This window comes from Mycobacterium stomatepiae (assembly GCF_010731715.1).
Lineage (GTDB): Bacteria > Actinomycetota > Actinomycetes > Mycobacteriales > Mycobacteriaceae > Mycobacterium > Mycobacterium stomatepiae.
In genome coordinates, this window is the sequence record NZ_AP022587.1 from 1,379,267 (window position 1) to 1,436,937 (window position 57,671).

A 57,671-nucleotide genomic window follows, 5' to 3' on the forward strand; every position below is an offset into this window, starting at 1 on the left:
AGTCTGCGCCGCGATCTTGCATCTCGCACAGCATCGCCGTCAGCAACGAACCAAGTTGCGGGTACAGCTCAGGATTTCTGAGGTGCAGCCCTACGATTCCGCACACGGATGATCCTTTCGGTGATGAGGTGGGGGGTCTAGAACGCGGTCAGATAGGTGTCGATTTCCCATGGGGTCACCGATGAGTGCCATGCGAAGAACTCTTGCCTCTTGAGATGGGCGTAATAATCCGAAACGCGGGGCGCGAGTGCCTCGCTGTCGGCCGAGTCGAGAACTGCCTTGATGACGACGTCGGATTCGAGTTGTTCGACCGCGTGCAGGAGGGTGAGCGGGATTGGCGGTCGCCCGGGATTCGTCACCGCGACGTCGCCGGGACTCACGCTGCGTTTGATCCCGTCCAAGCCGGCACCCAGTGCGGCCGCAATCGCCAGATAGGGATTGGCCGAACTGTCGCCGCCGCGTAGTTCGACGCGCTGGTTGTCGGGAACGCGGAGGTGCTGAGTGCGGTCGTTGCCGCCGTAGGTCGGAGTGCGCGGCGCCCACGAAGCCCCGGACACGGTCGACACCGCCCCGGTGCGCTTGTAGGAGTTGACCGTGGGAGCGATCAGCGCCTGGAGCGCCGCCGCATGGTCGAGGATACCGCCGATGAAGCTGTATGCCGTCTCCGAAAGATCCAGCCCGCGTTGGTCTTCGGCGCCGGGAAATATCGGGGAACCGCCACTGGTCAGCGACAGATGCAGATGCAGGCCGCTGCCGGTACGGTCGGCGAACGGTTTGGGCATGAAGGTCGCGATCATCCCGTTGTCGGCGGCGAGCACCGACAGCAGGTACCGCAACGTGGTCACACGGTCCGCCGTGGTCAACGCTTCGGCGTAGGCGAAGTTCTGTTCGAACTGACCGTTGGCGTCTTCGTGGTCGTTGGCGTAGTTGCCCCAGCCCAGGGCGTTCATTGCGTTGCTGATTGACGCCAGGTGGTCGTACATGCGCGTCACACCGCGAGCGTCGTAACAGGGCCGCTTCGCGGTGTCGCCCGCGTCTGCCGGGTACAACGAGCCCGCGGCGTCGCGGCGGAGCAGAAAGTACTCAACCTCTGCGCCGACCCACGCCTCAAAGCCGGCATCGGAGGCTTGCTGCACGACAGCTTTGAGGATGTTACGCGGCGCGAACGGCCACGGCCGGCCCTCGACGTGGGGGTCGCAGTGCACGATCGCTAACCCGGGTTTGACGAACGGGATCGGAGCGAAAGATGCCGGGTCAGGGATGGCAACCAGGTCGGGATCCTTGGGCTCCTGCCCCATGGCCCCGACGGCGTATCCCGCGAAACCGACTCCATTACTGGCTAATTCGTCGACGGCAGAAACCGGAACCAACTTTGCGCAGGGCTTGCCGTTGAGGTCGACAAACATCGTCAAGATGAACGACGTGCCCGACTCTCGACATAGGTCCGCAGATCAGCCGACGTGGTCATAACATCCCTCGTAACTCTAGGTTTCTTTGCAATGATCATAGTTTCTTTTCACTAAACTCGCTAATCGGAGGATTCTGCTGCCCGGGTGAGACTGATCGGCGTTCGGACTGCGGCCTTGGCGCGATCGGCGCGCCTGCGATACGACGGGCCGGCAATCAGCGCCACCCCACCGATGACCATCGGCGCTCCAAGTAGCCAGACGGGGTGAACAACGGCAAGCAGTACCAGAACTATCGTGGTCAACCCGACGACGACGAGAATATGTCCTTGCAGGCAAAGTAATTCCTGCAATCCAGCCCGAACGACCCGGACCGCGTCAAGGTCGACCCGCCACAGCCGCGCGCAGGCTGGGCAGTGCCAGCACGACGCGACCTCGGCCGCCAACGATGCGGCGACAGCAGTCCCGCAGACGCAGCGTAAGGTCGCGGCAATCCCGCGACTCACGCCGCGGCCTCCGCCGCACCGTCCCTCAAGGGAATAGCGCTGGTGCATTATGATCACGCCAAGTAAACCGCCGCTTGTCCTGAACGACTCGCCGATAGAGGTAGAACGCACACCCGGTCAGCAGCAAAGCCAACCCCGCGACGAACTCTCCGGGTCCGCCGTAACCGGTCTTCGAAAACGACGTCGACCCGACGATCACGATGAGAAGGTTGAACGCGGCGAGCAGGCCGGCCGTCCACAGCCACGGGTTCGACAGCCTGACCGGACGGTCCATGTCCGGCTGGTCTTTTCGCAGCAGTACCACCGCCGACAGCGCGAACACATGGCAGACGAGGTAACCCATATTGCTGACGGCAAGCACCGCCACAATGCTCGGCAGCAGCAGGATCGCCGCGATGTTGATCGCGACATTGACGTACATCCCGCGGTTGGGCACGTTGCGTTTGTTGATGTGGTCGAGCCACTTGATGGTCATGCCGCGGCGCGCCATTCCGTAGAGGGTGCGGCTGCCGCCCGCACTCGCTGCGTTCATACCGAGCAGAAAGCTGCCGACCATGAAAATCACCACCACATCGGACAGGGTGTTGCCCAGCTCGCGGTGCAACAGGTCGGTATAGAAACCCAACGGGGCCTTGGCAATCGACTGCTGGCTGACGGCACCACCCAGCGCGACGGGCATGATGGCGTAGACGCCCAGGCAGAACATCGCCGATCGGCCCAAGGCCTTGCGAGTATCCTCCTTGGTGTCGCGATATTCGGGCGCGAAGACGGCGCACACCTCGATGCCATAAGCGGACCAGCCAATGAGGTAGAGCCACACCAACGCGAGTTGAACTGCACCCCAGGTGCTTCCAGCGGCACCGACGAGCCCCCAGGACAGATTGGCCGAGGAGAAGTCGGTCAAGAAGAACGGAACGACCATGAACAGGACGAGCGGAACGAACAGCAGTGTGCCGGTCAGATAACCCATCAGCTTCATGGGCTCGGCACCCATCGAGTTGACGATCCACAGCGCCACGACCAGTCCGACCGCGATCACCCGCGGCAGGTCCAGTTGCACGATGTGTGAGAAGTGCCAGGTCTGATCGGGAAACCACTCGGCTTGGACCAGGCCCCCGGTCGTCAGACCGAAGATGGTCAACGCCGATGACCATCCAGCCCAATAGCCAATCGCGGATATCGGGCCCGCCAAGCTGAACCGCGAGCGCCAGCCTTCGAAGGCGTACATCGCGATGCCGCCGGAATGTTCGGGGAACATGGTGGCGGGTTCGGTGTAGATCTTGTTCTGCAGTACGGCGATGACCATCATGGCCAGCCACAGCGCAAACGCACCCAGCGCGCCGACCTGCCCCGTGGTGTAGCCCAGATTGGCGATCAAGAAGCCGGGATTCGACAGCGCCATGAAGAAGCCGTCGTACCATCGCATCGACTTGAGCAGTGTCTGGTCGTCGACATTGACGACAGCGACCTCGGGAGTCGCTGTGGCTGCACCGGGCGGGTCGGAGATGGTCATCTCGCCTCGAATTCTGGAAGTAGGGGATCGACAGGAAGCCGCGACGCGCGGTCAGTCGTCGGCGGCGGAACGCAAGAACGCGACCACACTGTCGCGGTAGCCGAGAAAGCCTTTGTAGTTGGCGATGTCGACGGGGAGCTCCTCCATGATGGTGGCCAGCTGGGCGCACCACGCCGGGACGGCCCGTAGCTCGTCCAGGGAGATCATGAAGGTCCGGATGTTGAAGGTGACCGCGCCGCTCATCGGCAACCGAACGAAGTGCTCAAGCTCAATACGTACTTGTGCTTGACCCCAGTTATTTTCGGCGATCATGCGCGGAATGTCACGTCCCCATTCCGGGAGTTCCTCAAGGCTGACGTCCAACTTGCGGGAGTTCGACGCCGACAGCGTCCAGTTGACCCGCCGATAGACTTGGTCGACGCGCAATTGCCTGAGGAACTGTTCGGCGCGCGAGGTGATCTGCTCGACGTTCAATCGTGGTACCGGGCCGTGAATTTCGCGCATGCTCATGCCGACGTCGAACGACACCGACCACGCCATGGCGAAGGTGACCGCGCCGGCGTCGAAGTAGAGTTGGCCATCGCGTTCGACCACGAGCAACAGGTCGTCGGGGATCTCCCGCGCCAGAAAATCCAGTGGCCCGTTCGGCAGCGAATCCTCCCGGCCCAGTTCGAAGGACTGGTCTGTGCCTAAAATATGATTCCGCCAATGGAATTCGTTGTTCGAATCTTCGGCGAGGTGCATCATGTCCGGGTAGCTGTAACTCAGGTCGCGCAGGTAGTACAGCAGCAAGTCCCAGCACGCCAGTTCCATCCCCGGGCGGATCTTGACGCGATGCGGATCGGCGTCGAGGATTCGACGCCTGTCGGCCATGATGCTTGGATATTCGGCTCCGCCGAGGTCGACCAGATGGCGTCCCCACTCTCCGCCGGACGTCTGGCGCGCGATCCGCGCCTGCTCCACGTTGACCGAGTACCGAAAGGTGTCGGAGCCGTCGGGAAACGGCCAAGGCAGGTTGGCCGCGTGATTGATCGGCCGGTTAAGGAACGCCGTTACGGCAGCGGTTGTTCGGGTCATAGGTCCACCTCGATGTCGTAACCACGCGACACACAACAGAGCATCGCGGTGGATTCGGCCTTTTCCTCGTCGGTCAGGATGTAGTCACGGTGTTCCACGACGCCCGAACGCACCGGAATACGGCATTCGCCGCACACGCCTCGCCTGCACAGGAAGGACACGTCCACACCGTTGTCGAGGAGTCGTTGCAACAGGGACACGCCCGCCGGCACCTCGATGCGTTGCCCCGTCGACGTCACGGTGACGCTGAACGGTTTACCCGGATCCTGGACAGGGGCACTGAATCTCTCGAGGTGCACGCGCGCGGCCGGCCAGCCCGCGGCGGCCGTCAAGTGTTGGTATGCCTGCAGCAATCCCACCGGTCCACAGGCGTATGCATGGGTGCCCAGCGGCTGCTTCGCGAGGAGTTCGGCCAGAATTGCCGCGGTCTGCTTGACCGTGGTCGCTTCGTGCAGCGTGATCATGCCGCATTCGGCCATGCCACGCAGATCATCCAGATGGGCTTGGTGACCCGGCCGGTAGGAATAGAGGACCTCGGTGGGCACACCAGTCAAGGCCGCCGCGCGCGCATGGGACAGCACGGGTGTCACACCAATGCCGCCGGCAATGAGCAGTGCTCGGTGCTGGTTGAGTACCGGAGCGAATAATGCACGAGGACCTTCGATTTCGAGGAGTTGACCCTCGCAGACGTTGTCGTGCAGCCAATCTGATCCGCCGCCTTCCCCGCGCCGCATCACCGAGATGGCATAGTGGTCGGGGTTCAAGCCGGACCCGACCAGTGAATAGGCGTTGCGCTTGTCGCCGGCCGAGACGATGAGGTGGCTGCAGGGCTGATAACCGGCCAGCCGGCCACCGTGGGGATCGACAAGCTCGATGTGCATGATCGCCGGTGCCAGCATCTCGGTGCGGCGCACACGTAGTTGGCGCGCCTCGGTGAGATAGGCCGGGTGCAGATGCGCCGGTGCAACTGTCGCGATTCCTGGGTTCGTCATGACAGCTCCCGGGCACGCACATCCGAGGCGAGGAAGCTGCCCCGCACAGCTGACAGATGGGTGTGGATTTCGAGTCGTCGGGTGCAGCCCGGGCACGTGACTTCGTACGCAGGTGCCCTGGCGACACGAAAAGTGTTGCGGCAGTGGCACAATACATCGGCAGATCACGGGTGTGCACCACAAAGCTGGCCAGCTCCTGCGGCAGCGCGCCGGCCGCACGCGCCTGGGCGAGCGCCATCAGCACGTCGAACTGGCCACCGACCATCATCAACCGGACTCCCATCCGAGCGCGGCCGAGGGCAGCCGCAAATGCGCTGACGCTCGAGGCGTCCGTAAACGAATCCAGCAGCAGAAGCTCGGTAGGGGCCGTGAATTCGGCCTGCCCCAACCATTCTCGGCTGACTTCGACGGTGCGCCGCTCGTGCCCGATCCCGACGATCAGGAAGGATGTCGCATCCAGATCGACCTGTTCGGGAGCCGCGGGCCATCGAGGCATCGACCAACCGGACGCGACGATGTCGGTGCTCATAGCGCCGTGTCGGCGGCGGCGTGGTCGCGCAGCCAGCGGGCCGCGCGATCCTTATATTTGATAATTCCTTTGTATTCGGCCATGTCCTGCGGAAGTTCGGCGATCGCTGCCGCAGCGCGGACGCGCCACTCGTCGACGATGGCGAGCCGCTCCAGAGGCTGCAGGTAGGTGCGGATCAGGAACATGATCGCGCCTGAATGCGGGAGCCGGATGAGGTGTTGGACTTCGACCCGCAGATGCACCAGCGCGCCGAAGGTGTCGTCGTCGACGGTTTGGATCCACTCCCGGTCCGGACCCCATTCAGGGTAGCGCTCGGTCGACACGTCCAGCCGTCGCCCGATCGTCATCGTCCAATTGGTTCGGCGGTACGGCTGATGGGGCTGAAGGCGCTTGAGAAACTCGTGGGCTCGGGTGATGATGCCTTCTTGACGGATCCGCGGTACCGGCCCGTGGACTTCGAGGAAACTCATCCCAACGTCGAATCCCAGGCTCCAGTCCGCGGCGAACGTCACCACGCCGGCGTCCGCGAAGAGCTCGTCGTTGCGCTGATTGAGCAGCACGATGTCCTCTTGCACCTGTCCCGAGATGTAGCGCAGGGGTTCGTCCGGCAGGGTCGACTCGTCGCCGTAGGTGAACACCAGGTCCTCCCCAGAAAGACCGTTCACCCAATGCCAGCTGTCATCGGCATTGCGCAACAAGCACATTGACGCTGGATAGGCACCACTGAGTTCGCGCATCAACGTCAGCAGCGCGTCCCAGCCCGCGGCTCGCATGTGGGGCAACACCGAGTACCGCGTCGGGTCGGCGTGCAGGATCTCGGCGCGCTCGGCCAGCTCGTGCCGATATCCGCAATCGACGTCGACGACGGCGGTCCCCCATTGCCCCGCCGGGGTCCGCACCGGGGTCCTCGCCTGTTCCACGTTGGTGCTGTAGCGGTACCGATCCTCGACGAACGGGAACGGAAACTCACGGATCAAGTCGTCGGCGGTCATCGGAGCGGTCACAGCGGTACCTCCAGCATGGGTCCGGACGCGCGCGAAACACAGCACATCAGCGCCGTTCCGGCGGTCTTGGTTTCATCGTCTAGAAACCGGTCCCGATGCAGCGGTACGCCACCGCTGACGGGAATGCGGCATTGGCCGCACACGCCTTGTCGGCACAGATTCGGCACGGCGATGCCTGCTGCCTCAAGCGCTTCGAGCAACGACGTGCCACTCGGTACGTCGAGTTCGCGGCCGCTCTTGGTCAGGTTGACCCTAAACGGCTCTCCAGGATCGAGGGTGTCGGCACCGAAGCGCTCCAGGTGCAGGCGCGATGTCGGCCACCCCAACCCTGCCGCGGTGTCCAGGACGTAGTCGATCATCGGCCCGGGTCCGCAAACGTACAGGTGCGTGCCGATCGGTTGATCCGCGAGCACTTTTCGCGTCCGCACACAGAATTCGTCTTGGTCTACGTACAACTCGGCGTCAAGACCACCGAGATCCATGACGTCGTCGACATGGGCGGCAAAGCCTTCGCGAAAGCTGTAGAGCACCTGAATATTTCGCTTCCACATCCGCGCCGCCCGCAGGTGCGAGACGATGGGCGTGACGCCGATGCCACCGGCGATCAACAGATGCTTGATCGCATGGGGTTGCGGTGCGAATGCGCTGCGCGGCGTCAGCGCGGTGATCGCGTCGCCCACCGCGAGCTGGTCGTGCACCCACCGTGATCCGCCTTCACCGTCGGCGACCCGCAGAACCGAGACGCAATATTCGCTCGGGTCCAGTCCTTCGTTGGTGAGGCTGTAACTGTTCCATTTGGCGCCGCAACGCAATGGCAGATGACTGCCGGGCACGAACGGTGGTAACGGCGTGCCGTCTAGCGCACGCAGCGTAAGACTGCGAATTCCCGACACCAGCTCTTCGATGGCGGCAACACTCAGCTTCAGCTCGTCTGTTCTCACTTCGTCACCGCCGTCTCCGCATCGACCATGAAGCCCATGAACCGCCCGCTGAGACGCGAAACATGGTGGTAAATAACAAGATTTAGCTGGCACCCAGCGCACTGAGTCACGTCCCCGACACCCGCTGACGTCGAGGTGACCGCCAGGCAGTGGACGCAGGACACCTCGATGGCACCGGGCTCGGTGACGGTGACGCTGATCTCGTCGTCTTCGAGTCCGCCCCGCAGTGCCGTGCCGCGCAGTGACAGACACGCACCGCTCGGGCCGGCAAGCCACAGCCGCAGCCCGACCCGAGCACGGCCCAGCGCCTCTGCGAGTGCCGTGTTGACTACATCCACGTCCTCGTGGATCAGCAACTCCGTCGCCACGTCCATGTCGAGGTGGTACCGCCACTGCCGTAAGAACGGACTCGCCGTTTGCCCGACTCCGACCAGCAGATAGGACCTTGCGCCGGTGCCCGGCACGCCGGAGAGTGCCTCCGGCGTGCCGGTGAACCAGCGCGGAACACTGGTGTGTGCCAGCTCTGTCACAACCAATGCCCGACTCGCCTCAGAGCAGGTCGGCGCTGCGGTCGCCACAGTAGAACGCCAGCGCGTAGCTCGGTGTGGAGAAGTAGATCCGCGATCCCTTCGGGAAGAAGATGGCGTCCTTGGCCTTCGCGACCAGCTGTTGTCCGGTGTCCTTGTTCTCCAAGAGCAATTCGCCCTCCAGGACGACCTTCATCTCGTCGTAGGCGTAGACGTACAGCAGCGGTTCGTCGGCGTGCTTGAGTTCGAAGAAACCGGAGCACATCGAGCTACCCTCGGGGTTTTCGTAGACGTCCTTGATGAAGCCCTCGGTATTCGGGATCTGCATCGACGGCAGGTTCTGCCACGCATCGGCGGTAACTCGGAACGGGGCCTGGACGGAAATCTGTTCCACCTTTTCTCCACTTCACTGCTAGCGATTGCAATTCACTGCCAGTGAACATATATGTTATTACCAACACTTTGTAAGTTCGTTTCTTTGCGGTTACGTCTGCCCGAATATCGGTAATCCACCGTTGATTTGAGGAATGCGGTGCCCAGAACACAGCGAAAGCCCGAGAGACAGCACGATGACACTACAAATGAAGAGAAACCCGGACTAGTGTGAGTAGACCGAATCGGTAAACTAGCCGCGGCCCTAGTCGGCCGCGGTCAATCAGGCGTCGGCACGATCGTCGGGGTAGGCCGTGACGGCGAGAAAGCGGATGGGCAACCGGACCAACTGGTTTGGCCCGTGCATGCCTTCGCCGTCCAGCAGCAGAGTGTCCCCGGGACGAAGGGTGTACTCCGAATCGCCGTGCCCGTAGACCATCACGCCCTCGAGCATGTACAAGACTTCGGTACCCGGATGCTGGAACTGCGGGAAGACCTCGCTCGCGTCGGTTAACGTCACGAGGACGGGCTCGAGGCGCTTGTGCGCACCACGCAACGCGCCCAACAACTCATAGTGGTGGCCCACCCGAGTGCCGCGGCCTACGATCTCGGATCCCTTGCCCCGCTCGGTGTAGACTGCGGCGCGCGCCTCCCCGGCCCCGCGGAACAACGCGGTCACCGGAACATCAAACCCCTCAGCCAGTCTGGCCAACGTCGACAGGCTGCACGAGGTCTGTGCGTTTTCGATCTTCGATAGCATCGCCTTGGAAATGCCTACGGCAGCCGATAATTCGCCAATCGTGAAGCCGGCCGCCCGTCGCAGCGTCCGAACCTGCCGGGCAATTGCGTGCTCCAGCGCGGCACCCGGGTCTGGTTTGTCGAGGACCTCACGCTGCACCGGTGCTGGATCACCCATATCCCGAACCACTCTCACCACGGCGTCCTCACACGCCGTAGTCTACGGCCGTACCGGTTTTCTCACCGGAATCGAATCTAGGCTTCGCGTGTCGTGGCTGCCTTGTTGACGCGGTCGCCGTTGCGGGCACCGTTGAGCACCGACGTGTCCGCGGGCAGCTCGAAGCCCGGGAACACCGAGCCCACCGCCGCGCTCGCCGCGCTGCGCTGGGCTTCCAGGCGGACCAGCGCCTCCGGGGTGAACACCGACAACCCCAGGTCCGGGTTGTAGCCGTGGATTTCCTTCACGTCGAGTTGCGCCAGGAAATACAGGATCTCCTTCGAGACCACCTGACCCGGGACCAGCACCGGGAATCCCGGCGGGTACGGCACCACGAACGTGGTGGAAACCAACTTCCGGCCCTCGGCGATCCGCCGCCCGGCCTGACCGATCTGGACGTACTCCCGGTCGGACTCTTCATAGCCCGCATAGAACGCCGCGCGCATGTCGCCGAAAACGCAGTTGTCGACCGGACGGAACGCGATGTCGAATTCGCTGAAGTCGGGCAGGTGCGGCAGATCCTCGGTGATTTCCTCGACGCGGCGCTTATGCAACGTCCAGTCCGCCACACTGGCCAATTCCCGCTCCCGATCCAGGTCGGTGGCCACCCGGCGCAGCACGTCGAGCAGGTGGTGCACGCTCGACCAGGTGACGCCGATCGTGAAGATCAGCAGCACGCTGTTGATCGACGTCTTGTTGATCTGAATGCCGAAGCGTTCCATCAGGATCTTCTCGCGGAAGTCGTACCCGTTCATCCCGGTGCTGCCGAGGAACAGGGTGACTCGCGTCGGGTCCAACACGAACTGGTCGGAGCGCCACGCTTCGTTCCATTCGGCCAGCGCGCCCTGCCGGACCTCGCGGTAGGAGCTCACCGCGGAGGCCCGGAACTCCTCGGGCACCAAGTCGGCTTCGTCGAGGATGCGGAACCACTTGCTGATCAGCCGGTCCTTGCGCACCCGGTGCCGGAACACCAGCGCCATGTAGTAGACCTGCCGAACCAACTGGAATCCTTCGATGTCGACCTGGCGGCGCGCCAGGTCCAGCGAGGCCAGCAGCTGCTGGTTCGGCGACGTCGAGGTGTGGGTCAAGAACGCCTCACCGAACGCGTCACGGGCACGAGAATTGAAGTCCCGGTCGCGCACGTGGATCATCGACGCCTGCCGGAACGCCGACAGCGACTTGTGCGTGGAGTGCGTCGCGTACACCCGCACCCGCGCCTTGCCGGGGTCGGGCATCAGCCGATGGTTGACCCACTCCGACCGCGGGATCCCCTCCATCGTCGCGGCCCAATCACGGTATTCCGCAGCATATTCCGGCGAGTCCAGTATCTGCTCGAGCCGGTCGGCCGCCACCATGGCGGTCCGTTGCCGGGCCCACGGCACCGCGGTCGCGAACGCGTACCACGCCTCGTCCCACAGGAAGCAGATGTCCGGCTTGATCGCCAGCACCTCCTCCATCACCCGCTGCGGGTTGTAGACGACGCCGTCGAAGATGCAGTTGGTCACCAGCAGCATCCGCACCTTGTCCAGCTGACCCTCCGCCTCCAGATCCAGCAGCGCCTTCTTGATCGTCTCCAGTGGCACCGCCCCGTAGATCGCGAACTGCGGCAGCGGATAGGCATCCAGATAAAGCGGATAGGCGCCGGCCAGCACCAGACCGTAGTGGTGCGACTTGTGGCAGTTGCGGTCGATCAGCACGATGTCGCCCGGCCGGGTCAGCGACTGCACGACAATCTTGTTGGCCGTCGACGTGCCGTTGGTGACGAAGCACGTCTGGTTGGAATGCCACGTCTTGGCGGCCTTGTCCATCGCCTTCTTGATGTTGCCGTGCGGGTCCAGCAGCGAGTCCAGGCCGCCCGACGTGGTCGAGGTCTCGGCCATGAAGATGTTGCGGCCGTAGAACTCCCCCATGTCCTGCAGCGACCGGGAATTGAAGACGCTGGCGCCGCGCGCGACGGGCAGCGCGTGAAATTGACCGACCGGCGAATCCGCGTAGGCCCGTAAGGCATCGAAAAACGGTGTGGCGAAACGACTTCGCAGACCGGCCAACACCGTGCTGTATAGATCGGTGACGTCGTTGAGCCGGTAGAAGGTCCGGTCGTAGACGTCGTTCTCCTCGTCGTTGCCCGCCGCGATCGACTCGTCGGTGAGCAGATAAAGGTCGATGTGCGGCCGCAATTCACGGATCCAGTCGCCGCATTCGATGCAGTCGCTGCCGCTGTCACGTCCGACCGCGTCGTCGGCGGCGCCCAGCAGGGTGTTCATCAACGGCACCCGGTCCCGCGAGCGCAATGGCACGTCGTGACGGATGATCGCGGCCTGAATCTCGCCGTTCAAGGCGACGGCGGGTGATGGCGTCCTCGACGCTGGGCACCACCAGCAGCTCGAACTGCACGTCGTCGGACGGGCAGCGCAGCGCCCGCAAGGCTTCGGCCAGGCAGTCGGGCCCGGTATTCGGCGAGTCGTCGGCGAGCAACACGGTATAGAACTGCTGCTGCTTGGCCCGGGCCACCAGCTCCTGGTCGGCCAACGGGGTGGTCGTGTCGAAAAGTGCTGTGCGGTCACCATATTCGCTGAGCAGCCGCACCGCCAACGACACCTCCTCGGCGAGCCGCACCGTGGACAGGCTTTCCAGGTGGGCGCGGTAGTCCGCCAGGTTGTGCGCGCCGGGGAACAGCCAGTACCGCTCATAGGCACCCAGGCGGTCCATCAGGCGCTTGACCTTGGCCAGGTCGTGCGTCTTGTTCAGCCCGGCCAGGTCGACCTCCGCGAGGTGACGGCATGCGTCGTCGAGCAGGTTCCAGGTGTCGATGCGGGTGTACGACGGGTTGGCCACTGCCGCCAGCGCGGAGACACGCAGCCGTCGCGTGTAGGCACTGTAGGGATTCATGTCGTCACCTGTTCTGGCGCGGGCTGGATCCTGCTGCCGTTTCCGTAGTTCGCGGGTATCGCTCGACAAGTCCGCCACTATTGTTATCCGGTCTTGCCTGAGCCGGCGATCTTTTTGCTCAGGATTCACCGGATCGGTCAGCGCTCGGTTTTGTCACCGTCGACGACGCCGCGATCGCCGCGGGTGCCGTCCATCCACCGCAACATCGGCAGCTCCCGCCCCCGCGCCGGCAGCTCGGTGACATCGCTGAGCGAGCGCAGCACGGCCTGCGTCAGACCCATCAGAGCGGCCATCACCAGTAGGAGCGGCTGCAGCGGTTTGGCCGCCGACCGCACGGTGCTGATCCGGCGGGCGACGATCAGACGCTCGATCGAGTGATACCGCCAGGCGCCCACGCCCAGCGCATAGATCGACAGTGCCGCGGCGACAACGGTGAGCCCGTACGCGGCGCAGATCACCGCACCCAGCACCACCGTCGCCGCCAGGAAGGCGGCGAGGACGGCGCGGAGCTCCAGTCGGGTCATGACGGCGTTTCGGGGTGCTCCGGTGTCGAGGCCGCAGCGGCGCTGCGGACGGCCTTGGCGGCAGCCCGGATCTGCGGCGTCACCAGCATGACCTGGCCAAGGACGCCGTTGACGAACGCCGGTGATTCGTCGGTGGACAATTCCTTGGCCAGCTGCACGGCCTCGTCGACCGCGACCGGCTCCGGCACGTCGTCGGCGTACAGCAGCTCCCACACCGCAACTCGCAGGATCGCGCGGTCCACCGCGGGCAGCCGGTCCAGCGTCCAGCCCTGCAAGTGGGTGCTGATCAGGTCGTCGATATGCGCGAACTGGTCGCCGACGCCGCGGGCCACGGCGACCGTGTACGGGTGCAGCGCCTTGACGTCCGGGTTGGCCTGGGCTAGCGCTATGCGCACGTCGGCCACCTCGACCGGACTCAGACCGCGGGCCTCCGCCTCGAACAGCAGGTCCACCGCGCGCTTACGGGCATGATGGCGTCCTTTGGTGGGCCTCGGCGATTTACCGTCCGGCATGGTCAGGCGTTGACCCGACCCAGGTAACTGCCGTCTCGCGAATCCACCTTCAGCTTGTCCCCGGTGTTGATGAACAACGGCACCTGCAGTTCGGCCCCGGTCTCCACGGTCGCGGGCTTGGTGCCGGCGCTGGACCGGTCGCCCTGCAAGCCCGGCTCGGTGTGGGTGACCACGAGTTCGACCGACACCGGCAGTTCGAGGTACAGGGGGGCCCCGTTGTGGAAGGCCACCTGCACCGGCAGGCCCTCCAGCAGGAACCGGGCGGCGTCGCCGACCAGCGATTCCGGCAGCGGATGCTGTTCGTAGTCCTGGCTGTCCATGAACACGAAGTCCGAGCCGTCGCGGTACAGGTAGGTGGCGTCGCGGCGGTCGACGGTGGCGGTATCCACCTTCACGCCGGCGTTGTAGGTCTTGTCGACGACCTTGCCCGAGAGCACGTTTTTCAGCTTGGTACGTACGAAGGCCGGGCCCTTACCCGGCTTGACGTGCTGAAACTCGGTGATCTGCCACAGCTGGCCGTCGATCACCAGCACCAGTCCGTTCTTGAAGTCGGCAGTCGATGCCACGGTCGCTCTATCTCCTACAGGATGGCCAATTTTCGGGGCCGGGCAGCTGCCCGGCAGCGGGCTCCGCCGCTAGTGGTGCGCACAGAGCAGCACCGGATGCAGCTTACCCGGGGTCGGGTCCAGCACTAACCGCACCGCTAATCGAGCTGCCCGGGGCCCGCGATCGGAAACGGGCCTCCGCTACGCCAGAATGGCCAGTTCCTTCGGGAACCGGGTCAGCAGTTCCGCGGTGGCCGGCTGATCGCCGACGACCAGGGTGTCCTCGATGCGGACGCCGCCGCGGCCGGGCAGGTAGACACCGGGCTCCACCGTCACGACCGAACCGGCCAGCAACGTCCCGGACGAGGTGGCGCCGATCCCCGGCGCCTCGTGGATCTGCAGGCCGACCCCATGCCCCAGGCCGTGGCTGAATTGCTCGGCGTAACCGGCGTCGGCGATCACCTGGCGTGCGGCGCCGTCCACCTCGCGCAGGTCGGCGCCGGGCCGCAGCGCCTCCCGGCCGGCGCGCTGCGACTCGGCGACCAGCTGATAGATCTCCAGCTGCCAGTCCGCGGCATTGCCCAGCACGAACGTGCGGGTCATGTCCGAGTGGTAGCCGGCGACCAGCGCACCGAAGTCGATCTTGACGAAGTCGCCGTCGGCGAGCACCGCGTCGGTCGGACGGTGGTGCGGAATGGCCGAATTCGGCCCGGCGGCAACGATCGTCTCGAACGAGATCGCGTCGGCGCCGTGATCGAGCATCAGGCCCTCGAGCTCGCGGCTCACCTCGCGTTCGGTGCGCCCGGGCCGCAGACCGCCCCGCGTCACCAGGTCTTTCAGCGCGGCATCGGCGGCCTCACAGGCGAGCCGCAGCAGCGCCACCTCACCGGCGTCCTTGATCTCGCGTAGCGCTTCGACCGTTCCTGCGGCCCGCACCAACTCGGTCTTGCCGCCGTGCTCGCCCACTTCGTTGGTCAGCGTGTCGAAACCGTCCACCGTGACCACATTGCTTTCGAGGCCCAGCCTGGACACGCCCGCATCGGCAGCCTGCCCCGCCAGGTAGCGCCCGACGGCCCGCTCGATGGCGACTTCGAGATCCGGTGCCTGCGCGGCGGCCTGGGTGCGATAGCGGCCGTCGGTGGCCAAAATCGCCTCGCGATCGTCGGCAAAGACCAGCAACGCGCCATTGGATCCGGAGAAACCCGACAGATAGCGGACGTTGATCAGGTCCGTGACCAGCATCGCGTCCAGCCCGCTGGCACCGATCCGGCTCTTTAGATTGTCTCGACGCTGGGAATGTGTCACGACTCACGACGGTACTCGCTACGCTGGTTGGCCATGAGTAGCTGGATGCTGCGTGGATTGGCGTTCGCTGGACTGATGGTGGTCGTCCGGTTGTTCCAGGGGGCGATCATCAACGCGTGGCAGACGCAGGCGGGGCTGGTCAGTGTCGTGCTGCTACTGCTGTTCATCATCGCTGTCGTGGTGTGGGGGGTGCTGGACGGCCGGGCCGACGCGAAAGCCAGCGCGGATCCGGATCGTCGCGCCGACCTGGCGATGACCTGGCTGCTGGCCGGCCTGTTCGCCGGGGTGCTGAGCGGGGCCGTCTCCTGGCTGATCGCGCTGTTCTACAAGGGCCTTTACACCGGGGGCCTGATCAACGAGGTGACGACGTTCGCGGCGTTCACCGCGCTCTGCGTCTTCCTGCCCGGGATCATCGGGGTGGCCGTCGGCCGCTGGCGGGTGGACCGCAATCCCCCGCCGGACCGGCCGGCCGGGCCGGGCGAGGAGCGCGCTGACACCGACGTGTTCACCGCCGCCAGCGCCGACGAGACGCCGACCGGCGAGGTTCCCGTGCAGCATCCCGGCGGCCAGGCGGAGGCGCGGACGTCGGCGGTGGCCACCGCCGAGCGCGATGCGCCCACCGAGACGATCCCGGCTCCTGCGGACGACACCAAGACCGAGGTGATCCCGACCCGTTCGGACGACGCCAAAACCGAGGTGATCCGCACCGACGAGCCGGGTACGGAATGGCCGAGCGCGCAGTGGGGAAAGAAGGACTAGCCGCTAGTCCTGTTTCGTCTCGGCCAAATAGCGCAGCGCCAGCAGATAGCCCTGCACCCCCAGCCCGACGATCACTCCGGTCGACACCGGGCTGAGGTACGAGTGGCGCCGAAACTCTTCGCGCGCATGCACATTGGAGATATGAACCTCGATCAGCGGGGCGCGCAGTTCGGCGCACGCATCGCGCAGCGCCACCGATGTGTGAGTCAGGCCGCCGGCATTCAGTATCACCGGCTCGCCTGCGTCCGCGGCGGCATGAATCCAGTCCAGCAACTCGGATTCGTTATCACTTTGCCGCACAACGGCTTTGAGCCCGAGTCCGGCCGCCTCGCGTTCGATCAGCGCGGCCAGCTGGTCGTGCGTGGTGTCGCCGTAGACCTCGGGTTCGCGCCGGCCCAGCCGGCCCAGGTTGGGCCCGTTGATGACGTTGACGGTCGTGGTCATGGGGCACAGACTCCCGCGTAGGCCGTCACCAGCAGGCCCGGGTCCGGCCCCACCAGCCGGCCCGGCTTGGCCAGGCCGTCGAGCACCACGAACCGCAGCACACCGGCGCGCGACTTCTTGTCTCCGGCCATGTATTCCAGCAGCTGGGGCAGCGCGTCGGGGTCGTAGCTGACCGGCAATCCCAGCGAGGTCAGGATGGCGCGGTGGCGCGCGGCGGTGTCGTCGTCGAGCCGGCCGGTGAGCCGCGCCAGCTCGGCGACGAACACCAAGCCCACCGATACCGCGGCACCGTGGCGCCACTGGTAACGCTCCCGGCGTTCGATGGCGTGCGCCAAAGTGTGTCCGTAGTTTAGGATTTCGCGCAGCTCGGATTCTTTTTCGTCGGCGGCGACCACCTCGGCCTTGACGGTGATCGCGCGCCGGATGAGCTCGGGCATCACGTCGCCCTTGGGGTCCAGCGCCGCCTGCGGGTCGGCTTCGATCAGGTCGAGGATCACCGGATCGGCGATGAATCCGGCCTTCACCACTTCGGCCATCCCGGCCACGATCTCGTTGTGCGGCAACGTTTCCAGGGTTGCCAGGTCGACCAGCACCGCCAGCGGTTGATGGAAGACGCCGACCAGGTTCTTGCCCGCGTCGGTGTTGATGCCGGTCTTACCGCCCACGGCCGCGTCGACCATGCCCAGCAGCGTGGTCGGCACGTGCACGATCGAGACGCCGCGCAGCCAGGTGGCCGCCGCGAAACCCGCGACATCGGTGGCCGCGCCGCCGCCGAGGCTGACCAGGGCATCCTTGCGGTCAATTCCGATGCGGCCCAGCACTTCCCAGATGAAACCGACGACGGGCAGTTCTTTTCCGGCCTCGGCGTCCGGGATTTCGATGCGGTGCGCGTCGACACCCTTGTCGGCCAGGTAGCTGCGGATTGCCTCGGCGGTCTGCGCCAGCACCGGTTGATAGAGAATCGCGACGCGGTGCCGCCCGCCGAGCAGTTCGCCCAGCTCGGTGAGCAATCCGGTGCCGATGATCACCGGGTACGGCGGATCGACGGCCACTTCAACGGTGACCGGTGGGGTGGGTTCTGTCATGTGATGGCCTCGGTGTTCTGGGGCAGCCGGGACATGATGTAGCGCACCACCGCCCCGGGATTGCGCCGGTTGGTGTCGACCCGGATGGTCGCGACGCGCCGGTACAGCGGAGTTCGTTGCGCCATCAGGGCGCGGTATTTCTCGGCCCGGTTTCCGCCGGCCAGCAGCGGCCGGGCCGACGTGCCGCCGGTGCGCCGCACGCCCTCGCGGGCGCCGATCTCCAGGTAGATGACGGTGTGGCCGGCGAGCGCGTCGCACACCCCCGCCGTGGTGACCGCGCCACCGCCGAGTGACACGACGCCGTCTTGGGTGGCCAGCGCCGCGCGCACCACGTCCTCCTCGATGCGGCGGAATTCCTGCTCCCCGTCGGTGGCGAAGATGTCGGCGATGGTCCGGCCGGTCTGTTGCTCGATCAGCACGTCGGTGTCGGCGTAGCCGACGCCCATCGCCTTGGACAGCCGGCGCCCGATGGTCGACTTGCCGGAGCCGGGCAATCCGACCAGTACCGCCTTGGGGGCCACGGCGGACTACCCGGACGCCTGGGCGCGGGCGGCCGGCGTTTCGTACTCGGCGACCGCGCGCTGGTACGCGTCGATGTTGCGCCGCGTCTCGGCCAGCGAATCGCCGCCGAACTTGTCCAGCGCGGCCCGGGCCAACACCAGCGCCACCATGGTCTCGACGACCACGCCGGCGGCCGGCACCGCGCACACGTCGGAGCGCTGGTGGATCGCGACGGCTTCGTCGCCGGTGGCCATGTCGACGGTGGCCAGGGCCCGCGGCACGGTCGAGATCGGCTTCATCGCCGCCCGCACCCGCAGCACCTGGCCGTTGGTCATGCCGCCTTCCAGGCCGCCGGCCCGGTTGGTCGAGCGGATCACGCCGTCGGGCCCCGGGTACATCTCGTCGTGCGCCTGGCTGCCGCGGCGGCGCGCGGTCGCAAAACCGTCGCCGATCTCCACGCCCTTGATCGCCTGGATGCCCATCACGGCGGCGGCCAGCTGGCTGTCCAGGCGGTTGTCGCCGCTGGTGAACGAGCCCAGCCCGACCGGCAGGCCGAGCGCGACGACTTCCACGACGCCCCCGAGGGTGTCGCCGTCCTTCTTGGCGGCCTCGATCTCGGCGATCATCGCCTGCTCGGCGGCCTTGTCGAAGGCGCGCACCGGGCTGGCGTCGATCCCTTCCAGGTCGTCGGGTCCGGGCGGCGGCCCGTCGTAGGGCTGCGACGGACCGATCGCGATCACGTGGGAGAGCACCTCGACGCCGAGCGCCTGACGCAGAAACGAGCGGGCGACCGTTCCTGCCGCGACACGGGCGGCGGTCTCACGTGCGCTGGCGCGCTCCAGCACCGGGCGGGCGTCGTCGAAGCCGTATTTGAGCATGCCGGCGTAGTCGGCGTGTCCGGGCCGCGGCCGGGTCAGCGGCGCGTTGCGCGCTGAGTTTTCCAGGTCGTCCGCTCGCTCGGGGTCGACCGGGTCGGCGGCCATCACGGTTTCCCATTTCGGCCACTCGGTGTTGCCGATCTCGATCGCGATCGGCCCGCCCAGCGTCAGCCCGTGGCGCACCCCGGCCAGCACGGTCACCGCGTCACGCTCGAACTGCATCCGGGCGCCGCGGCCGTAACCGAGCCGGCGGCGGGCCAACTGGTCGCCGATTTCGGTCGAGGTGACTTCCACGCCGGCGACCATGCCCTCGACCACGGCTACCAGCGCGCGGCCATGGGACTCCCCCGCGGTGATCCAACGCAACACGGGTCCCATTCTCCCATGGGGGCATGCGTGGACTTAAATCCCCGCGACGCGTCAGAAGAAGCTGCTCTCCGGCAGTTCCGCGCCGTTGACGGCGACGTCGCCCAGCACCCGCGCCTTGTAGACCGTCGGGTTGTGCGAGAACAGCGTCCGCAGGTTGCGCCAGTGCCGGTCCAGCAGGGCCGACGCCTGGATCGCCGACGCCCCGCCGACGTCGAAGACGCGCGACGCGGCCCGCAGCGCAGGCTCCTGGAGCGCGACCTTGACGCGGGCCGCCGCGATCGACGACCTCTTCTCCAATTCGGGGTCGATCCCGGTGTCGCGGGCCGCGTCCAGCGCGGGCGCGAGTTCGGCCGCCGCGCTGCGGACCAGCGCCTGCGCGGTATCGGCCACCGCGTCGATCTCGCCGACGATCTGCAGCAACTGAGGGTCGGCGGTCGGCTGGTCGACGCTGGCGAAGGTGTAGGTGCGGCGCCGCCCGCGCACCAGCGCCGCGGCGTCGGCCGCCAGCGCCCGCAGGATTCCGGCGGCGACCGCGTGCAGGTACAGCTGCATCAGTGCGCCCCGGGAGCGGTCCAGTCCGATCGTGGCGCCCAGCGGGAACACCTCCTCGGCCGCGACCTCGACGTCATGAAAGATCGTCGTGCCGCTGCCGGTTTGGCGCTGACCGATGCCGTCCCAGTCGTCGACGTGCTCGACGCCGGCCCGGTCGACCGGGATCACCACGGCGGTCGGGGCGCCGTCGTCGCCCTGCGCGGTGATGCGCAGATGGTCGGAGAACTGGGCGCCGGTGCTGCAGAACTTCTGGCCGCGCAGCCGCAGGCCGTCCGGGGTGGACACCAGCCGGGTGTCGCGGTTGTTGCCGCCGATCGACTTCTGGCTCTGTTCGGAGTTGGCGCCGCCGATCAGCCCACCCTCGGCGACGACCGCGATCCACCGCTGGCTGCCCGGGCGCCGCGGCCTGATCTGCAACTCCTCGACCAGCGCGTGGTGAACCCGCAGGATGTGCGCGAGATCGGGATCGGCCGCGGCCAGCGCGATGAGATGGTCGAAGAACTCCGGCACGGTGTAGCCCGCGCCCCCGTGTTCGCGGGCCAGTCGCACGGCGCCCAGCCGCTGCTCGCGAACGAGCTTGAGCCCGCGCAGGGGCGGCTCGGTCAGGCCGTCGGCCAGCCGCAGGCGGTAGTCCCCGGCGATGTCGGCGAGCACGTGATCAACTGCGGGCATGCGCCGAAAGCTAAGCGCGCACAACGAGACCGGCAACGATTTGCAGCGTCACAATTTTTAAGCGGGCTCAGCCGAGCAGCACCGCGGCCGCGGTGGCCAGGCACATCGACGGACCGTGCGGCACGGCGCCGCGCAGAGCCAACCCGAGCGCGGCGGTCAGCAACGGCGCGGCCAACGCCGCCAGAAACCACACCGTGACGCCGAAGCAGCCGGCCAGCCCGCCCAGGCCGATCGCCAGCTTCACGTCGCCGGCGCCCATCCCTCCCGGCGCGATCAAGTGCACCAGCAGATACAGCCCGGTCAGCGCCGCGGCCCCGGCCAGGGCGGGCGTCCCGCGCCCGGTACCGCAAGCGACCGCCAGGATCACCGCGGCGCCGGGCAGCGTCAGCCGGTTGGGCAATCGCCGTTGCCGGATGTCATAGCAGCTCAGCAGCAGCAGCCAGGCGGCCACCACCGTCACCGCTGTCGCCCGCACCCGCGGGACGCTAATCCAGGGCGGCCAGAGCGCAAGTCATCGCTTCGCGCGGGGCGGGCAGCCCGGTGAATTGCTCGACCTGCGCGAAGGCCTGGTGCAGCAGCATCTGCACGCCGTTGATCACCCGCCCGCCCGCGGCGGCCACCGCGGCGGCCAGCGGGGTAGGCCACGGGTTGTACACGGCGTCCAGCAGCACCGGAATCGTCGCAAACGTTCCGGCGTAGCGCGCGGCCACGTCGGCCGGGATCGTGCTGACCAGCACCTCCGCCGCGGCCACCTCGGCGGCCAGGGCCCTGGCTTCGGGGTCACCCAGCTCGCAGAATCGCGCCGGCACGCCGGCGCGCGCGCCCAGATCCACCAGCCGGGCCGCCTTCTCCGGGTTGCGCGCCACGACGGTGATGCCGCTGACGCCGAGCCGGGCCAGGCCCACGACGGCCGCCGGCGCGGTGCCGCCCGATCCACAGACCAACGCCCATCCCGAGGCTCCCCCGATTGACGCGATCGCTCCGCTCACGCCGTCGATGTCGGTGTTGTCGGCGCGCCAGCCGCGAGGCGTGCGCACCAGCGTGTTGGCCGATCCCACCTGCTGCGCCCGTTCGGTGCACTCGTCGGCGAACCGCAGCGCGGCGAACTTGCCCGGCGCGGTGACCGATACCCCGACCCATTCCGGTCCGAATCCGCCGACGATGCCCGGCAGCTCCTCGGCACCGCACTCGATGCGCTCGTAGGTCCAGTCGTCCAGGCCCAGCGCATGATAGGCGGCGAGGTGCAGTTGCGGGGATTTCGAGTGCGCGATCGGCGAGCCGAGGACGGCCGCCTTTCTCGGGCCCGCGTTAGCGGGGGGTGCTGTCGAGGACACCGTTGTGCTTAGCCAGCTCGATATTGGCCAGATGCTGCTTGTAGTCCTTGGTGAACAGCGTGGTCCCCTGGGCGTCGATCGTGACGAAGTACAACCAGTCACCCGGCTCGGGATGCTCGGCGGCGCGCAGCGCGTCGATGCCGGGCGAACAGATCGCCGTGGCGGGCAGACCCGGGGAGACGTAGGTGTTCCACGGCGTCTTCAGGGCCCGGTCGGCGTCGCTGGTAGCCACCTCGCGGCGGTCCAGCGGATAGTTCACCGTCGAATCGAACTCCAACGTGTGGTGCGCGTTCAGGCGGTTGTAGATCACCTGCGCCACCTTCGCGAAGTCCTGTGAGTAGGCCTCCTGCTCCACCAGCGAGGCCACCACCAGGATGTCGTACGGCGACAGCTTCATCGCCGCGGCGGAGTCCACCAGCCCGGACTGCATATACGTCGCGGCCCCGGCGCTGATCAGGTTCGCCAGGATGTCCTGCGGCGCCGCCGCGGGATCGACGTTGAACGTCCCGGGTGCGATCAGTCCCTCGATCCGGCGGTGATCGGTGCCCATCTCGGAGACCGGCTGAATCGCCCAGGCCGGCACCGACAAAACGTTGGGCGGGGTGTTGCCCGCCGCCGCGCGCAGGTCCTGCACCGAGATGCAGTGCTTGGCGCCGTCGAGATCCACGCAGGACGCGCGCGAGATCAGCGTCAGGATTCCCGGCGTGGCCTTGTTGGTCTTCATGTCAGTGGTGTCGTCGAGCTGACGCCCCTCCGGAATGACCAGCTTGCCCACCCGATTGTTGGGGTCCGTCAGCCGCGCGACCGCGGAATCCGCCGGGATCTCGGTGCGCACCCGGTAGAAGCCGGGCTGGATCGAGTTGATCGCGGCGTTGCCGTGCGCGGCGTTGATGAAGGCCCGGACGGTCTTGATCACACCCTGGTTGTGCAGCGTCTCGCCGACTGTCGTCGTCGAGTCGCCGGCTTGGATCTGAATCACGATGTCGCGCTTGCCGTCGCCGCTGTAGTCTTCCCCACCGCCGAACACCGTGTGCCACATCTTGGAGCCGACGAACACCGCGGCCACCACGATCACGACGAGCACGCCCAACACGATGCGGCCGGTGAAACGGCGCCGCCGGCGTCCGCGCTCGGCCTTGATCCGGGCCATCCGGCTGGTGCGGTGCCGGGGTGGACCGACCGCGGCCGGCTCGGCCCGTTCGTCGCGCGCGCTATCCACCATCGATGACATCCCCCGCCGCGGACTGGGCAAGCGTCGCCCGACGTTGATCGAGCCAGCTCTGCAGGATCGCCACGGCCGCCGCCTGGTCGATCACCGCCCGCTGCTCCCTGGCCCGCACCCCCGCCGCGCGCAGTGAACGCTGCGCGCTGACCGTCGTCAGTCGTTCGTCGGCCAGCCGCACCGGGATGGGCGAAACCCGCTGGGCCAGCGCCTCGGCCACCTCGATCGCGTCGAGCGCCGACGGCCCGGTGCGATCGGCCAGCGTCCGCGGCAATCCGACGACCACCTCGACCGCTTCGATTTCGGTGGCGAGCTCGGCCAGCCGTCGCACGTGCTTGCCGGAGCGGTCCCGGCGCACCGTTTCCACCGGTGTCGCCAGGATGCCGTCGGGATCACTGGCGGCCACGCCGATGCGCACGGTGCCGACGTCGACGCCGAGCCGCCGTCCCCGCCCAGGGTCCTGGTTAGGGTCGCCGGGCCGGTCGGGCAAGCGATGCGGTGCCAAATCCACTCAGCCGACCTGCGCTTTGACAACCTCGTCGCGCACCGCATCGAGCGCCGCGACGATGCCGCTCGGATTCTTGCCCGAGCCCTGTGCCAGGTCGGCCTTGCCGCCGCCTCGCCCATCGACTTCGACGGCGAGTCGTTTGACCAGGTCATTGGCCCGGACTCCGAGGTCTTGGGCAGCCTGGTTGGCGGCGACAGCGTAGGGCACAGTGCCGTCATCGCTTTCGGAGATGAGCACCACCACCGTCGGGTCGCTGGTGTGCTGGCGAATCTTGCTCACGACTAGGGAACGCACCTCGGCTGCGGTCTGCCCGGACGTCATATGCGGGAACACATTGACCTCACCCCTACGTTCAAGCTCGACCTTCTCCACCGTTGCAGTCAGTCTGCCTTTGCGCTCGCGCTCGAGTTCCTTCTCGGCGGCCTTGAGCCGCTCGACCAGGCTGGCCACCCGGGCGGGCACCTCTTCGGAGGGCACCTTCAGCGACGACGCCAGCCCGGCCATCAGCGCGCGCTCCTTGGCCAGGTGGCGAAACGAGTCCAGCCCGACGTAGGCCTCCACCCGGCGCACCCCGGAGCCGACCGACGATTCGCCCAGGATCGTCACCGGGCCGATCTGCGCCGAGTTGTGTACGTGGGTCCCGCCGCACAGCTCCAGCGAGAACGGGCCGCCGATCTCCACCACCCGCACCTCGTCCGGGTAGGCCTCGCCGAACATGGCCATCGCACCCATCGCCTTGGCCTTGTCGAGCTGTTCGAGGAACGTGTGCACTTCGAAGTCGGCCTGCACGGCCTCGTTGATCACTTCCTCGACCTGGGTGCGCTGCTCGTCGGAGAGCGGGCCCTGCCAGTTGAAGTCGAAGCGCAAGTATCCCGGACGGTTTAGCGATCCGGCCTGAACAGCGTTGGGGCCCAACACTTGTCGCAGTGCGGCGTGCACCATGTGGGTACCCGAGTGGCCCTGGGTGGCGCCCTTGCGCCAGCCCGGGTCCACCGCCGCGACGACGGTGTCGCCCTCCACGAATTCGCCTGACTCGACGTTAACCCGGTGCACCCACAGAGTTTTGGCGATCTTCTGCACATCGGTGACCGCGGCCCGGGCGCTCTCGCCCGCGCCGGTCCCGCTGATGGTGCCGACGTCGGCGATCTGACCACCGGACTCTGCGTACAGGGGGGTGCGGTCCAGGATCAGCTCCACCCGGTCGGCGCCGACGGCATCGCCGTGCGACACGATCGGGACCCGCTTGCCGTCGACGAAGATGCCCAGAATGCTTGCCTGCGCGGTTAACTCGTCGAAGCCGGTAAATTCGGTGGGCCCGGCGTCGACCAGTTCGCGGTACGCGGTCAGGTCGGCGTGCGCGTGCTTGCGAGCGGCGGCGTCGGCCTTGGCGCGCCGGCGCTGTTCGGCCATGAGTTCACGGAAGCCGGCCTCGTCCACCTGCAGGTCCGCCTCGGCAGCCATCTCGAGGGTGAGCTCGATCGGGAAGCCGTAAGTGTCGTGCAGGGTGAAGGCGTCCGAGCCCGAAACCACCTTGGCTCCAGCCGCTTTGGTGGTGCCGGCTACCTCGTCGAACAGCTTCGAGCCCGACGCCAGGGTGCGGTTGAACGCGGTTTCCTCGGCGACGGCGATGCGCTTGATCCGGTCGAAGTCGGCCACGAGTTCGGGATACGACGGGCCCATCGCGTCGCGCACGGTGGTCATCAGGTCGCCGACGATCGGGTCCTCGATGCCCAGCAGCTTGGCCGAGCGGATCACCCGGCGCAGCAGCCGGCGCAGCACGTAGCCCCGGCCGTCGTTGCCCGGGCTCACGCCGTCGCCGATCAGGATCGCGGCGGTGCGGCTGTGGTCGGCGATCACCCGGTAGCGCACGTCGTCGTCGTGGTTGCCTTCCGGACCAGACAAGCCGTAGCCGCGCGGTGCGCGGCCGGCGACCATGTCGATGACCGGCCGCAGCAGGTCGGTCTCGTACACGTTGTGCACGCCCTGCAGGATGAACGCGACCCGCTCCACACCCATGCCGGTGTCGATGTTCTTGCGCGGCAACGGCCCAAGGATCTCGAAGTCTTCCTTGCTGGTTCCCTCGCCGCGCTCGTTCTCCATGAACACGAGATTCCAGATCTCGATGTAGCGGTCCTCGTTGGCGACCGGGCCGCCCTCGACGCCGAATTCCGGACCGCGGTCGTAGTAGATCTCCGACGACGGGCCGCACGGCCCGGGGATGCCCATCGACCAGTAGTTGTCGGCCATGCCGCGGCGCTGGATCCGCTCAGCGGGCAGGTTCGCGATCTCCCGCCACAGGTCGGCGGCCTCGTCGTCATCGAGATAGACTGTGGCCCAGAGCTTTTCCGGGTCCAGGCCGTAGCCGCCCTCGGAGACGCTGTTGGTCAACAGATCCCACGCCAACGCGATCGCCTCGCGCTTGAAGTAGTCGCCGAACGAGAAGTTGCCGGCCATTTGGAAGAAGGTGTTGTGCCGGGTGGTGATGCCCACCTCGTCGATGTCCGGGGTGCGGATGCACTTCTGGATGCTGGTGGCCGTCGGGTACGGCGGAGTGCGGGCGCCCAGGAAGAACGGCACGAACTGGACCATGCCGGCGTTGACGAACAGGAGGTTGGGGTCGTCGAGGATCACCGATGCGCTCGGCACCTCGGTGTGACCCGCCTTCACGAAGTGATCAAGAAATCTTTTCCTGATCTCGTGTGTCTGCACTCTTTTCCGCTTCTTCCTAAATAAGGGCTGTCTCGCGACGCGTTTCGACCGCTCACAGTACCGGGCCGGGCACCGCCGGTTACCCGGCAGCTAACCCTCCAAAAAGCTCAACCGCACCGAGCGCCGCGGGTTGTCCCGGTTCAGGTCGACCAGGACGACGCTTTGCCAGGTGCCCAGCTGCGGCTCGCCGGCCGCGACCGGCAGCGTCACCGACGGCGAGATGATCGCGGGCAACACATGGTCAGCACCGTGCCCGGCCGAGCCGTGCGCGTGCCGATAGCGGTCGTCGCGCGGCAGCAGCCGTTCCAGCGTCTCGACCAGGTCGTCGTCGGAGCCGGCACCGGTCTCGATGATCGCGACTCCGGCCGTCGCATGCGGCACGAAGACGTTGCACAGGCCATCCCCACAAGAGAAGCAAAACCTGCGCACCGCGCCGGTCAGATCCACGATGCGAAGGCTGGTGGTGTCGACACCGAGCACATCGGTATGCATCCGATCAAGCCTACGGCGCGACCGCTGGACCTGCCTCGGACCAGCCAATCGTGTGTGAGCGGGGCCACACGACGCGGACACGCCACCCCGCGCCGCAAGACCATTGCCAGGAGGTAATCGGTAGGAGGAAGGTATTCGGTGGGACCGGTGGCGCTACCGGGGGCGCTGCCCCGAATAGTTAGGAAGCCATCGTGTACGCACGCTCTTTCACCATCGAGGGGCAACCCTTGTCGGTCGACATCGGAATCGCGCACTGCCGTGATGTCGTGATGTCGGAAATGCACGAGATCGACGGCTATGTCGGTCTGTCGCTGTTGGTCGACTGGCAGTCCGGCCGCTGCATCGCCACCAGCGCCTGGGACTCCGTCGCGGCGATGCGCGCCAGCGCCGAGCGGGTGGCGATCATCCGCGACCACGTCGCGTTGATGTTCGACGGCAGCGCCAGCGTCGAGGAGTGGCAGATCGCGTCGCTGCATCGCCGCCACCGGTCGGCCGAGGGCGCGTTCGTGCGCGCCACCTGGCTCAAGGTGGTGCCCGACCAGCTCGAGCGGTCGATGGACTTCTACCGGATGGCGGTGCTTCCGGAAATGGAGAGTCTCGAGGGATTCACCAGTGCCAGCCTGATGGTCGACCACCCGGCCGGTCGACGAGCGGTGTCGTGCTCGACATTCGACAGCCAGGAAGCGATGGCCCGAAACAGCGACGAGGCCAGCGAATTACGCAGCCGGCGGGCACGCGACCTGGGCGCCGAGATCGCCGACGTCGCCGAGTTCGAGCTGGCTATCGCGAGCCTGCGGGTTCCGGAACTGGTCTGAGCTAGCCACGCCTGCGGCGGATGATCGCGCGCAATCGCTCCAGCCGCCCGGTGAGGTCGCGCTCGACGCCGCGCCCGGTGGGCCGGTAGTAGTCGACGCCCATCAGTTCGTCTGGCGGATATTGTTGTGCCACAACACCATCCGGGTGATCGTGGGCATACTTGTAGCCCTGCGCGTTGCCCAGTGCGGCCGCTCCCGAGTAGTGGCCGTCGCGCAGATGCGCCGGCACCAGACCCGCCTTGCCCGCCTTGACGTCGTCCATCGCCGCGCCCAGTGCGGTGGTCACCGCGTTCGACTTCGGCGCGGTGGCCAGGTGAATCGTGGCGTGCGCCAACGTCAATTGCGCCTCGGGCATGCCGATCAGCGCCACCGTCTGCGCGGCCGCGACCGCGGTCTGCAGCGCCGTCGGGTCGGCCATGCCGATATCCTCGCTGGCCAGGATCATCAGCCGGCGCGCGATGAATCGCGGATCCTCCCCTGCGACGAGCATGCGGGCCAGATAGTGCAGCGCCGCGTCGACGTCGGAGCCGCGCACCGATTTGATGAACGCGCTGATGACGTCGTAGTGCTGATCGCCGTCACGGTCGTAGCGCACCGCGGCCTTGTCCAGCGACTGCTCGACGGCCGCCACGGTCAACTCACCGCCCGCCGCAACGGCTGCCTGTGCTGTTTCCGAGGCGACCTCCAGCGCGGTCAGCGCGCGGCGGGCATCGCCGGCGGCCAATTGCACCAGCAGATCGACGGCCTCGGGCTGCACCCCGATCTGACCACCCAGGCCCCGCGGATCGTCGATCGCGCGCTGCACCACCGTGCGGATGTCGTCGGCGGTCAGCGGGCGCAGCTGCAGGATCAGCGACCGCGACAGCAGCGGCGCGACGACCGAGAACGACGGATTCTCGGTGGTCGCCGCCACCAGCAACACCACCCGGTTCTCGACCGCGGACAGCAACGCGTCCTGCTGGGTTTTGGAAAACCGGTGCACCTCGTCGATGAACAGCACCGTCTGCTCGCCGGAGAGCAGCGCCCGGCGCGCGCTGTCGATCACGGCCCGGACGTCTTTGACCCCGGCCGACAGCGCCGACAGGGCTTCGAACCGGCGGCCGGTCGCCTGCGAGACCAGCGCCGCCAGCGTCGTCTTGCCGCTTCCCGGCGGGCCGTACAGGATGGCCGAGGCCACCCCCGAGCCCTCGACCAACCGGCGCAGCGGCGACCCGGGCGCCAGCAAGTGATCCTGCCCGACGACTTCATCGAGCGATGCCGGGCGCATCCGCACCGCCAGCGGCGCGCCGGCCGACACGCCCAGGGCGTCGTTGGCCGTCCGCGATTCGCCGGGCAGGTCAAACAGACCGTCGGACACGGCTTCAGGCATACCACGCAGACCGGACAGGTATGCGGATTGGCGGCCGCGATACCGAACGGGCCCCGAATGACAACCAAACAAGCAAAGAACAATCCTCGCTCCCCCGGCCCATATTTGCTAAGTTCCGGGTTGCCAAGTTCCGCGCGGGTGCCCCGCAAGCTACTTCGACAGCAAATTAGGACGGCAAATGAGCCAGCCCCCAGAACAGCCGGGTGACCCGACCGAATCCGTCGGCGGCGACCAGAACCCTCCGGGCTCCTCGCCACCACCCCGTCATGCCGCGCCGGGCTACGGCGCCCCACCTCCGCCGCCCCCGGGCTACGGCCCGCCGCCGGGTGGCTACCCGCCGCAGCCCGGCTTCAACCCGTACGGTGAGCCGGCCGCCCCGCAGTTCGATGTCACCGCGGCGCTAAAGTGGTCGTGGGCCAAGTTCCAGCAGAACGTCTCGGCTCTGATCGTTCCGGTCCTCGCCTACGCCGTGGTGATCACCGTCTTCGCCCTGATCGCCGCGCTGTTGCCGATGGCCTTCGGGGAGAGCACCAGCACCACGTACGCCAACAGCTACGGCGAGACCACCAGCGGTGTCGACATCGCGTACGGCCCGGCCTCGATCGCGGTCATGATCGTCGGCTACGTGCTGCTCTTCATCGCCGTGATCTTCATGCACGCCGGGTTGCTGAGCGGCGCGCTGGACATCGCCGACGGCAAGCCGGTGAGCATCGGGACGTTCTTCAGGCCCCGCAATGTCGGCCCGGTGTTCGTCGCGGCGTTGCTGGTCGGGGTCGGCACCGTCGTCGGCTCGATCCTGTGCTTCATCCCCGGCATCATCTTCGCGTTTCTCACCTTGTTCTCCCTGGCATTCGTCATCGATCGATCGCTGTCACCAGTGGAATCCATCAAGGCCAGCATCGCGGTCGCCCGGGCCAACATCGGCCCTTCGTTGCTGTCGTGGCTGGTGCAGTACGCGGTGGTGCTGGTCGGCGAACTGGCCTGCGGGGTGGGCATGATCGTCGCCTTCCCGGTCGCGGTGCTGATCCAGGTCTACACCTACCGCAAGCTTTCCGGCGGTCAGGTCGTGCCGCTGGAGCAGCCCGGTTACCAGCCCGGCCCGCCTTCCGGACCGCCGCCCGGACAGCAGTTCGCCTAGCCCGGCGGCCGGCACGCGAAACGGCGAGCTCAATCCTCGCCACCCGACCGCGCATTTGTTAAGTTCCGGGTGGCCTAGTTCCGCGCGTGCACGTTAGGACGGCAAATGAGCCAGCCCCCGCAACAGCCAGGCGATCCGGCCGAACCCTTCGGCGGCAACGCGAATCCTCCGGGCTACTCGCCGCCGCCCGGTTACGGCGCGCCGCCTCCGCCGCCCCCCGGGTACGGCCCACCGCCCGGCTACGGGTCACCTCCCGGCAGCGCGCCGCCACCCGGTTACGGGACGCCCCCGCCGCCCGGTTACGGCGGCCCACCGCCCGGCTACCCACCGCAGCCGGGCTACGGCGCCGCGCCCAAACCGCAATTCAGCGTGGGCGACGCGTTCAGCTGGGCCTGGAGTACCTTCACCGCGAACGCCGTGGCGCTGATCGTTCCCACGCTGGTCTACGGTCTGCTGTTCGCCGCGTCGTCGACGCTGAACTTCGTGGGCCAGAACATGACCGCCAACGTGACGCCCTACGACTCCTCCGACTACGACTTCGACTTCTCGGCGAATCTCAGTCCCACCGGGATGGCGATCGTGGGCCTCGGCTACGTCGTCTCCTTGATCGTGACCGCATTCGCCCAGGCCGGCTTCCTGTCCGGATGCCTGGACCTCGCCGACGGCCAGCCGGTCAGCATCGGGTCCTTCTTCAAGCCACGCAACCTCGGCATGGCGTTTCTCGCCGCGATTCTGGTCAGCTTCGTCACCTCGGTCGGCTACGCCGCGTGCTTCGTTCCCGGCATCGTCGTGGGGATCTTCACCCAGTTCGTCATCCTGTTCGTCGTCGACCGCTCGGCGAGCGCCTTCAAGGGGTTCGCGTCCAGTTTCTCGCTGGTGGGGTCCAACTTCGCCAGCGCTCTGCTGGTCTGGCTGGTCACGATGGCGACAATCGTGGTCGGTGCGCTGGCCTGCGGCGTCGGCCTGCTGGTGGCGGCTCCCGTGGTAGCGCTGGTACTGACCTACGCCTACCGCAAGCTTTCGGGTGGTGAGATCGCGGCGCCGCAACAGGCCGGTTACCAGCCGGGACCGCCGGCCGGCCCGGCCCCGGGACCCCTTACCACGTAACCAATCCGGCACCGCTGGCTCGTGGCGCGCTGCGGCGCTACGGCCCTTGTGATGAGATCAGCGGTTATGAGCATCAAAGTTGCGCTGGAGCATCGCACCAGCTACACCTTTGACCGGGGGGTCCATGTTTACCCGCACGTCGTGCGGTTGCGCCCGGCACCTCACTCGCGCACGCCCATCGAGGCCTATTCGCTGCGCGTCGAACCCGCGGACCACTTCATCAACTGGCAGCAGGACGCGTTCGGCAATTTCCTTGCCCGGCTTGTGTTTCCGAACCCCACGCAGCAGCTGACCATCACCGTCGGGCTGATCGCCGACCTCAAGGTGATCAACCCGTTCGACTTCTTCATCGAGGACTGGGCCGAAATATGGCCCCCTGCTTCGGGGTTGATCTACCCCAAGGCGCTCGCCGAGGATCTCAAGCCCTACCTGCGGCCGGTCGACGAGGACGCCGAGGGCTCGGGCCCCGGTGAGCTCGCGCGGGCGTGGGTGGAAAAGTTCTCGGTGCCCGAGGGCACCCGCACCATCGACTTCCTGGTCGCGCTCAACCACGCGATCAACGCCGACGTGGCCTACAGCCTGCGGATGGAGCCCGGGGTCCAGACACCGGATTTCACGCTGCGGACCGGCGTCGGATCGTGCCGCGACTCGGCGTGGCTGATGGTGTCGATCCTGCGCCAGCTCGGGCTGGCCGCCCGGTTCGTCTCCGGCTACCTGGTGCAGCTGACCTCCGACATCGAAGCGCTGGACGGCCCGTCGGGGCCCGCGGCGGATTTCACCGACCTGCACGCGTGGACCGAGGTGTACATCCCCGGCGCGGGCTGGATCGGCCTCGACCCCACCTCGGGGCTGTTCGCCGGTGAGGGGCATATCCCGCTGGCGGCCACGCCGCATCCTTCGGGCGCGGCGCCGATCACCGGCAGCACCGCCCCGTGTAAGACCACCCTGGAGTTCTCCAATACCGTCACCCGCATCCACGAGGATCCACGCGTCACGCTGCCCTACACCGACGCGGCGTGGGAGACGATCTGTGCGGTCGGCGCCCGCGTCGACGAACGCCTCGCCGCCGGCGATGTCCGGCTGACGGTCGGTGGCGAACCAACCTTCGTGTCGGTGGACAACCAGGTCGACGACGAGTGGCGGACCGCCGCCGACGGCCCGCACAAGCGGCAGCGCGCCTCCGACCTGGCCGCGCGGCTGAAGCGGGCGTGGGCCCCGCAGGGACTCATCCATCGCGGACAGGGCCGGTGGTATCCCGGAGAGCCGTTGCCGCGCTGGCAGATTGCGCTCTACTGGCGTACCGACGGACTGCCGCTGTGGACCGACGAGACGCTGCTGGCCGACCCCTGGGCGCAGGAGCCGAGCGGTTCGAAGGCGGACAACGAGGACGCCTACAAGGTGCTCGCGGAGGTCGCCGAGAGCCTGGGATTGCCCCTGTCCCAGGTGCGCCCGGCCTTCGAGGACCCGCTGGCCCGGCTCGCCGCCAAAGTCCGGCTGCCCAGCGGCGACCCGGTCAAGGCCGGCGACGGCCTCACCGACGACGATGCCGCCGCGCGCGCCGCACTGCTGGCTCACCTCGACGAATCCACTACTGAGCCAGTGGCATTCGTGCTGCCGCTGCACCGGCGCGACGACGACCTCGCCTGGGCGAGCGCGAACTGGCAGCTGCGCCGCGGCCGTGTCGTGCTGCTTGAGGGAGATTCACCCGCCGGGCTGCGGCTGCCGCTGAACTCCATCAGCTGGAAGGCGCCGCGGCCGTCGTTCGTCGTCGACCCCATGACGATCGCCGACGCCTTGCCGACGCAGCCCGGCAAGGCGTCCGTCGACGACGACGAGAAGGCGCCGCCCACCGCGATGGTCGCCCAGGCCCGCGACGGGCTGCTCTACCTGTTCCTCCCGCCCACCGAGGCGCTCGAGCACTTCGTCGACCTGATCGCCCGCATCGAGGCCGCGGCGGCCAAGACTCACACACCGATCGTCGTCGAGGGTTACGGCCCGCCGCCGGACCCGCGGCTGCAGTCGACGACGATCACCCCCGACCCCGGCGTCATCGAAGTCAACATCGCGCCCACCGCCAGTTTCGACGAACAACGACAGCAACTCGAAACCCTTTACGAGCAAGCTCGATTGGCGCGGTTGTCGACGGAATCCTTCGACGTCGACGGCAGCCATGGTGGCACCGGTGGCGGCAATCACATCACGCTCGGCGGTGTGACGCCGGCGGACTCGCCGCTGCTGCGCCGCCCGGATCTGCTGGTATCGCTGTTGACCTATTGGCAGCGGCACCCCGCGCTGTCGTACCTGTTCGCGGGCCGCTTCGTCGGTACCACCTCGCAGGCACCCCGGGTCGACGAGGGCCCCGCCGAGGCGCTGTACGAGCTCGAGATCGCGTTCGCCGAGATCGCCCGGCTGGGAGGCGGGGGGCTGAAAACCACTGCCAAGCCGTGGGTGACCGACCGCGCGCTGCGGCATCTGCTGACCGACATCACCGGCAACACCCATCGCGCCGAGTTCTGCATCGACAAGCTCTACAGCCCCGACAGCCCCCGCGGCCGGCTCGGGCTGCTGGAGCTGCGCGGGTTCGAGATGCCGCCGCATCTGCGGATGGCGATGGTGCAGTCGCTGCTGGTGCGCTCGCTGGTGGCCTGGTTCTGGGACGAGCCGCTGCGCGCCCCGCTGATCCGGCACGGCTCCAACCTGCACGGTCGATACCTGTTGCCGCACTTCCTGATCCACGGCATCGCCGACGTTGCCGCCGATCTGCGTGCGCACGGGATCGCGTTCGAGACCAGCTGGCTGGATCCGTTCACCGAGTTCCGCTTCCCGCGTATCGGCACCGCCGTCTTCGACGGCGTCGAGATCGAGTTGCGCGGAGCGATCGAGCCGTGGAACACCCTCGGCGAGGAATCCACCGCCCAGGGCACCGCCCGCTACGTCGACTCGTCGGTCGAGCGTCTGCAGATCCGCATCATCGGCGCCGACCGGCACCGCTACGTCGTGACCTGCAACGGCTACCCGGTGCCGCTGCTGGCCACCGACAACCCTGACATCCACGTGGGCGGGGTGCGGTACAAGGCGTGGCAGCCACCGAGCGCGCTGCATCCGACCATCACCACCGACGTGCCGCTGCAGTTCGAGCTGATCGACCTCACCTCGGGCACCTCGCGCGGCGGCTGCACCTATCACGTCTCGCATCCGGGTGGCATGGCCTACGAGGAGCCACCCGTCAACGCCGTTGCGGCAGAATCGCGCCGCGCCCGACGGTTCGAGGCGATCGGCTTCACCCCGGGCAAGCTGGACCTCTCCGGCATCCGGGAGAAGCAGGCACGGATATTCACCGATGTCGGCGCGCCGGGCATTCTCGACCTGCGTCGCGTGCGTACCGTGCAGCAATAACGGCGTCCCGGAGAATTAGCATCACGATGGCACTTGACCCCTCGGCGATTACTGGCACGTCCGGCGATCATTACGACGCCGATCGGCTATTAGCCGGATACCGGACCGCGCGCGCCCAGGAAGCGTTGTTCGAGCTGCGCCCCGCCGGTGCGCAGGAAGCCGGCTACGACGAATTCCTGTCCGAAGACGGCCGGGTGCGGCCGGCCTGGACCGAGCTGGCCGACACGGTCGCCGAGCGCGGCCGGGCGGGACTGAATCAGCTGCGCTCGATGGTGCGCAGCCTGATCGACAACGACGGGATCACCTACACCGAGGTCGATCCCGACAATGGTCATGCTCTCGAGCCGCGGCCGTGGAGCCTGGACACCCTGCCGATCGTGGTGTCCGCGGCCGATTGGGAGGTGCTGGAGGCCGGGTTGGTGCAACGCTCGCGCCTGCTCGACGCCGTGCTCGCGGACTTGTACGGTCCGCGCAGTTTGCTCACCGACGGCATGCTGCCCCCGGAGCTGGTGTTCGCCCACCCGGGTTACGTGCGCGCGGCCTGCGGTATCGAAGTGCCGGGCCACCACCAGCTTTTCATGCACGCCTGCGACCTGAGCCGGCTGCCGAGCGGCTCCTTCGAGGTCAACGCGGACTGGACGCAGGCGCCCTCGGGTGCCGGATACGCGCTGGCCGATCGACGCGTGGTCGCGCACGCGATTCCCGATCTCTACGAGCGGATCGCGCCGCGGCCCAACACGCCGTTCGCGCAGGCACTGCGGCTGGCGCTGATCGATTCCGCGCCCGACGACGCCCAAGACCCGGTGGTGGTGGTGCTCAGCCCGGGTATCTACTCGGAGACCGCGTTCGACCAGGCGTATCTCGCGACGCTGCTGGGCTTTCCGCTGGTTGAAAGCGCCGACTTGGTGGTCCTCGACGGCAAACTCTGGATGCGCTCGCTGGGCACCCTGAAGCGCGTCGACGTCGTTCTTCGCCGCGTCGACGCGCTCTACACCGACCCGCTGGACCTGCGCGCCGATTCCCGGCTCGGGGTGGTCGGTTTGGTGGAGGCGCAACGCCGCGGCACCGTGACCGTCGTCAACACACTGGGCAGCGGCATCCTGGAAAGCCCTGGGCTGCTTCGCTTTCTGCCCGAGCTGGCCGAGCGGCTGCTCGGCGAAGCGCCACTGCTGAACACCGCGCCGATGTACTGGGGCGGCATCGCCAAGGAACGTTCACACCTGCTGGCCAATCTCTCGTCGCTGTTGATCAAATCCACGGTCGGTGGGGAAACCCTTGTCGGACCCACACTTTCGTCGACCCAGCTGACCGGGCTGGCCGCCCGGATCGATGCCATGCCCTGGCAGTGGGCCGGCCAGGAGCTGCCGCAGTTCTCCTCCGCGCCGACCGACCACGCCGGTGTGTCGTCGTCGGCCGGTGTCGGCATGCGGCTGTTCACGGTTGCCCAACGCAGCGGCTACGCCCCGATGATCGGCGGCGTCGGCTACGTCGTTGCACCCGGGCCCGCGGGTTATGAACTGAAGACTGTTGCAGCGAAGGATATTTGGGTCCGTCCGACCGAACGCGCCCGCGCGGAGACCATCACGCTGCCGACGGCCGCGCAGCCGGTCAAGACCGCCGCGGGCACCTGGGGAGTCAGCTCGCCGCGTGTGCTGTCCGACCTGTTCTGGATCGGCCGGTACGGCGAGCGCGCGGAAAACACGGCACGGCTACTGATGGCCACTCGCGACCGTTTCCACATCTACCGCCACCACCAAGACACCGAGGAAAGCGAGGTGGTGCCGGTGCTGATGGCGGCCCTGGGCGACATCACCGGCAGCGACACCGGGGCCGACAACGACCACGCCGAGATGATCGCGATCGTCCCATCGACGTTGTGGGCACTGACCTTCGACCCGGACCGGGCGGGATCGCTGATCCAGTCGGTCGAGGGGCTCGCTCTGGCCGCCCGCGCGGTGCGCGACCAGATGTCCAACGACACCTGGGTGGTGCTGGCCACCCTGGAGCGCGGACTCGCGCACCGGCCCGAGCCGCCGCAGTCGCTGGCCGAGGCCGACACCCTGCTCGCGTCCGCGCATGGGCGCACCCTGGCCGGGATGCTGACCCTGTCGGGGGTGGCCAGCGAGTCGATGGTGCGCGACGTGGGCTGGACGATGATGGACATCGGCAAACGGATCGAACGCGGCCTCTGGCTGACCAAACTGCTGGAAGCCACGCTGACCGCCGTCCGCAGCCCCGATGCCGAGCAGAACGTCATCGAGGCCACGTTGGTGGCGTGCGAATCGTCGGTCATCTACCGGCGGCGCACCGTCGGGCAGGTCAGTGTCGCCGCGGTGACCGAACTGATGCTGTTCGACGCCAACAACCCGCGTTCGCTGCTCTATCAGCTGGAGCGGCTACGGGCCAACCTCAAGGACCTGCCCACCGCGTCGGGGTCATCGCGTCCGGAGCGGACGGTGGAGGAGATCAGCACCCTGTTGCGCCGCTCACACCCCGCCGAGCTGGAGGTCGCCGTCGACGGGCGCCGCGAGGAGCTGGCCGAGCTGCTCACCACGATCCACACCGAGCTGCGCGACCTGGCCGGCGTCATCACCGAGACGCAATTGACGCTGCCCGGCGGCATGCAGCCGCTGTGGGGCCCCGACCAACGACGGGACATGCCGGCCTAACCGGCAACAGCAGCAGGACCCTGCGCCGCGGACACCACCTCGTCGATCACGTTGTGGATGAACTGCATCTTGTCCATGACCGCGGGCGGCAGCACGAACGGGTACAGGTCGTCGCGGCCCATCGACCGGTTCACCATGTTCAGCGACCACGACAGTGGCAGCCACATCTCGATGATGTTGGGGAAAGCGCTGGGACCCAACGGCGGCCGGTCGAAGGTCGCCGTCGCCGGTGCCAGCCCGCACCAGGCCGACGTGTCGAGGGTGTCGCGGATGTGCAGGTAGTGCGCGAACGTCTCGGCCCAGTCCTCGGCCGGGTGCATCGTCGCGTAGGACGACACGAATTTTTCCTGCCAGCCGTCCGGCGCACCCTCGTTGTAGTGCCGATCCAGCGCCTCTTGATAGTCGGCATCGGGATCGCCGAACAGCTCGTTGAACCGCGCCAGGTTATCGCTCGACGGTGAGATCAGCCGGTAGAAGTAGTAGTGGCCGATCTCGTGGCGGAAGTGCCCGAGCAGGGTGCGATACGGCTCGTCCATCTCGACCCGCAGCTGCTCGCGGTGGACGTCGTCGCCCTCGGCCAAATCCAATGTGATGACCCCGTTTTCGTGGCCGGTCATCACATTCTCGTGCGCGCTGGACAACAGCCGGAAAGCCAATCCGTAATCGGGATCCTGGTCGCGCCCGACGATCGGCAGCTTCAGCTCGTGCAGCTCGACGATCAGCCGGCGCTTGGCCGCCTCGGCCTGGGCGAACTCCGCGAGTCCGACGGCGTCCGCGTCGTTGGGGCGTTCGGTCGTCAGCGCACACGACGTGCAGAGCTGCCTTGGGTTGTTGACGGGGACCAGCCAATTGCATTCGGCGACTTGAAGATTCGCGCACAGTTGATACTCGTTGGCGTCCACGAAGCCGGCATGGTCGGTCGCATCACCCTCGGCGATCACCAGCAGCGCCGTCTGGTCGAGCGAAAACCCAAGCGCACTACCGCAATTCAGACAGGTCGAGTTCTCGAACGCCAGGCGCTGACCGCAGTTAGGGCAATTGAAATCACGCATACAGTTCGTCGCCTTCAAACGGCACCACGTCGACAGCGACGTCGATCACGCTCTGCTCCGAGTCGGTGTAGATGATGCCGCGCAACGGCGGCACGTCGGCGTAGTCGCGACCCCGACCGACGATGATGTAGCGCTGATCCACCATCTGGTCATTGGTGGGATCCAGTCCCAGCCACTCGAACTGGCCGGGCTGCTGCGGGGTCCACACCGCGGCCCAGGCGTGGGTGGCGTCGATGCCGATCATTCGTTCCTTTCCGGGCGGCGGGTCGGTGGCCAGATAGCCGGACACGTAGCTGGCCGCCAACCCGTTGGCACGCAGGCAGGCGATCGCCAGCCTCGCGAAGTCTTGACATACCCCTTCTCGGGCCGCCAGAACCTCATTGACACCGGTGGAAATCGTTGTCGACCCCGAGCGGTAGGTGAAGTCGGTGTAAATCCTCGACGCGAGATCCCGTAGCACCTCGATCAGCGGGCGCCCGGGGGCGAAACTGGGGGCCGCGTAGTCACGGACTTCATCGGTGATCTCGGGCGGATTCAGGTCCAGGGCGTACTCGCTGGCCAGTGCTCCCCGCCGCCCGGTCGGCCGGGCCGCCTCCCAGGGTTCGATCGCCGGCCCGCTGCTGTAGCGCTCGGGCGGCGCCGGATATACGTCGACGATGGAGTCGCTGGTCACCGTCAGGGTGTAGTGCGGCTCGGTGACGTGGAAGTAAGAACTGATGTTGCCGTAGCCATCGACGCTGGTGGAGCTGTCGGCGGGGGGCGGGTCGATCGTCAGCCGGTGCGCGACGCACAGCTGGCGCTGCGAGTCGCGCGGAGTGAGAAAGCCCCTGCCATACGAGCTGGTCACGGTGTCCGAGTAGCGGTACTCGGTGCGGTGGGTGACGCGGTGCCGACGGGCGCCGGGGGCTTCTACTTCAGAAGACAACGCGTTCCCTCCCGAGATCTCCGATGTGTGGTGGGCGGCCGATGGCCGATACGGCACCCAAGCGCACCATAGCGGGAGCACAATCGATACGTGGCCACCTGGGACGACGTCTCCCGGATCGTGGGTGAGCTGCCACTCACCTCCGAGCAGTCACCGCATGACTGGAGGGTCGGCAAGAAGTTGCTGGCGTGGGAGCGTCCGCTGCGCGCGTCGGACCGCGAAGCGCTAACCGCCAATGGGATCCAGCCGCCCGAGGGCGACATCCTCGGCGTCTGGGTATCCGACGAGGGCGTCAAGTTCGCGCTGGTCGCCGACGAGCCCGCGATCTACTTCACCACCCCGCATTTCGACGGCTATCCCGCGGTGCTGGTCAAGCTGGCCGAGATCGACGTCCGCGGTCTCGAGGAGCTGATCACCGAGGCCTGGCTGACGCGGGCACCCAAGAAGCTGGTCCAGGAGTTCCTGACCGACTCGATCTGAGCTCGCTACGGCCGGCCCAGGTCGATGACCCGCTGCAGATCGTCGACGCAGGATGCGGCGACGTCGGCCAGCACCACCCCGGATCGTTCCCGGGCATTGGCCAGCAGCGCTGACGCGTGCCGGCGGGCGGCGTCGACGTGCGCGGTCGCGGCCGCCGGATCGGGCTCGGCAAGTGCCATCGCCCGCGCGAGGTCGTCGAGCACCGCCTCCGCGGGTGGCGGAAGCCGAACGCCGTTCGGGGCGGGAAGCGCGGCCGGCACGACGGCACGGGCCAGCTGCAGGATGTTGCCGGCAAGCAGGGCCAGTTGCACGGCCTGGTCCTCGGCGGCCTGCACGGCGTCGCGAAGTCCCCAGCGCCGCGGCGCAACTCGCACGACCTGGCGCGCCGTGGTCCGCGCCTGGATCAGCCCACTGAGCTGCTGGTGCACCGTGTCGACGGCCGGCCACGGCCAGTCCTGCGCGGGAGCGCCGCGGCCTCCGGCGAGTTCACCGGTGCGAGCCAGCACCGAGTGCAGCGTCTGCAGAGCTTCGACGCGCGCGCTACGCAGCACGGCGAGCGGGTTGGCCGGAAGCAGCACGATGGCAACGACGATCGCCAGGCCCCACCGATCAGTGCGTCGAAGATGCGTTCCCAACCGACTCCGCTGCGATAAAGGGCGAGCACCAGAATCGACGACACCACGGTCTGGTTGGCGAACATCATCCCCTGGCCGATATAGCCCTGGCCGATGAACACCGCGGCCACCAGCGCGACCAGCGCCGCGATCGCGATGGGGACCGAGCCGGGGCCGAGCAGCGCCTGGACCAGGGTTCCCGTCCCGATGCCCAAGGTCACCCCGATGATCATCTGGATGGCGCGGTGCGCGCGCAGCACGTTGCTGGTCGACAGGGACACCGCAGCGGCGATCGGCGCGAAGAACGGTTGCGGGTGCGCCAGCACATCGTGCGCGATGAACCACGCCAGACCGGCCGCGACCGAGGTCTTCACGAGGTAAAACCACACGCCATGGACGCGCTTCAAACCGCCGACGACGGCTCTACCCGTAAACGGCCGCGTCAGCAGCGAAGTGCTCATCTCGCTTGCTTACCGCAGCGCACGCGCGTGCGGCAATGCGAGAAATGTCAGGCGCGCTCCAATTCGAACAGCGGAATGACCCGGCTGGTCTTCGACTGATAGTCGGCGAACACGGGCGCCGCGGCGACGACCTTGGGAACGATCGCGTCGCGCTCCGCCGGCGGCAGTTCGCGCGCGGTCGCGTCGTAGGCGTCCACACCCGAGTCGGTGGCAACCTCGAGATGGACCCGCGGGTTGGCCCGCAGGTTGTGCACCCAGGCGGGATCGGTCGGTGAGCCCCGGAACGATCCCAGGATGATCAGCCTGCCGTCGATATCGAAGAACGCCAGCGGCGATACCCGCTGCTGGCCCGATTTGGCGCCCGTCGTGGTCAGCAGAAGCAGATGCCCGCCGGAGAACTGCCCGGTCACCTTTCCGTCGTTGGCCCGGAATTCCTCGATGAGGTTGCGGTTGAATTCTTTTACGGCGTCGGGGTCCGGTCGCTGTTCGGTCATGCCTGCTCAACCTTTTTGGGTTTGGCATCTATTCCGGATTCCTTGCGCTGTTGCGGCGTGATCGGCGCCGGCGCATCGGTCAGCGGGTCGACCCCGCCGCCGGTCTTCGGGAAGGCGATCACCTCGCGGATGGAATCCACCCCGGACAGCAGGGCGTTGATCCGGTCCCACCCGAATGCGATGCCGCCGTGCGGCGGCGCGCCAAAGGTGAACGCCTCCAACAGGAATCCGAATTTCTCCTCGGCCTCGGCCTGGTCCAGGCCCATCACCGCGAACACCTTTTCCTGGATGTCGCGGCGGTGGATACGGATCGAGCCGCCACCGATCTCGTTGCCGTTGCAGACGATGTCGTACGCGTCGGCCAGGACGTTGCCCGTGTCGGTCTCGATGGCGTCCTCCTGGCCCGCTTTGGGCGAGGTGAACGCGTGGTGCACCGCGGTCCAGGCACCGGAACCCACGGCAACGTCACCGGCGGCGGTCGCGTCCTCGGCGGGCTCGAACAGCGGCGGGTCGACCACCCAGACGAACGCCCAGGCACCGGCGTCGATCAGGTTGAGCCGGTTGGCGATCTCGCCGCGGGCCGCACCCAGCAGGGCCCGCGACGCCTTCGCCGGCCCGGCCGAGAAGAAGATGCAGTCGCCGGGACTGGCCCCGACGTGGCCGGCCAAGCCGTCGCGTTCGGCCTCGGTCAGGTTCTTGGCCACGGGACCGCTCAGCTCACCGTCGTCGCCGACCAGCACGTAGGCCAGCCCGCGGTGCCCGCGCTGTTTGGCCCACTCCTGCCAGCCGTCCAGCGTGCGGCGCGGCTGCGACGCCCCGCCGGGCATCACCACCGCGCCGACGTACGGCGCCTGGAACACACGGAATGTGGTGTCGGAGAAGAACTCTGTGCACTCGACGAGCTCCAGCCCGAAGCGCAAGTCCGGCTTGTCGGAGCCGAACCGTCGCATGGCGTCGGCGTAGCTGATCCGCGGGATCGGCGTCGGGATCTGGTAACCGATCAGCGCCCACAGCGCGCTCAGGATCTCCTCGGAGATCGAGATGATGTCCTCGACGTCGATGAAACTCATCTCCATGTCGAGCTGGGTGAATTCCGGTTGCCGGTCGGCGCGGAAATCCTCGTCGCGGTAGCAGCGGGCAATCTGGTAGTAGCGCTCCATGCCGGCCACCATCAGCAACTGCTTGAACAGCTGCGGGCTCTGCGGCAGCGCGTAGAACGATCCGGGGTGCAGCCGGGCGGGCACCAGGAAGTCGCGTGCGCCCTCGGGCGTCGAGCGGGTGATCGTCGGCGTCTCGATCTCGACGAAGTCGTGCCGAGCCAGCACCGATCGGGCGGCGGCGTTCACCTTGGAGCGCAACCGAATTGCCGCGGCGGGCCCGTCGCGGCGCAGGTCGAGGTAGCGGTACTTCAGCCGCAACTCCTCCCCTGCCGGCTCGTCGAGCTGGAACGGCAGCGGCGCACTTTCGCCGAGCACGGTCAGCGACGTGACATTCAGTTCGACGTCGCCGGTGGGAATCTCGGCGTTGGCGTTGCCTTCCGGACGGATCTCGACGACGCCGGAGACGGAGACGCAGAACTCGGCGCGCAACCGGTGCGCCTGTTCCAGCACGTCTGCGGCGCGGAAGACCACCTGCGCGATACCGGACGCGTCCCGCAGGTCGATGAAGATGACGCCACCGTGATCGCGGCGGCGCGCCACCCACCCGACCAGCGTCACCTGTTGGCCGGCGTCGCGATCCCGTAGCGAACCAGCGGCGTGGCTGCGCAACACAAATAATCCCCTTTACCTGGCTGAACGACTGACCAGTCTAGAGGGCGGCGTAACTTCGCTTTTATCGCCACAAACATCGCACTCGTGGGTCCGGGCGCCGTCGGTACGACGATCGCCGCACTACTGTATCAGGCCGGGCATTCGTTGCTGGTCTGCGGGCGCAGCGCCCGCAGACAGCATCGAAGTGCGTCCCGACGGCCAGGACCCGATCGTGGTGCCCGGGCCGGTGTGCACCGACCCCGCCGACGTCACCGAATCCGTCGACGTCGTGATCCTGGCGGTCAAGGCCACCCAGAACGACGCCGCTGCGGGCTGGCTGTCTCGCCTGTGCGCCGAGCACACGATCGTCACCGTGCTGCAGAACGGCGTCGAGCAGGTCGAACAGGTTCAGCCGCTGTGCCCGTCGTCGGCCGTCGTTCCGGGCATCGTCTGGTATTCCGCCGAGACCCAGCCGCAGGGTTGGGTACGGCTACGCACCGAAGCCGCCCTGGTGCTGCCGAGCGGTCCCTCGGCTCACACCGTTGCCGAGCTGCTGCGGGGCGCCGGCTGCCGGGTCGACTGCGACCCGGACTTCCTCACCGCGGGCTGGCGCAAGCTGCTGACCAATGCGCTGGCCGGGTTCATGGCGCTGTCCGGGCGGCGGTCCGGCATGTTTCGCCGCGACGACGTGGCCGCCTTGTCGCGCCGGTATGTGGCCGAATGCCTCGCGGTCGCGCGGGCCGAGGGGGCCCGGCTGCCGGACAGCGTGGTCGACGAGCTGACCGGGATGTTCCGTCAGGCGCCCGAAGACATGGGCACCTCGATACTGGCCGACCGGGAGTATCGCCGGCCGATGGAATGGGACATCCGCAACGGGGTGATCATCCGCAAGGCACGCGCGCACAACCTGGCGACGCCGATCAGCGATGTGCTGGTGCCACTGCTGGCCGCGGCCAGCAGTGGCACCAGCTAAATTCAAGCCATGCATCCCTGTGAGCGCGTCGATCTCGACTTCATCGAGACCGCGCCATTCCGGTTCCGCAACAGCGTCGACCTCGCCATCACGCCCGAGCAGGTTTTCGACGTGCTGGCCGACGCCGATGCCTGGCCGCGCTGGGCGTCAGTGATCACCAAGGTGACCTGGACCAGTCCCGAGCCGCGCGGGGTCGGCACCACCCGCATCGTCGAGATGCGCGGCGGCATCACCGGCGACGAGGAGTTTCTCGCCTGGGAACCGTTCACCCACATGGCATTCCGGTTCAACCAGTGCTCGACGGCAGCCGTCGCCGCCTTTGCCGAGGACTATCGCGTCGAGGTCATCCCCGGTGGCTGCCGGCTGACCTGGACGATGGCGCAGAAACCCGCCGGTCCCGCGCGTTTGGCGATGGTGGTGGTAGGGCCGCTGCTGAACTTGGGCCTGCGCCGGTTTCTGAGCAACCTGCGGCGCTACACCGACAGCCGATTTGCCGCTACGCAACAACGTTAGGTGTGTGCAAAGCTAAATCATGACCTTCAACGAGGGTATGCAGATCGACACCAGCACCGCGGAGTCGTCCGGTGGCGGTGGCATGGGCATGGCCCTCGGCGGCGGTGGCGTCGGGCTGCTGATCCTGATCGCGGCCCTGTTCTTCGGCATCGATCCGGGCAAGGTAATGCCCCCGCAGGGCGCCAACACCGGCGGCTACTCGGCGCCCGGTTTCGACCTGAGCCAGTGCAAGACCGGCGCCGACGCCAACAAGTACGTGCAGTGTCGCGTGGTCGCCACCGGCAACTCCGTGGACGCGGTCTGGCATCAGCTGATGCCGAACTACACCCGCCCGCATGTGCGCCTGTTCACCAGTTCGGTGAACACCGGCTGCGGACCGGCCACCACCGCGGTCGGGCCGTTCTACTGCCCGGTGGACCAGACCGCGTATTTCGACACCGACTTCTTCAAGGAGCTGGTCGATAAATTCGGTTCCAGCGGTGGGCCTTTCGCGCAGGAGTACGTGGTCGCCCACGAATACGGTCACCACGTCCAGCAACTGCAGGGCATCCTGGGCCGTTCCCAGCAGGGCGCGCAGGGCGCCGGCGGCAACGGCGTTCGTACCGAGTTGCAGGCCGACTGTTACGCCGGCATCTGGGCGCACTACGCGTCGACGGTCAAACAGCAGAGCACCGGCGTGCCGTACCTGGAACCGTTGAGCGACAAGGATATTCAGGATGCCCTCTCGGCGGCCGCGTCGGTGGGCGACGACCGGATCCAGAAGGAGTCGACCGGCCGGGTCAATCCCGAGTCGTGGACCCACGGATCGGCCGCGCAACGCCAAAAGTGGTTTACCGTCGGGTATCAGACGGGAGACCCGCACCAGTGCGACACGTTCGCCGCGACGGACCTCGGTTAGACCCCGGCCAGCTGACCTTTCAGCTCGGCGCCGAGCCCTAACTAACCGAGCTTGCAGGTGGCGGTCGTGGTGGCGTCCTGGTGGACGACCACTTGACCGTCCACCGCGATCTCGCAGTGGAGCTGCGCGGGGCCGTTGCCGGAATCCGGCCAGTGCAGCATGCCGCTGGCGCTGATGGTCGCGTACTGGTTCGGGTTCGCCAGGGTGGCGGTGTAAGTGACCGGCGTTCCGCCGCTGAGCGGGGCCTGCACGCTGGTCATGAACTTCGACGGGTCCGCGTTGTAGGCGGCCTGACTGGGCGGATCGGAACTCACGTAGTTGACGGTGGCGGTCAGATTGTTGGGACTGGTCACCGTGTAGGTCACCTGATGGCCATCCGCATGCGCCGTCGCCGGACCGAGAATCACTCCCCCGGCCAGTGCAAACGTTGCCGACGCGACCGCGCTGGTCCCTTTTCGCAGGTTCGTCATCACGCTCGTCATATCGAAAACGCTACCGGATTTGTTACCGACGGCTCCGGCGTTCACCCTGACCAGCCGCGCGGGGAGAAGCCCGACTAGAACAGGGTCGCCTGGACGGGTTGCGGGTCTGCGGCCTTCGGCGCTTGCGAGAACGGCCGCTGGTCGCCGGTCAGCCGATGTTTGGCGATCAGCGGCGCGGCCCGCGTTCGCAGCCTCTCGCGATAGTCCGGCGGCAGATAGGCTCCGCGCCGGTACAGCTCGCGGCAACGTCCGACCAGTTCGGGATGCGAACGAGTCAGCCAGGCCATGAACCACCCTCGGGTCGACCGACGCAGATGCAGGCCGAAAACGGTCACGCTGGTCGCACCGGCGGCCGCGATCTGGCCCAGCAGCCCGTCGAGGTGCTCGGCCGAGTCGGTCAGGTGCGGCAGCACCGGCGCGACCATCACGTGGCAGTCGAGGCCGGCGTCGCGGACCGCGGCGATCAGACCCAGCCGCGCCTGCGGTGTCGGCGTGCCCGGTTCGACGTCGCGGTGCAACTCGGCATCCCCGACCGCCAGCGACACCGCGACCGACACCGACACCTGTTGGGAGACAGCGGAAATCAGCGGCAGGTCGCGACGGAGCAGGGTGCCTTTTGTGAGGATGGACAGCGGGGTGCCGGATTCGGCGAGGGCGCCGATGATGCCCGGCATCAGGGCGTAGCGACCCTCGGCGCGCTGGTAGGGATCGGTGTTGGTGCCCAGCGCGACGGCTTCGCCTCGCCACGACGGCCGGCGCAACTCGCGACGCAAAACCTCCGCGACATTGGTCTTGACCACGATCTGGGTGTCGAAATCGGTCCCGGAATCGAAGTGCAGATATTCGTGAGTGGGCCGGGCGAAACAGTAGCCGCAGGCGTGCGAACAGCCGCGGTAGCCGTTGACGGTGTACCGAAACGGCAGCGCGGCCGCCTCCGGAATCTTGTTGAGCGCCGACTTGCAGAGCACCTCGTGAAAGGTGATTCCCTCGAACTGGGGTGCGCGCACGCTGCGGACCAGACCGATCCGCTGCAGACCCGGCAATGCGCCGTCGTCGATCGGTTCCCCGTTGACCGCGACGGCCTGGTCCGCCCACCGCATTCCCACATTCGAACATTCGTTCGATGCGGTGTCAAGCCGGCCCCCTAGACTTGGCCGAGACCAGAAGTGGCGGAGGGGAACTTGTCGAATCCTGAGTATGACGACGAACTGCAGTCCGAGCAGGCGTACGTAACCGAGCTCTATGCGCGGCTCGACGCCGAACGGGCACGGGCGAAGGACAAATTCCGTGTGGCATTGCTGGGCGATGGCGGCGAGAGCCTGTCGGATCGTGACGCCGAGGTCCGGGCGGTGGCCAGGGAGGTCAAGCGCCTCGACGTGGCGGACTACGGACTGTGCTTCGGGCGGCTGGACGCCCTCTCCGGCGAACGCTCCTACATCGGCCGGATCGGCCTGTTCGACGCCGACAACGAATACCACCCGCTGCTGCTCGACTGGCGGGCGCCGGCGGCTCGCGCCTTCTACGTCGCCACCTCCGCGAGCCCCGAGGGCATGCACCGGCGCCGCCAGTTCCACACCCGCGGACGGCGCGTGGTCGACTTCACCGACGAGGTGTTCGGCCGGCCCGGTGCCGACGCGCAGGGCGATGCCGCCCTGCTGGCGGCGGTCAATGCGCCCCGGGGCGAGGGTATGCGCGACATCGTCGCGACCATTCAGGCTCAGCAGGACGAGATCATCCGGCTCGATCACCCGGGCGTCCTGGTGATCGAAGGTGGGCCCGGCACCGGGAAGACCGTCGTGGCGCTGCACCGCGTCGCGTACTTGCTGTACACCCAGCGCGAGCGCATCGAACGCCACGGAGTCCTTGTGGTGGGCCCGAATTCGGCGTTCCTTCGTCACGTCGATCGCGTGTTGCCGTCGCTGGGCGAGTCCAGCGTGGTGTTCATGACGCCGGGCGATCTGGTTCCGGGCATGCAGGCCACCGCCGAGGACAGCCCGGAAGCTGCGGCGTTCAAGGGCTCACTGAGAATCCTCGACGTGTTGGCCGCCGCGATCGCGGACCGGCAGCGGCTGCCCGAACGCCCGCTGGAGATCCAACTGGCCGACGTCACGATGCGCATCGACGCCGAAATCGCGGGATGGGCGCGGGAGGAGGCGCGCGGCAGTGGACAGCCGCACAACCAGGCCCGCGCGGTGTTCGTCGACATCCTGACCTGGGCGCTGACCGAGCGGGCGATCGCGCGGATCGGCCGCGGCTGGCTGACCCGCGAGGACCGCAATGCCTGGGAGCAGCTGCGCGGCGACCTGCTCGCCGAACTCGCGGACAACGAACAGTTCACCGCCGCGCTCGATCGGCTCTGGCCGATCCTCACGCCGCAGGAACTGTTGACTTCGCTGTACCTGTCCCCCGAGCGACTGCATGCCGTGGGTGCTCCCCAATCGCTGCTGCGCGTGGCCGGTGATCCGTGGACGGTGTCGGACGTGCCGCTGCTCGACGAACTGGTCGATCTGCTGGGCCGCGACAAGGCGGCCGAGTCCGCCGCGGCGAGCGCCGAGCGGGAGCGGAATTACGAGGCCGAGTACGCTGCCGGCGTGCTGAACATCCTCGAGATGGCGAGCGAGGACTCGATGGACGACGAGGAACAGTTGCGCGCGCAGCACATCATTTACGCCGAGGACCTGGCCGACCGCTTCATCGAGCGCGATACCCGCGAACTCGCCGAACGTGCTGCGGCGGATCGGGATTGGACCTATCGCCACGTCGTCGTCGACGAGGCCCAGGAGCTGTCCGAGATGGACTGGCGAGTACTGATGCGACGCTGCCCAGGCCGGTCCTTCACCGTGGTCGGCGATCTCGCCCAGCGCCGGTCGGTGGCCGGAGCGACGTCGTGGGAAGAGATGCTCAAGCCGTACGTGCCGGGCAGGTGGGAGTACCGGGCGCTGTCGGTCAACTACCGGACACCGGAGGAGATCATGACGGTCGCGGCCGCGCTGCTCGACGAGTTCGCGCCCGGGGTCCAGCCCCCGGAGTCGGTCCGCGCGAGCGGCGTGCGGCCCTGGTCGAGGCGGGTCACCGACGACGAATTACCCAGCGCCATCGACCAATTCGTCCGCGACGAGACCGACCGCGAAGGCACCAGCATCGTGATCGGTCCACCCGGTGTCCCCGGCACAGTGCCCGCGTCGCAGACCAAGGGCCTGGAGTTCGACGCCGTGCTGGTCGTCGACCCGCAACGCATCCTCGCCGACGGCCCCCGCGGCGCGGCCGAACTCTACGTCGCCCTCACCCGCGCGACCCAGCGACTCGGTGTCCTGCACCGAGACCCGTTGCCGCAGGCGCTGGCCGGCTTGACCGAGTACGAGACAGGCACTCAGACCCGGATTTAGACTTCGGCCGTGTTCTCGGAGACGCGGTATGCGCTCAACGGTGACTTGCGGGTCGCTTACCGCGCGTCGCCCGAAGGTGAGCGTGACATTGTCTTCGTTCCCAACTGGTTCACGAACTGCGAGGTGTTTCCAGAGCTGCCGTCAACTCGGGGCTGGTTCGAGGCGATGGCAACGCTGGGTCGATTGATCCTTTTCGATCAGCCGGGCACCGGAGTTTCCGATCCCGTCGAGCTGGGTGCAATGCCGACCTTGGAGCAATGGGCCGACAGCATCACGGCGGTGCTCGACGCTCTCGGGATCTCCGAAGCGGCCCTGGTCACGTACGGGGGCGCACTCGCGACTCCGGCGCTGTTCGCGGCCACGCATCCGTCCCGCACAACCGCGCTTGTCTTGGTCGAGAGCAACGCAGACCTGGCGGATCGGACCAATGCGATGCAGGAAATCGGCGATGCGGCCCCGGTGCTGTGGGGAACCGGCGATTTAGAACACCTGCTCAATCCGGACATGCCGTGGAATGAGGAGATTCGGGCTGCATGGGCACGCCACGAACGCCTGGCGGCGAGCCCACGCACCGTTGAACTTGTGTTGCCACTCGTCAGCGAGCTGAGCGCGCGCGCAATTCTTCCGACCGTCCGCGTACCCACCCTCGTCCTCCATTACAGCGACGATCCGCTCCTTCCGCCGGAGAAGGGCAAGGAAGTCGCCGATCTCATCGAGGGCGCGAAATTCGTTGAGGTGCCAGGGCGCAACTTCTATCACGTCGTCGAACCGTGGCGCGATTCCTTTCAGGAGATCGCCGAATTCCTCACCGGCGAGCAGCCCGACGTGGCCGACGACCGTGTTCTCGCCACCGTGCTGTTCACCGACATCGTGGACTCGACGCGCCGCGCCGCGCAGCTGGGCGATCGCGATTGGCGCGCGTTGCTCGACGCGCACGACGCCGTCGTACGCGCACAGCTCAATCGCTTCCGAGGCCGTGAGGTGAACACGTCGGGAGATGGCTTCCTCGCGACGTTCGATGGCCCGCAGCGAGCGATCCGCTGCGCCATGGCGATTCGCGACGCCGTGCATGCGCTCGGCATCGAGGTGCGCGCCGGGCTGCACACCGGCGAGTGCGAGGTCCGCGGCGACGATATCGACGGGATCGGTGTGCACATCGGGGCGCGGGTGAGTGCCCTCGCGGGGGCCAACGACGTGCTCGTGTCCAGCACGCTGCGCGACCTCGTGATCGGTTCCGGACTCGAATTCGAGGAGCGCGGCACTCAGCAACTCAAGGGCGTGCCTGGTGAATGGCGCCTGTTCTCCGTCGCTTCGCTGTAAGCCGTTGCTGAGCAATCAGAATGGCGGGGGTTCTTCGTCGGTCTCGGATGGCGCCGGGCCCGCGTAGGTCGGGCGCGTTTCTCGGGCGCCCGTGCGGGCGTCGCGATTCTGTCGGCGTTCGGCGGCGACCCGCGCGCCGCGGTTTTGCGCGCGAGTGTGGCACCGCCTGGGCATCATCGCAGCGCGGTCGCCGCAGTAATCCTGCGGCGGGTCGACCTCGGGTGCCGGCATACCGCCGGCCGCTACGCACAGGGTCGGAAACAGCAGCGCGCTGCCCGGTGTGGTGACATGGGTCTGCCCGCCCGGCGATGTCAGGATCAGCGTCCCGTCGGGCAACTGCTGGTCGCGCCACCCCCAGAAGGTCTTGACCAAATGATGAGTCCGGCAGTAACACTTGAGGTTTGACGCATGCGTCGGGCCACCGTCGGCGTACGGGATCGTATGGTCGAGATCGCACGCCACCGCCGGCCGGTCGCAACCCGGCCAGCGGCACGTCAGGTCTCGGCAGCGGACAAAGTCCCGCAGCGCCGCCGAAGGCACGTATCCGGGTTCGGGCGGGGCGTCGGCGAGATGAACGAGCGGGACCAGCCTGGCCGACTTGGCCAGTTCCGCAACGAGTTCCGGGGCGATCAGGCCGTCCGCACCGAGCTGCGACGCGGGCATCGAGCCACGGCCGTCGATACTGGCCTGCTCGGCGATCACGTGAATGACGACCGGCGTGGCGGCCGGACGCCCGCCCGCCGCGCAGTCGGCTCGGCCACACCGGCAACCCAGCCGATCGGCCGACGCGGCCAACGCTCCCAGCGCGTCGGCCCGGCGCTGTTCACGACCTCGCGGATCGTGCTCACACACCGTGGCGGCCAACGTATTCAACCGCTTTTCGAGTGCCCGCGCGTCGGGGGTCAGCAGGGAACCGTGGATCCCGGAAATGCCATCGCCGAGATCTCCGATCCAGATCTCGCGGTCGAACTGCCGTTTCTTGCGCCGCCGTACGGCATCCGCGTCGGCTCGCACGACGATCTTGTCGACCTGCGCGCAGAAACGACCCTGCGTCATCGATGGCCAACGCGGCACATTGACGGCCAGCTCCGCATCCACCCTGGCCAGTACCTCGTCGTCGGTCAACAGATCGGTGCGATAAACGATGGTCTGAAATGTCCGATAGTCGATATCGCCGGCCTTGAATCCCTGCGCGACGCTGGGCAGCCGCTCCCGCATCGCGCGGGCGTATCGAAGGCGGCTGGCCGCCTGGCCCTGGCTCACTTGCAAAGCCGCGGCCACCTCGGCGGCCACCGCCTCCATCGTGTCGACAGCCCAATCTTCGGTGTCCGAGCATCGGGACAGTCGGTAGGCGAACAAGTCCCCGATCGCCACCAGTTGGGCAGCCGCCGCCCGGTTCTCGGACCGGGCGGACGAGCAAATGCGATCCACCAACGCCGCCGAGTCAGGCGTGGTGGACGGATGGCGCCGCTCGAAGATCTCCCGGATCTCTTCGCAGCCTATCGAACCCATGTTCGAATGATACCGCGAGTCGCCGACAAGAAACCCACTGAAACGCCAATGACACAAGTGGTTTAAACGGCCGGCACCGGGGCCACGGCGCACCAGACGCCGCAGTACTCAGGCCTCCTCGGCCAACGGCGTCCCCGGATCAACCGCGCGACGCCCGGTCATCACACCCATCAGGCCGTCCTGGTAAGTAAGCCCGGTCGGCTTGCCTTTGGCAGGGGGCGGGGGGATTTCGGACTTCGGGGTGGCCTTCGGCCAGGCCGGCGGCACCGAGAGTGAGCCCAGCGAGCGCGACGCACCCAGCGCGGTGCACTCCACCCGAACGCTGGAGAAGTCGCGGAATGATTTCACCACCGGACGTTTTGTCCCGCCTTGCGATTCGGCACCGTCCACGGCCGCCTCCTTACACGAACTCTGGAACGACCGTACGATAAAACCGGCTACTTGTTTGCAGATCCGTCAAATTTCTGATGACAGCGCATTGAACTTCCGCCGCGCGCCGGATCACGCGACAGGGACTTACCCCACGAGACGCGAAAGCACCTCGGCGACAACCGAATCGAGCGGCACCGCCACCTGATCGCCGGTCGCCAGATCCTTGACCCCGATCGTGGCGGACTCCAGATCGCGATCACCGGCGACCAGCGCGATGCGGGCACCCGACCGGTCGGCGGCCCGCATCGCGCCCTTGAGCCCTCGATCGCCGTAGGCCATGTCGACCCGGACACCGACCGCGCGCAGTTCACCGCCCAGCGCCGCCAGCCGCAGCTTGGCCGCGTCACTGAGCGCCACCCCGAAGACGTCGCAGCGCGTGGTCTCCCCCACGCTGCGGCCCTCGGCCCGCAATGCCAGCAGCGTGCGGTCCACCCCGAGCCCAAAACCGATGCCGGACAGGTCTTGTCCGCCGAGCTGGCGCATCAGCCCGTCGTAGCGCCCACCGCCGCCGATCCCCGATTGGGCGCCCAGCCCGTCGTGCACGAACTCGAACGTGGTCTTGGTGTAGTAGTCCAGCCCGCGCACCATCCGCGGGCTGATCACGTAGGGCACAGCCAGCGCATCGAGGTGCGCCAGCACCGTGTCGAAGTGCTGTTTGGCCTCATCGGAGAGGTGGTCGAGCAGCACCGGGGCGTCGGCCGTCATCGCCTTCACCTCGGGCCGTTTGTCGTCGAGCACACGCAGCGGGTTGAGTCGCGCGCGTCGCTGCGTTGCTTCGTCCAGATCGAGCCCTGACAGGAACTCCTGCAACAGCTCCCGGTACTGCGGCCGACAACTCTCGTCGCCCAGCGAGGTGATCTCCAGCCGGAACCCGTCCAGGCCCAGCGACCGGAATCCGCCGTCGGCGATCGCGATCACTTCGGCGTCCAGCGCCGGGTCGTCGACACCGATCGCCTCCACGCCGACCTGCTGCAGCTGGCGATACCGGCCCGCCTGCGGACGCTCGTAGCGGAAAAACGGTCCGGCGTAACACAATTTGACCGGCAGCGCGCCGCGGTCCAGACCGTGTTCGATCACCGCGCGCACCACCCCGGCGGTGCCCTCCGGGCGCAGTGTCACCGAGCGGTCGCCACGGTCGGCGAACGTGTACATCTCCTTGGACACCACGTCGGTGGACTCGCCGACGCCGCGGGCGAACAGCCCGGTGTCCTCGAAGATGGGCAGCTCGATATCGCCGTATCCGGCCCGGCGGGCGGCGCCGAGAAGACCGGAGCGCACCGCGACGAACTGCGCCGAGTCGGGTGGAAAGTAATCCGGGACGCCCTTGGGCGCCGAGAAGGACGAGAACTCCGTCATCCGGTCAGGCCTTCGAGAAACGGATTGAAACGTCGCTCGGCGCCGATCGTGGTGGAGTTGCCGTGGCCGGGCAGCACCACGGTGTCGTCGTCGAGCACCAAGAGCTTGTCGATGATCGACGTCAGCAGGTCGCGACCGCTGCCGCCGAACAGGTCGGTGCGGCCCACCGAGCGCTCGAACAGCGTGTCACCGGTGAACACGAGATCGTTCCCGTCCTTCGTTCCCCCTGCCACCCGGAAGACCACCGATCCGCGGGTGTGCCCGGGGGTGTGATCGACGTTGACGCTGACATTGCCCAGGTCGATCTTGTCGCCATCGCGGTCGAGCTCGACCACCTGCTTGGGCTCACGGAAGAGCGCACCCGCCATCACCTGCGCCAGCCGCGGCCCCATGCCGTGAATCGGGTCTTTGAGCATGAACCGGTCTTCGGGATGAATGTAGGTCGGGCAGCCGAAGGTGTCGGACACCTTCTGGGCCGACCACATGTGGTCGATGTGCCCGTGGGTGAGCAGCACCGCGGCCGGCGTCAGCCGATTCTGGTCGAGGATGCGCCGCAGCGGAGCCATCGCACGCTGCCCCGGATCCACGATGACGGCGTCCGCTCCGGGTCGCTCGGCCAGCACGTAGCAGTTGCACGCCAACATGCCGGCGGGAAATCCGGTGATCAACACGATTCCCAGTTTCCCACGGGGGCCACTTGACACCGCTCGCGCCGCCCGCATTAGCCTGAGCCTGCTAACCCCGCCCCCACTTACAACCATGGAGGCATACCGGCCGTGCCGACCAACGAACAGCGACGCGCCAACGCCAAGCGCAAACTCGAACGGCAGCTCGAACGCCGAGCGAAGCAAGCTCGCATGCGACGCGTCTTGGTTATCGCCGGCGGCGCGGTTGCGGCCATCGCGGTGATCGCGGCTGTGGTAATCACCGTGATCAACACGAACAACAAGCACAACAACAACACGGCCGCGCCGACGACCAGCAACTCGCCCGCGGCGTCGGGCACGACGACTCCGCAAACCGGGCAGGTTCCGCCGGTTCCGCCGTTGCCAGCGTTCAATCCGTCCGACACCGTCGGCGCCAACTGCCAATACCCGCCGTCGCAGGACCCGGCCGCCAAACCGGTCAAGGCGCCGCGCACCGGCAAGGTGCCGACCGATCCGGCGCAGGTGAGCGCCAGCATGGCGACCAGCCAGGGCAACATCGGCCTGATGCTGGCCAACAATGAATCACCTTGCACGGTCAACAGTTTCGCGAGCCTGATCGGCCAGAAGTACTTCGATAACACCAAGTGCCACCGGCTGACCACCTCGGATACCCTGGGCGTGCTGCAGTGCGGTGATCCCAAGGGGGACGGCACCGGCGGGTCGGGCTACCAATTCGCCAACGAGTACCCGACCGACCAGTACCCGCCGAACGACCCCAAGCTGCGCGAGCCGGTGCTCTACCCGCGTGGCACCCTCGCGATGGCCAACGCCGGGCCCGGCACCAACGGCAGCCAGTTCTTCATGGTCTACAAGGACTCCCAACTGCCACCCCAGTACACGGTCTTCGGCACGATCCAGCCCGACGGCCTGGCGGTTCTGGACAAGATTGCCAAGGGCGGCGTCAACGGCGGTGGTGAAGACGGCGCCCCGACCAGCGAAGTCACGATCAAATCGATCCTGCTCGACTAAGCCCGGGGCGGCGCACCACGAATCGCCACGGATTCGGCAGAATTCAGCGACCGCGCGGGTAAGCCCTTATCGTCATTGCGTGGTGACGGAGGTATTCGGGCATTACGAGCTGCGTGAGTTGCTGGGCCGCGGGGTATGGGGCAGGTTTTTCGGGCTTATGACACCAGCACGGATCGGGTGGTTGCGCTCAAGGTGCTGCCCGCGCATCTGGCCGACGACGCTGAATTTCAGCAGCGGTTCCGGCGCGAGGCGCGCATCGCGGCGAGCTTGAGCGATCCGCACATGGTGCCGATCCACAGCTACGGCGAGATCGACGGCCGGCTCTATGTCGACATGCGGCTGATCGAGGGCCGCGACCTGGCCGCCTACATCGGCGAAAACGGGGGCCGGCTCAACCCCGAACGCGCCGTCGCGGTCGTCGAACAGGTTGCCGCAGCACTGGATACCGCCCACGGAGTCGGGCTGATCCACCGCGACATCAAGCCGTCCAACATCTTGGTGTCGGCCCGCGATTTCGTCTATCTGATCGACTTCGGGCTCGCGCGCACCGCCGCCGACACCGCGCTGACCCACACCGGGCACACGATGGGCACGATGGCCTAAATGGCCCCGGAGCGGTTTCGGGGGATGACGGATCACCGCGCCGATGTCTACGCGCTGGCCTGCGTGCTCTACGAGTGCCTGACCGGACGCCTGCCCTACCCCGGCGACAGCTTTGAAGAGCAGCTCAACGCGCATTTGAACACCCCGCCGCCGCGGGCCTCGTTCATCGCGCCCGGCGTCCCGCCCGCCCTCGACGACGTGATCGCCCGGGGCATGGCCAAGGACCTCAACCACCGCTACCAAACGGCCATCGAGTTCGCCCAAGCCGCCAAAGCCGCACTGGCAGGCCGCGAAACCGCCGCGACGCCCACCCCACCACCACCACCGCACTACCCACCGACAGCGGCCACCCCGGCGCCCCCACCACATGGACCGGCCCCGACGGCCCATACCCCGCAGCAACCCCACCCGCAGGGCTCGAACCGGCGGCTGATCATCGGGATCGTCGCCGCCTCGGTCTTCACCCTCGCGATGGTGACGATCCTGGTCGTTGCCCTGGTGACGCACGACGATTCCTCGTCGAGCGAGGCGACGTCCAGCGCCGCGCCCCACCCCAGGACGCCCAAATTCGGCGGGCCGGTACCGGGCGGACCGACGACCCCGGCCACGAACGCAGCTGGCACGCCGCCGTTGCCGCCATTCGTTGCGCCGCCAGACCTCGGTGCCAACTGTCAATACACGCGGTGCCGGCGGACGCGCAGGAGGGAACGGGAACGAAGGCGGTCAGCCCACCCCCGTCGGGGAGGGTATGCACCGAACCTGCCCAAATCGCCGCGACCATCTCCACTAACTTTGGCGATATCGGCATCACGCTGGACAACGACAAGGCTCCGTGTTCGGTGAACAGCTTCGTCAGCCTGGCGCGGCAACGCTTCTTCGCCAACACCGTCTGCGCCCGGCTGACCAAGGCCATTGATATCGGAACGCTTTTGTGCGGTGGTCCCGACAGTGACGGCACCGGCGGACCGAATTACATCTTCAACGACGAATACCCCGTCAACCAGTACCCACCGGGGGACCCCGCACTCAGGGTGTCCGTGCTGTATCCGCGCGGGACGCTGGCGCTGGCCAACGAGGGGCCCAACACCAACCCCAGTCAGTTCGTCTTGTTCTTCAAGGACGGCGAA

Annotated in this window: 50 protein-coding genes and 5 pseudogenes (2 of these 55 running past the window's edge); 15 read left to right on the forward strand and 40 right to left on the reverse strand. The window is 67.2% G+C overall.

Translation table 11 applies throughout. The annotated features are described in order from the left end of the window. The 16 genes and pseudogenes from G6N54_RS06500 to G6N54_RS06575 all read right to left on the reverse strand — a co-directional run. Nucleotides 1–106: the beginning of a class II glutamine amidotransferase domain-containing protein gene (locus G6N54_RS06500; RefSeq protein WP_163789083.1), read on the reverse strand. Its footprint begins 791 nt before the window's first position; only the first 106 of its 897 coding nucleotides appear in the window; it begins with the start codon at nt 104–106; its stop codon lies beyond the left edge, outside the window. Between the two features lie 31 nt (nt 107–137). Then, a pseudogene (gene glnT, locus G6N54_RS06505) lies at nt 138–1,448 on the reverse strand (type III glutamate--ammonia ligase); the annotation flags it as partial. 80 nt (nt 1,449–1,528) lie between these two features. Further along, nucleotides 1,529–1,912: a hypothetical protein gene (locus tag G6N54_RS06510; protein WP_163789085.1), complete on the reverse strand. Its 384-nt coding sequence runs from the start codon at nt 1,910–1,912 to the stop codon at nt 1,529–1,531. A gap of 25 nt (nt 1,913–1,937) precedes the next feature. Beyond that, entirely contained in the window at nt 1,938–3,425 is a 1,488-nt protein-coding gene (locus G6N54_RS06515) for an APC family permease (RefSeq protein ID WP_163789087.1), read from the reverse strand. 51 nt (nt 3,426–3,476) lie between these two features. Then, the gene (locus tag G6N54_RS06520; protein WP_163789088.1) at nt 3,477–4,502 is read right to left on the reverse strand and encodes a heme-dependent oxidative N-demethylase family protein; all 1,026 of its coding nucleotides are present in this window, start codon (nt 4,500–4,502) and stop codon (nt 3,477–3,479) included. Next, nucleotides 4,499–5,494, reverse strand: coding sequence for a PDR/VanB family oxidoreductase (locus tag G6N54_RS06525; protein ID WP_163789090.1), 996 nt, complete (start codon nt 5,492–5,494; stop codon nt 4,499–4,501). The genes G6N54_RS06520 and G6N54_RS06525 overlap by 4 nt, the downstream gene beginning before the upstream one ends. After that, nucleotides 5,491–7,015: pseudogene (locus tag G6N54_RS06530) on the reverse strand (heme-dependent oxidative N-demethylase subunit alpha family protein). The gene G6N54_RS06525 and the pseudogene G6N54_RS06530 overlap by 4 nt, the downstream one beginning before the upstream one ends. Before the next feature lie 8 nt (nt 7,016–7,023). Beyond that, nucleotides 7,024–7,968 (reverse strand): PDR/VanB family oxidoreductase, encoded by a 945-nt coding sequence (locus G6N54_RS06535; RefSeq protein ID WP_163789092.1) that lies wholly within the window; start codon nt 7,966–7,968, stop codon nt 7,024–7,026. Beyond that, nucleotides 7,965–8,498: a dimethylamine monooxygenase subunit DmmA family protein gene (locus G6N54_RS06540; protein ID WP_163789094.1), complete on the reverse strand. Its 534-nt coding sequence runs from the start codon at nt 8,496–8,498 to the stop codon at nt 7,965–7,967. Before G6N54_RS06540 ends, G6N54_RS06535 begins: the two co-directional genes overlap by 4 nt. Nucleotides 8,499–8,517: 19 nt before the next feature. Then, nucleotides 8,518–8,889, reverse strand: coding sequence for a cupin domain-containing protein (locus tag G6N54_RS06545; RefSeq protein ID WP_372513168.1), 372 nt, complete (start codon nt 8,887–8,889; stop codon nt 8,518–8,520). Nucleotides 8,890–9,150: 261 nt separating this feature from the next. Further along, complete coding sequence (locus tag G6N54_RS06550; RefSeq protein WP_163789096.1) at nt 9,151–9,783, reverse strand: helix-turn-helix domain-containing protein; 633 nt, start codon at nt 9,781–9,783, stop codon at nt 9,151–9,153. 77 nt (nt 9,784–9,860) lie between these two features. After that, a pseudogene (locus G6N54_RS06555) lies at nt 9,861–12,711 on the reverse strand (aminotransferase class I/II-fold pyridoxal phosphate-dependent enzyme). 137 nt (nt 12,712–12,848) lie between these two features. Beyond that, complete coding sequence (locus tag G6N54_RS06560; protein ID WP_163789098.1) at nt 12,849–13,235, reverse strand: antitermination protein NusB; 387 nt, start codon at nt 13,233–13,235, stop codon at nt 12,849–12,851. Next, the gene (gene nusB, locus G6N54_RS06565; RefSeq protein WP_163789100.1) at nt 13,232–13,747 is read right to left on the reverse strand and encodes a transcription antitermination factor NusB; all 516 of its coding nucleotides are present in this window, start codon (nt 13,745–13,747) and stop codon (nt 13,232–13,234) included. Before nusB ends, G6N54_RS06560 begins: the two co-directional genes overlap by 4 nt. Nucleotides 13,748–13,749: 2 nt before the next feature. Further along, on the reverse strand, nt 13,750–14,313 hold the full coding sequence (efp, locus tag G6N54_RS06570; RefSeq protein ID WP_085221955.1) for an elongation factor P: 564 nt from the start codon (nt 14,311–14,313) through the stop codon (nt 13,750–13,752). Between the two features lie 180 nt (nt 14,314–14,493). Continuing rightward, nucleotides 14,494–15,597 carry a M24 family metallopeptidase gene (locus G6N54_RS06575; protein ID WP_163789102.1) on the reverse strand — a complete coding sequence of 368 codons (1,104 nt, stop codon included), beginning with the start codon at nt 15,595–15,597 and terminating at the stop codon, nt 14,494–14,496. Between the two features lie 33 nt (nt 15,598–15,630). On the opposite strand from G6N54_RS06575, the gene G6N54_RS06580 reads away from it, so the two are divergent. Next, nucleotides 15,631–16,356: a B-4DMT family transporter gene (locus G6N54_RS06580; protein WP_163789104.1), complete on the forward strand. Its 726-nt coding sequence runs from the start codon at nt 15,631–15,633 to the stop codon at nt 16,354–16,356. A 3-nt stretch (nt 16,357–16,359) separates the two neighbouring features. Here G6N54_RS06580 and aroQ read toward each other — a convergent pair whose 3' ends face one another. The 11 genes from aroQ to G6N54_RS06635 form a co-directional block, all read right to left on the reverse strand. Beyond that, nucleotides 16,360–16,800 (reverse strand): type II 3-dehydroquinate dehydratase, encoded by a 441-nt coding sequence (aroQ, locus tag G6N54_RS06585; RefSeq protein WP_163789106.1) that lies wholly within the window; start codon nt 16,798–16,800, stop codon nt 16,360–16,362. Further along, complete coding sequence (gene aroB, locus G6N54_RS06590; protein WP_163789108.1) at nt 16,797–17,885, reverse strand: 3-dehydroquinate synthase; 1,089 nt, start codon at nt 17,883–17,885, stop codon at nt 16,797–16,799. The genes aroQ and aroB overlap by 4 nt, the downstream gene beginning before the upstream one ends. Beyond that, complete coding sequence (locus G6N54_RS06595; protein WP_163789110.1) at nt 17,882–18,406, reverse strand: shikimate kinase; 525 nt, start codon at nt 18,404–18,406, stop codon at nt 17,882–17,884. The genes aroB and G6N54_RS06595 overlap by 4 nt, the downstream gene beginning before the upstream one ends. 6 nt (nt 18,407–18,412) lie before the next feature. After that, entirely contained in the window at nt 18,413–19,633 is a 1,221-nt protein-coding gene (aroC, locus tag G6N54_RS06600; RefSeq protein ID WP_163789112.1) for a chorismate synthase, read from the reverse strand. Between the two features lie 51 nt (nt 19,634–19,684). Further along, the gene (locus tag G6N54_RS06605; RefSeq protein WP_163789113.1) at nt 19,685–20,857 is read right to left on the reverse strand and encodes an acyl-CoA dehydrogenase family protein; all 1,173 of its coding nucleotides are present in this window, start codon (nt 20,855–20,857) and stop codon (nt 19,685–19,687) included. 67 nt (nt 20,858–20,924) lie between these two features. Next, on the reverse strand, nt 20,925–21,332 hold the full coding sequence (locus G6N54_RS06610; protein ID WP_163789115.1) for an A24 family peptidase: 408 nt from the start codon (nt 21,330–21,332) through the stop codon (nt 20,925–20,927). Nucleotides 21,333–21,342: 10 nt separating this feature from the next. After that, nucleotides 21,343–22,191, reverse strand: coding sequence for a shikimate dehydrogenase (locus tag G6N54_RS06615; protein ID WP_163789117.1), 849 nt, complete (start codon nt 22,189–22,191; stop codon nt 21,343–21,345). Next, a complete protein-coding gene (locus G6N54_RS06620; protein ID WP_163789119.1) occupies nt 22,166–23,413 on the reverse strand; it encodes an endolytic transglycosylase MltG in 1,248 nt (415 codons plus the stop codon). Before G6N54_RS06620 ends, G6N54_RS06615 begins: the two co-directional genes overlap by 26 nt. Continuing rightward, nucleotides 23,403–23,924: a Holliday junction resolvase RuvX gene (gene ruvX / locus G6N54_RS06625; RefSeq protein ID WP_163789121.1), complete on the reverse strand. Its 522-nt coding sequence runs from the start codon at nt 23,922–23,924 to the stop codon at nt 23,403–23,405. Before ruvX ends, G6N54_RS06620 begins: the two co-directional genes overlap by 11 nt. Further along, entirely contained in the window at nt 23,925–26,630 is a 2,706-nt protein-coding gene (gene alaS / locus G6N54_RS06630) for an alanine--tRNA ligase (RefSeq protein ID WP_163789123.1), read from the reverse strand. A gap of 90 nt (nt 26,631–26,720) precedes the next feature. Then, complete coding sequence (locus G6N54_RS06635; RefSeq protein ID WP_179969224.1) at nt 26,721–27,110, reverse strand: secondary thiamine-phosphate synthase enzyme YjbQ; 390 nt, start codon at nt 27,108–27,110, stop codon at nt 26,721–26,723. Nucleotides 27,111–27,313: 203 nt separating this feature from the next. On the opposite strand from G6N54_RS06635, the gene G6N54_RS06640 reads away from it, so the two are divergent. Beyond that, entirely contained in the window at nt 27,314–27,937 is a 624-nt protein-coding gene (locus tag G6N54_RS06640) for a hypothetical protein (RefSeq protein ID WP_163789127.1), read from the forward strand. 1 nt (nt 27,938) lies between these two features. Here G6N54_RS06640 and G6N54_RS06645 read toward each other — a convergent pair whose 3' ends face one another. Continuing rightward, the gene (locus G6N54_RS06645; protein WP_163789129.1) at nt 27,939–29,306 is read right to left on the reverse strand and encodes a replication-associated recombination protein A; all 1,368 of its coding nucleotides are present in this window, start codon (nt 29,304–29,306) and stop codon (nt 27,939–27,941) included. 178 nt (nt 29,307–29,484) lie between these two features. On the opposite strand from G6N54_RS06645, the gene G6N54_RS06650 reads away from it, so the two are divergent. From G6N54_RS06650 to G6N54_RS06665, 4 genes are all read left to right on the forward strand, one after another. Next, nucleotides 29,485–30,444, forward strand: a complete 960-nt coding sequence (locus G6N54_RS06650) for a DUF2189 domain-containing protein (RefSeq protein WP_163789130.1) — start codon at nt 29,485–29,487, stop codon at nt 30,442–30,444. A gap of 105 nt (nt 30,445–30,549) precedes the next feature. Beyond that, nucleotides 30,550–31,551 (forward strand): hypothetical protein, encoded by a 1,002-nt coding sequence (locus tag G6N54_RS06655; RefSeq protein ID WP_163789132.1) that lies wholly within the window; start codon nt 30,550–30,552, stop codon nt 31,549–31,551. A 66-nt stretch (nt 31,552–31,617) separates the two neighbouring features. Beyond that, nucleotides 31,618–34,947: a transglutaminase family protein gene (locus G6N54_RS06660; RefSeq protein ID WP_163789134.1), complete on the forward strand. Its 3,330-nt coding sequence runs from the start codon at nt 31,618–31,620 to the stop codon at nt 34,945–34,947. Nucleotides 34,948–34,973: 26 nt separating this feature from the next. Beyond that, nucleotides 34,974–37,616 carry a circularly permuted type 2 ATP-grasp protein gene (locus tag G6N54_RS06665; protein ID WP_163789136.1) on the forward strand — a complete coding sequence of 881 codons (2,643 nt, stop codon included), beginning with the start codon at nt 34,974–34,976 and terminating at the stop codon, nt 37,614–37,616. Here G6N54_RS06665 and G6N54_RS06670 read toward each other — a convergent pair. After that, nucleotides 37,613–38,668, reverse strand: coding sequence for a zinc-binding metallopeptidase family protein (locus G6N54_RS06670; protein WP_163789139.1), 1,056 nt, complete (start codon nt 38,666–38,668; stop codon nt 37,613–37,615). The two genes, G6N54_RS06665 and G6N54_RS06670, sit on opposite strands and share 4 nt — an antisense overlap. Continuing rightward, nucleotides 38,661–39,593 carry a transglutaminase family protein gene (locus G6N54_RS06675; protein ID WP_163789141.1) on the reverse strand — a complete coding sequence of 311 codons (933 nt, stop codon included), beginning with the start codon at nt 39,591–39,593 and terminating at the stop codon, nt 38,661–38,663. The genes G6N54_RS06670 and G6N54_RS06675 overlap by 8 nt, the downstream gene beginning before the upstream one ends. Nucleotides 39,594–39,683: 90 nt before the next feature. Between G6N54_RS06675 and G6N54_RS06680 the strand changes: the two genes are divergently transcribed. Further along, complete coding sequence (locus G6N54_RS06680; RefSeq protein ID WP_163789143.1) at nt 39,684–40,073, forward strand: MmcQ/YjbR family DNA-binding protein; 390 nt, start codon at nt 39,684–39,686, stop codon at nt 40,071–40,073. Nucleotides 40,074–40,078: 5 nt separating this feature from the next. On the opposite strand, the gene G6N54_RS30280 is transcribed toward G6N54_RS06680, so the two are convergent. Genes G6N54_RS30280 through aspS form a run of 4 tightly spaced genes read right to left on the reverse strand, consistent with a single transcriptional unit; the run spans nt 40,079 to nt 43,414 of the window. Beyond that, complete coding sequence (locus G6N54_RS30280; RefSeq protein WP_232073439.1) at nt 40,079–40,501, reverse strand: hypothetical protein; 423 nt, start codon at nt 40,499–40,501, stop codon at nt 40,079–40,081. Beyond that, nucleotides 40,477–41,148 (reverse strand): FUSC family protein, encoded by a 672-nt coding sequence (locus G6N54_RS30285; RefSeq protein ID WP_232073441.1) that lies wholly within the window; start codon nt 41,146–41,148, stop codon nt 40,477–40,479. The genes G6N54_RS30280 and G6N54_RS30285 overlap by 25 nt, the downstream gene beginning before the upstream one ends. Before the next feature lie 47 nt (nt 41,149–41,195). Beyond that, complete coding sequence (locus tag G6N54_RS06690; RefSeq protein ID WP_163789145.1) at nt 41,196–41,642, reverse strand: nitroreductase family deazaflavin-dependent oxidoreductase; 447 nt, start codon at nt 41,640–41,642, stop codon at nt 41,196–41,198. Beyond that, a complete protein-coding gene (gene aspS, locus G6N54_RS06695) occupies nt 41,639–43,414 on the reverse strand; it encodes an aspartate--tRNA ligase (RefSeq protein WP_163789147.1) in 1,776 nt (591 codons plus the stop codon). Before aspS ends, G6N54_RS06690 begins: the two co-directional genes overlap by 4 nt. 84 nt (nt 43,415–43,498) lie before the next feature. Between aspS and G6N54_RS31500 the strand changes: the two are divergent. From G6N54_RS31500 to ypfJ, 4 genes and pseudogenes are all read left to right on the forward strand, one after another. Next, nucleotides 43,499–43,543 (forward strand): annotated as a pseudogene (locus G6N54_RS31500) (hypothetical protein); the annotation flags it as partial. A gap of 55 nt (nt 43,544–43,598) precedes the next feature. Next, on the forward strand, nt 43,599–44,366 hold the full coding sequence (locus G6N54_RS06700) for an oxidoreductase (RefSeq protein WP_372513167.1): 768 nt from the start codon (nt 43,599–43,601) through the stop codon (nt 44,364–44,366). A 9-nt stretch (nt 44,367–44,375) separates the two neighbouring features. Next, nucleotides 44,376–44,879 carry an SRPBCC family protein gene (locus G6N54_RS06705; RefSeq protein WP_163789149.1) on the forward strand — a complete coding sequence of 168 codons (504 nt, stop codon included), beginning with the start codon at nt 44,376–44,378 and terminating at the stop codon, nt 44,877–44,879. 19 nt (nt 44,880–44,898) lie between these two features. Beyond that, nucleotides 44,899–45,777, forward strand: coding sequence for a KPN_02809 family neutral zinc metallopeptidase (gene ypfJ, locus G6N54_RS06710; protein WP_163789151.1), 879 nt, complete (start codon nt 44,899–44,901; stop codon nt 45,775–45,777). A gap of 41 nt (nt 45,778–45,818) precedes the next feature. Here the strand turns inward: ypfJ and G6N54_RS06715 are convergent, their stop codons facing one another. Together G6N54_RS06715 and G6N54_RS06720 are read right to left on the reverse strand one after the other, a co-directional pair. Continuing rightward, nucleotides 45,819–46,247 (reverse strand): hypothetical protein, encoded by a 429-nt coding sequence (locus tag G6N54_RS06715; RefSeq protein WP_163794558.1) that lies wholly within the window; start codon nt 46,245–46,247, stop codon nt 45,819–45,821. An 86-nt stretch (nt 46,248–46,333) separates the two neighbouring features. Then, on the reverse strand, nt 46,334–47,359 hold the full coding sequence (locus tag G6N54_RS06720) for an Rv2578c family radical SAM protein (protein ID WP_163789153.1): 1,026 nt from the start codon (nt 47,357–47,359) through the stop codon (nt 46,334–46,336). Nucleotides 47,360–47,440: 81 nt separating this feature from the next. On the opposite strand from G6N54_RS06720, the gene helR reads away from it, so the two are divergent. Beyond that, complete coding sequence (gene helR, locus G6N54_RS06725) at nt 47,441–49,645, forward strand: RNA polymerase recycling motor ATPase HelR (protein ID WP_179969178.1); 2,205 nt, start codon at nt 47,441–47,443, stop codon at nt 49,643–49,645. Nucleotides 49,646–49,654: 9 nt separating this feature from the next. Continuing rightward, nucleotides 49,655–50,965, forward strand: a complete 1,311-nt coding sequence (locus G6N54_RS06730) for an adenylate/guanylate cyclase domain-containing protein (protein WP_163789155.1) — start codon at nt 49,655–49,657, stop codon at nt 50,963–50,965. 15 nt (nt 50,966–50,980) lie between these two features. Here G6N54_RS06730 and G6N54_RS06735 read toward each other — a convergent pair whose 3' ends face one another. The 4 genes from G6N54_RS06735 to G6N54_RS06750 all read right to left on the reverse strand — a co-directional run bounded on the left by G6N54_RS06735 (nt 50,981) and on the right by G6N54_RS06750 (nt 54,936). Further along, complete coding sequence (locus tag G6N54_RS06735; RefSeq protein ID WP_163789157.1) at nt 50,981–52,477, reverse strand: HNH endonuclease signature motif containing protein; 1,497 nt, start codon at nt 52,475–52,477, stop codon at nt 50,981–50,983. Nucleotides 52,478–52,585: 108 nt separating this feature from the next. After that, nucleotides 52,586–52,867, reverse strand: a complete 282-nt coding sequence (locus G6N54_RS06740) for a PPE family protein, SVP subgroup (protein ID WP_163789159.1) — start codon at nt 52,865–52,867, stop codon at nt 52,586–52,588. Between the two features lie 126 nt (nt 52,868–52,993). Next, nucleotides 52,994–54,265, reverse strand: coding sequence for a histidine--tRNA ligase (hisS, locus tag G6N54_RS06745; RefSeq protein WP_163789161.1), 1,272 nt, complete (start codon nt 54,263–54,265; stop codon nt 52,994–52,996). Continuing rightward, entirely contained in the window at nt 54,262–54,936 is a 675-nt protein-coding gene (locus tag G6N54_RS06750) for an MBL fold metallo-hydrolase (protein WP_163789162.1), read from the reverse strand. The genes hisS and G6N54_RS06750 overlap by 4 nt, the downstream gene beginning before the upstream one ends. 105 nt (nt 54,937–55,041) lie before the next feature. Between G6N54_RS06750 and G6N54_RS06755 the strand changes: the two genes are divergently transcribed. Both G6N54_RS06755 and G6N54_RS31265 read left to right on the forward strand, forming a co-directional pair. Then, entirely contained in the window at nt 55,042–55,941 is a 900-nt protein-coding gene (locus G6N54_RS06755) for a peptidylprolyl isomerase (RefSeq protein ID WP_163789164.1), read from the forward strand. Between the two features lie 79 nt (nt 55,942–56,020). After that, a pseudogene (locus G6N54_RS31265) lies at nt 56,021–57,671 on the forward strand (protein kinase domain-containing protein); it runs 147 nt beyond the window's last position.

What these genes read in the sequence shown, in the direction of transcription:
- G6N54_RS06735 (WP_163789157.1), bottom strand. Translation starts at nt 52,477, where the DNA reads ATGGGTTCGATAGGCTGCGAAGAGATCCGGGAGATCTTCGAGCGGCGC.
- G6N54_RS06655 (WP_163789132.1), top strand. Translation starts at nt 30,550, where the DNA reads ATGAGCCAGCCCCCGCAACAGCCAGGCGATCCGGCCGAACCCTTCGGC.
- G6N54_RS06525 (WP_163789090.1), bottom strand. Translation starts at nt 5,494, where the DNA reads ATGACGAACCCAGGAATCGCGACAGTTGCACCGGCGCATCTGCACCCG.
- G6N54_RS06670 (WP_163789139.1), bottom strand. Translation starts at nt 38,668, where the DNA reads ATGCGTGATTTCAATTGCCCTAACTGCGGTCAGCGCCTGGCGTTCGAG.
- aroB (WP_163789108.1), bottom strand. Translation starts at nt 17,885, where the DNA reads ATGACAGAACCCACCCCACCGGTCACCGTTGAAGTGGCCGTCGATCCG.
- G6N54_RS06715 (WP_163794558.1), bottom strand. Translation starts at nt 46,247, where the DNA reads ATGACGAACCTGCGAAAAGGGACCAGCGCGGTCGCGTCGGCAACGTTT.
- G6N54_RS06515 (WP_163789087.1), bottom strand. Translation starts at nt 3,425, where the DNA reads ATGACCATCTCCGACCCGCCCGGTGCAGCCACAGCGACTCCCGAGGTC.
- G6N54_RS06520 (WP_163789088.1), bottom strand. Translation starts at nt 4,502, where the DNA reads ATGACCCGAACAACCGCTGCCGTAACGGCGTTCCTTAACCGGCCGATC.
- G6N54_RS06620 (WP_163789119.1), bottom strand. Translation starts at nt 23,413, where the DNA reads ATGGTGGATAGCGCGCGCGACGAACGGGCCGAGCCGGCCGCGGTCGGT.
- G6N54_RS06690 (WP_163789145.1), bottom strand. Translation starts at nt 41,642, where the DNA reads ATGACCGAACAGCGACCGGACCCCGACGCCGTAAAAGAATTCAACCGC.
- aroQ (WP_163789106.1), bottom strand. Translation starts at nt 16,800, where the DNA reads ATGACCACGACCGTCAACGTCATCAACGGGCCCAACCTGGGCCGGCTG.
- G6N54_RS06580 (WP_163789104.1), top strand. Translation starts at nt 15,631, where the DNA reads ATGAGTAGCTGGATGCTGCGTGGATTGGCGTTCGCTGGACTGATGGTG.
- G6N54_RS06660 (WP_163789134.1), top strand. Translation starts at nt 31,618, where the DNA reads ATGAGCATCAAAGTTGCGCTGGAGCATCGCACCAGCTACACCTTTGAC.
- ypfJ (WP_163789151.1), top strand. Translation starts at nt 44,899, where the DNA reads ATGACCTTCAACGAGGGTATGCAGATCGACACCAGCACCGCGGAGTCG.
- G6N54_RS06720 (WP_163789153.1), bottom strand. Translation starts at nt 47,359, where the DNA reads ATGCGGTGGGCGGACCAGGCCGTCGCGGTCAACGGGGAACCGATCGAC.
- G6N54_RS06665 (WP_163789136.1), top strand. Translation starts at nt 34,974, where the DNA reads ATGGCACTTGACCCCTCGGCGATTACTGGCACGTCCGGCGATCATTAC.
- G6N54_RS06560 (WP_163789098.1), bottom strand. Translation starts at nt 13,235, where the DNA reads ATGACCCGACTGGAGCTCCGCGCCGTCCTCGCCGCCTTCCTGGCGGCG.
- G6N54_RS06550 (WP_163789096.1), bottom strand. Translation starts at nt 9,783, where the DNA reads ATGGGTGATCCAGCACCGGTGCAGCGTGAGGTCCTCGACAAACCAGAC.
- G6N54_RS06605 (WP_163789113.1), bottom strand. Translation starts at nt 20,857, where the DNA reads ATGCCCGCAGTTGATCACGTGCTCGCCGACATCGCCGGGGACTACCGC.
- G6N54_RS06705 (WP_163789149.1), top strand. Translation starts at nt 44,376, where the DNA reads ATGCATCCCTGTGAGCGCGTCGATCTCGACTTCATCGAGACCGCGCCA.
- G6N54_RS06650 (WP_163789130.1), top strand. Translation starts at nt 29,485, where the DNA reads ATGAGCCAGCCCCCAGAACAGCCGGGTGACCCGACCGAATCCGTCGGC.
- G6N54_RS30285 (WP_232073441.1), bottom strand. Translation starts at nt 41,148, where the DNA reads ATGAGCACTTCGCTGCTGACGCGGCCGTTTACGGGTAGAGCCGTCGTC.
- hisS (WP_163789161.1), bottom strand. Translation starts at nt 54,265, where the DNA reads ATGACGGAGTTCTCGTCCTTCTCGGCGCCCAAGGGCGTCCCGGATTAC.
- G6N54_RS06645 (WP_163789129.1), bottom strand. Translation starts at nt 29,306, where the DNA reads ATGCCTGAAGCCGTGTCCGACGGTCTGTTTGACCTGCCCGGCGAATCG.
- nusB (WP_163789100.1), bottom strand. Translation starts at nt 13,747, where the DNA reads ATGCCGGACGGTAAATCGCCGAGGCCCACCAAAGGACGCCATCATGCC.